Raw genomic sequence first — 57,548 nt, 5'->3', positions numbered from 1 at the left:
CGTTTTCAAACGCCTTGAAGCCCACCGAGCGGGGCAGCACGCGTTCGTCGTCCTGCTCGTAATACTGCTTGGCAATCTCGACAATCCGCCGACCTGCGCGCTTGAAGAGCTGCTCGCGGTCGGCATGGGTGGCCACCACCGTGCCGTTGCCGGGCAGCGACAGGCCCAGCGCCTCGGTCAGGCAGTTCATGGAGTTGGCGGTGAACATGCCCGAGCACGAACCGCAAGTGGGGCAGGCCGAGCGCTCGACCTCGGCCACGTCGGCGTCGGAGTAGTTGGTGTCGGCGGCAATCACCATCGCGTCCACCAGGTCGAGCTTCTTGAACTCCATGACCTTGGTGACCGGGTTGGCCAGGCGGGTCTTGCCCGCTTCCATGGGGCCGCCAGAGACGAAGATCACCGGGATGTTCAGGCGCATGGCGGCCATCAGCATGCCGGGGGTGATCTTGTCGCAGTTGGAGATGCAGACCATGGCGTCGGCGCAGTGCGCGTTGACCATGTACTCGACCGAGTCGGCAATGATGTCGCGGCTGGGCAGCGAATACAGCATGCCGTCGTGGCCCATGGCAATGCCGTCGTCCACGGCAATGGTGTTGAACTCTTTGGCCACGCCGCCAGCGGCTTCGATCTCGCGGGCCACCAGCTGGCCCAGATCCTTCAGGTGCACGTGGCCGGGCACGAACTGGGTGAACGAATTGACCACCGCGATGATCGGCTTGCTGAAGTCATCGTCTTTCATGCCGGTGGCGCGCCACAGGGAACGCGCGCCTGCCATGTTGCGACCGGCGGTGGAGGTTTTGGAACGGTAGATGGGCATCGTGCTGGCTTCTGAAAAATCGCTGGAAGGGAAGCGGGCCGCCGGAATAAAGGCCCCTCGCGCACCCGTGCAACCAACCTCTTGAGCCGTGCCGGGGGCAAACCTGTCAATTATCGCCCAGCCCTCTGGGCCCGCACGGGGCGGCGGGGTTGGGGATTGCGGGGGCAGACCCCACGCACTGCGACGGCGCTGGCAGAATGATCCATTCCGCTCCAGCCCCCCAACCCGACACCAGGACGCCCCACGATGACCGACTCCAGCAAGCCCTCCGCGCCCATCAACCGCCGCAGCGCCAACATCACCCAGGGCAAGTCGCGCGCACCCAACCGCTCCATGTACTACGCCATGGGCTACGAGGAAGGCGACTTCGTGAAACCCATGGTGGGCGTGGCCAACGGCCACAGCACCATCACGCCCTGCAACAGCGGCCTGCAAAAGCTGGCCGACGCGGCCATTGCGGGCATTGAGGAAGCCGGTGGCAATGCCCAGGTGTTTGGCACCCCCACCATCAGCGACGGCATGGCCATGGGCACCGAGGGCATGAAGTACAGCTTGGTGAGCCGAGAAGTCATCAGCGACTGCATCGAAACCTGCGTGGGCGGCCAGTGGATGGACGGCGTGCTGGTGGTCGGCGGCTGCGACAAGAACATGCCCGGCGGCCTGATGGGCATGCTGCGCGCCAACGTGCCCGCCATCTATGTGTACGGCGGCACCATCCTGCCCGGCCACTACCAGGGCAAGGACCTGAACATCGTGAGCGTGTTCGAGGCGGTGGGCGAGAACGCGGCAGGCAAGCTCAGCGACTTCGACCTCAAGGAGATCGAGAAGCGCGCCATCCCCGGCACGGGCTCGTGCGGCGGCATGTACACCGCCAACACCATGAGCAGCGCGTTCGAGGCCCTGGGCATCAGCCTGCCGTATTCGTCCACCATGGCAAACCCGCACGACGAGAAGATGAACTCGGCCAGGGAGTCGGCCAAGGTGCTGATTGAGGCCATCAAGAAGGACATCAAGCCGCGCGACATCGTGACCAAAAAGTCCATCGAGAACGCTGTGGCCGTCATCATGGCCACGGGCGGATCGACCAACGCGGTGCTGCACTTCCTGGCGATTGCCCATGCAGCAGGCGTGGAGTGGAGCATTGACGACTTCGAGCGCGTGCGCGTGAAGACCCCTGTGCTGTGCGACTTGAAGCCCAGCGGAAAATACCTGGCCGTGGACCTGCACCGCGCAGGCGGCATCCCGCAGGTCATGAAGATTTTGCTGAATGCAGGTTTGCTGCACGGCGACTGCCTCACCATCGAAGGCAGGACGATTGCCGAGGTGCTGAAGGACGTGCCCGACCAGCCGCGCGCCGACCAGGACGTGATCCGCCCCATCAGCAACCCCATGTACGCACAAGGCCACCTGGCCATCCTGAAGGGCAACCTGAGCCCCGAAGGCGCCGTGGCCAAGATCACGGGCCTGAAGAACCCTGTGATCACCGGCCCCGCCCGCGTGTTCGACGACGAGCAGTCGGCACTCGAAGCCATCTTGGCGGGCAAGATCAAGGCAGGCGACGTGATGGTGCTGCGCTACCTGGGCCCCAAGGGCGGCCCGGGCATGCCCGAGATGCTGGCGCCCACAGGCGCGCTGATCGGCGCGGGCTTGGGCGAGAGCGTGGGCCTGATCACCGACGGCCGCTTCTCCGGCGGCACCTGGGGCATGGTGGTGGGCCACGTGGCGCCCGAGGCCGCGGCGGGCGGCACCATCGCTTTTGTCAAAGAGGGCGACAGCATCACCATTGACGCGCGCCAGCTGCTGCTGGAGCTGAACGTGCCGGAAGAAGAAATTACAAAACGCCGCGCAGCCTGGACAGCGCCTGCGCCGCGCTACACCCGTGGTGTGCAGGCCAAGTTTGCGTTCAACGCATCGAGCGCTAGCAAGGGAGCGGTGCTGGACGCTTATTGATCACAGCCCAGCACAGTCGGGTGTGACACAACGGCGCAACCCGGCGCCTTTTCGGCACCAAAGCCGCGGCGCATAACAAAAGCCCGCAGCACAAGATGCGCTGCGGGCTTTGACTTTGGCTATTGAGACACGGACGGGCGGGCGAAAGCAAACGCACCGCAGGCCCGTGTGAGCCTTGCCAAGCAGTCCCTGCAACCGCCTTCAACGCGGTTTGCGGGGGGCAATGCCCAGAGCTTCCTTGTTCTTGTTGATGCGGTCTTTCTTTCGCTGATCCATCTTCTCCATGGCCTTGCGCTTGGTGTAACCGGTGGAATCGGCCCAGGCCCACCACAAGGCCGTGGCCCCGAAGGGTGCCATCACCCACCACCAGGACCAGTTGGCCACGGGACCAATTTCAAAATATTTCAGTGCCAGCACGAGAAGGGACAGACCCAGCAGATACATCGCTCTCTCCAAAGAATGCCGCGAAAAGCGGGATTGACCGGGGACAACTTCGTGTCAACCCAAGTCACTACAATCGCATTAAAAGCACTGTAACTCAACCACAGGAAATCCCACCATGAAGCGTTCCCTGATCACCCTTGCCTTGACGCTGTCGGTTGCGGCACCCGCGATGGCCGACTTGGCCTTGGCCACCTCCAAGAACTGCATGGCTTGCCACGCAGTGGACAAGAAACTGGTGGGGCCTGCCTACAAGGATGTAGCCGCCAAGTACGCTGGCCAAAAGGACGCCGTGGACAAGCTGGCTGCCAAGATCATCAAGGGCGGCTCTGGTGTGTGGGGCCCGGTGCCCATGCCCGCCAACGCCCAAGTGAATGATGCTGAAGCCAAGAAGCTGGCCGCTTGGGTGCTGACGCAGAAATAATTGGCTGCAGCCAAAGGGTTCCGGGTTTGATGCCCGAAAGGACCCATAAAAAAGCCGCGCACCCTATGACGCGGCTTTTTTTGTGCCCAAGCGCTTTGTAGCTGGGGTGCCAGGAGCGCAGGAATCTGCGCCAGGCAGACCTGCAGATCTAAACGACGGGCGTACCCAGCGCATGGCGGGAGCGCAATTGCTGCTCCAGCTGGCCGACATAGGCCGCCGTGGTGTTGTCCGACTCCTCGGCGCGCGCGGCGAGGCGGGCTTCCAGGTGGTCCAGACGCGCCAGCACGGCTGCATGGGCTTGGCTGTGCTGGGCCTCCAGAAAGGCACGCAGCTCCGTGAAGCGGGACGCCTCGGCCTTATCGGCCAGTTCGCGCTGCACCTGCATTTCTTTGGTGTGGCGGCGGGTTTCGAGCAGCACCGATCCCTGCAGCGACAACACATAGGCCAAGAAGAAAATACCCAGCAACGTGGTAAGTGCCAGCATCAGCAGGCCGAGGGGTGCTTCAAACGACACCACACCCAGCGATACGAGGGAGGGAGCCGCCAGCGTGGACCAGTTCAGGGCGGCCAGTGCGGCGATGGCCAGCACGGTCAGCAGCAAAACGAAGGAACGCAGTTGCATGTGAAATCTCCGGTCAACGGCACCCGGTCACGATGACCGACCACGCCATGCTGCCGTTGTAACGCATGCGCAGGGATTCACACGCTCCAGAGGAGTAATTGGAGATTGCGTCCTACAAAGCGCGCTGCGGGCCCGCCGGGTGAACGGGCCCACTGCTTCGATCACGTACCGGGGTGATCAACGGGTTTGTGGCCACGTCACATCGCGGCGCGATATGAGTGTCCCCAAACCGGCGAGCGCCGCGCGCTGGCGCCGCTGCACGGCGCCTCCTGGATCAATTGGCCTTGGCCAATTGATCCAGGATTGCGGGATTTTCCAGCGTGCTGGTGTCCTGGGTAATGGCCTCGCCCTTGGCAATGCTGCGCAGCAGGCGGCGCATGATCTTGCCGCTGCGGGTCTTGGGCAGGTTGTCGCCAAAGCGGATGTCCTTGGGCTTGGCAATGGGGCCGATTTCCTTGGCCACCCAGTTGCGCAGCTCGTTGGCGATCTGCTTGGCTTCTTCGCCCGTGGGGCGCGAGCGCTTGAGCACCACAAACGCGCAAATGGCCTCGCCCGTCACATCATCAGGGCGGCCCACCACGGCGGCTTCGGCCACCAGATCGGTCTTGGACACCAGGGCCGATTCGATCTCCATCGTGCCCATGCGATGGCCCGACACGTTCAGAACGTCATCAATGCGGCCGGTGATGCGGAAGTAACCCCGGTCGGCACTGCGCACGGCGCCGTCACCGGCCAGGTAGTAGCCCTTGAGTTCTTCAGGGAAGTAGCTCTTCTTGAAACGCTCGGGGTCGTTCCAGATGGTGCGGATCATGCTGGGCCAGGGCTTCTTGATGACCAGAATGCCCCCCGAGCCATTGGGCACATCGTTGCCCATCTCGTCCACGATGGCGGCGGTGATGCCAGGCAGGGGCAGCGTGCAGCTGCCGGGGACCAGCGGTGTGGCGCCGGGCAGCGGGGTGATGACGTGGCCGCCCGTCTCGGTTTGCCAGAAGGTGTCCACGATGGGGCAACGCTCGCCACCCACGTTCTTGTGGTACCACATCCAGGCTTCTGGGTTGATGGGCTCGCCCACGCTGCCCAGGATGCGCAGGCTCGACAGGTCGGAGCGTGCAGGGTGCACCGCCTCGTCGGCTTCGGCCGCCTTGATGAGCGAGCGGATGGCGGTAGGGGCAGTGTAGAAGATGGTGCACTTGTGGCGCTCGATCATTTGCCAGAAGCGGCCTGCGTTCGGGAAGGTGGGGATGCCTTCAAAGATGATCTGCGTGGCGCCTGCCGCCAGCGGGCCATAGGCCACGTAGGTGTGGCCAGTGATCCAGCCGATGTCGGCCGTGCACCAGAACACGTCTTCGGCGCGCAGGTCGAACGTCCAGTCCATGGTCATCTTGGCCCACAGCAGGTAGCCACCGGTGCTGTGCTGCACGCCCTTGGGCTTGCCGGTGGAGCCGCTGGTGTACAGGATGAACAGCGGGTGCTCGGCACCCACGGCCACCGGGGCACATTCTGTGCTTTGGCCTGCCAGGGCTTCGGCAAAGGTCTTGTCGCGTCCGGCCACCATGTTGCACGCCGTGGCCGTGCGCTGGTAGACAAACACGTTGCGGAGGGTGTCGCAACCGCCCATCGCCAGAGCCTCGTCGATGATCGCCTTGAGCGGCAGCTCCTTGCCGCCGCGCATCTGGTAGTTCGCGGTGATCACGGCCACTGCACCAGCGTCGATGATGCGTTCGTGCACCGCCTTGGCGCTGAAGCCACCAAACACCACACTGTGCGTGGCGCCAATGCGGGCGCAGGCCTGCATGGCAATCACGCCCTCGATGGTCATGGGCATGTAGATCAGAACGCGGTCGCCCTTGGCCACGCCGTGGGCCTTGAGCGCGTTGGCAAACTGGCTCACGCGGGCCAGCAGCTCTTTGTAGGTGATGTTGGTAACGGTGCCATCGTCGGCTTCAAAGATGATGGCCGTCTTGTTCTCGGTGGGGGTGCCGATGTGGCGGTCCAGGCAGTTGGCCGACGCGTTGAGTTCACCGTCGGCAAACCACTGGAAAAACGGCGCGTTGGACTCGTCCAGCGTGCGCGTAAAGGGTTTGGTCCACTGCAGGTTGCCCTGCGCCTGGCGCGCCCAGAAGCCCTCGAAGTCCTTCTCGGCTTCGGCACACAGCGCCTCATAGCCCGCCATGCCGGACACGCGCGCGGCTTTGACAATGGCGTCCGAGGGCGGGAACACGCGGTTCTCAACCAGCACGGACTCGATGGCGGATGTGGGCGCACTCATGGTGTTGTCTCCTGGATCTAATGGGAATTGGAATTGGGCGGTACTGTCGGGCGCGGCACTTACAGGCCACTGACTGGCGCGAAGCTTACAGAGTACGCCATCGCGGCCTGCCTGCTGCAGACGGAGCGGTCACCCCCACGCTGGTGGCGAGGTCGTTCCCGGCCAAGGGCACGGGCCTGAAATGCCCCGACCCACCTGCCATTGCAGGGACATGCTGGCCCCCTAAAATCGCGCCTCCTGCAACCCTTTGCGAGTGCCATGTCCTCTCCCCAACACAAGCCCCCCGCGCCACTGCGCCCCCTGCCTTCGATGATCTTCGCCAGCCGGTGGCTGCAATTGCCGCTGTACCTGGGCCTGATCCTGGCGCAGGCGGTGTATGTGTTCCATTTCTGGGTGGAGCTGGTGCACCTGATCGAGGCCGCCTTTGGCAACGCCGCAGCCCTGCAAAGCCTGGTGTCCAGCATTGGTTACAAGAGCGATTTCCAGGTCACAGCACTCAACGAAACCATCATCATGCTGGTGGTGCTGGCGCTGATCGACGTGGTCATGATCTCCAACCTGCTGATCATGGTGATCGTGGGCGGCTACGAGACCTTCGTCTCGCGCCTGCACCTCGAAGACCACCCTGACCAGCCCGAGTGGCTGAGCCATGTGAATGCCTCGGTGCTCAAGGTCAAGCTGGCCACCGCCATCATCGGCATCAGCTCCATCCACCTGCTCAAGACCTTCATCAACGCCGCCAACTACGACCTCAAGGTGCTGATGTGGCAGACCATCATCCATGTGGTGTTCTTGCTCAGCGCCCTGGCGATTGCGCTGACCGACCGGCTGATGTCGCACTCGTCGGACAGCCACTGAGCACGGCGACGGTCCCCAGGCTCCCCGGCAACGCGGGGGGAGCCCCGGGCACCAGAATATCAGTCAAAAGTGCCAATAGTGCCAGTCGCATATGCGCTGATAGCTATCAAATTTGAAGTAAACACGCTTCGGCATTCAGCGCCCTGAGCGCTCCCAGATTTCTCCTCAATCGGTAGGCACAGTGCGGTGCAGACCCACCCGAAGGAGAAATCCATGCCCCCTCTGCCCTCTCTCTCTCCGACCGCTGCCACGGCGCCAGCACCCGCTGCGGAAGACTCCCCGTCCACGCGCACCGCCACCAGCCGTCGCCTAGCATTGAGCGCGCTCGGCTCCCTGAGCGTCGCCACCCTGTGGGGCTGCGGCGGCAGTAGCGACAGCACTAGCACCAGCACCGACTCCGGGTCCAGCACCGGATCGGGCACCAGCACGGGCACCGGCACAACCACCACCTGTTCCGTCGTGCCCGAGGAAACCGCCGGCCCCTACCCTGCCGACGGCTCCACGGCCAGCAGCAACACCTACAACGTGCTCGCGCTCAGCGGCATCGTGCGTTCGGACATCCGCAGCTCGGTGGGTTCATCCACCCAAGTCAGTGGGGTGCCGCTGTCCATCACCATCACGCTCACCAACACCAAGGCCAGCTGCGCACCGCTGTCTGGGTACGCCATCTACCTGTGGCATTGCACGCAAGACGGCAACTACTCGGTCTACACCTCCAACAACATCGCCGACAACTACCTGCGCGGCGTGCAGGCTACGGATGCCAATGGCACCGTGACCTTCACCACCATCGTGCCCGGCTGTTACTCGGGCCGCATGCCACACATGCACCTGGAGATCTACCCCACGCTGGCATCGGCCACCAAGGCGGCCAACAAGATCAAGACTACGCAGCTGGCCTTCCCCACCGCACTGCTCGGCAGCATTTACAGCGCCAATTCCGGCTACAGCGCCAGCGTGCACAACCTGGCCTCCATCACCTTCGCCACCGACAACGTGTTCAGCGACGGCACCGATCTGGAGATGACCACCATGCAGGCCAACTCCGGCGGTGGCTACTCCGCCAACATCACGATCTCGATCGCGGTCTGAGCCCCCTCACCATCGCTTCTTTCGCTCTTTTCTAAGGCACACCATGCACCAGATTCACACCCTTCTCGCCAGCCTGGCTCTGATCTCCCTGGCCGCCGCAACCCCCAGCCACGCCCAGCCCGCCCGCGGCACGCCGCCCGCGCCGCCCCCAGAGGCCTACGCCGCCTGCAAGGGCAAGACCGAAGGCGCCTCCGTCACGCTCACCATGCCCGATGGCAAAACCCTGGCAGGCACTTGCCGCACAATGGACAGCACCCTGGTGGCCATGCCCGCTGGCGGGCCCGGTGGCCCCGGCGCGGGTGGCCCGCCCCCCGCCCGCTGACCCACCATGCCGCCCCTGCGCTCCCTCGTCCCCGTGCCCCACCTGACGCTGCACCGCAAAGCCTTCATCGCCCTGGCCGCGCTGCTGCTGACGCTGCTGCTGATCTTTGTAGGGTTCTCGCGCCTGGGCCTGCAGCGAGGCCTGGGGCCGTATGTCGCCGAGATCGAGCTGGCCCGCATGGACTGGCTGGCCGAGCGCCTGCAGTCCCACCACACACAGACGGGCGGCTGGGACAGCCTGCGTGGGCAGGCTGCCCTGTGGGGTTTGCTGACCCACCCTGGCGGCGGCCCGCGCGGACCGGGCAGCGCACGCCCCGCGAACGGATCTCCCCCTGACCGCACAGGCACAGCGCCGTTCGCAGCCCCCCCCTTGCCACCGGACCTCGCGTTGGAGCCGTCCGGCATGGCCCACACCCCTCCGGGCAGTCACAGTGGCAGTGACATTGGTATGGCCGCCAGCAACGGCCTGCCACCCCGTCCACCCGATAGCCTGCGCCCCTTAGACCGCCGCCCCGCGCCCCCCCAGCGCCACCCGGATGACATCTACCCCCGCCTGGGCCTGCTGGACGCGCAAGACCAGCTGGTCGCAGGCACTCCGCCCCAGCCCGGGGGCGCCCGCCTGGCACTGCGCGGCGCCAACGGCCAGGTCATTGGTCACCTGGTGCTTGCTCCGCCCCAGAGCGTGCGCAGCGAGGCCGATCAGGCCTTTCTGGCCCAGCACCTGGGCTTTGTGGCGTGGACCGGCCTCGCCGGTCTGGCGCTGGCATTGCTGCTGTCGGGCTGGCTCGCACGGCGCTGGCTCGCTCCGGTCGAAGCGCTGGCCACCGGGGCGCGCGGCATTGCGCAGGGCCACCTGCACACCCGCGTGCCCGTGCACGGCAACGACGAACTAGCCCAGCTGGCCCGCACCTTCAACACCATGGCCGAACAGCTGGGCAGCATCGAGGCCAGCCGCCGCCAGTGGCTGGGCGACGTGGCCCACGAGCTGCGCACGCCCCTGGCCGCCATGCGCGCCGAGATCGAGGCTGTGCAGGACGGCATCCGCCCCTTTGACGACAAGACCGCGCTGCGCCTGCACCGGCAGGTGATGCGGCTGATCCAGCTCGTGGGCGACCTGCGCGCCAGCCTGGATGTAGTGGGCACCAGCGCCCCCTCGGCCCAGGTGCCCGTTCACCCGCTGTCGCTGCTGGCCGAGGCGCTAGCCTCCATGCGCCCCCGTCTGGCGCAGGCAGGGATTGATGTCGACACCACCGGCCTGGACGCCTTGACCGCACAGGGGACTGCTCAGCCCGCGCCCCTGGTGCGCGGCGACGCGCAGCAACTGCACCAGGTGTTTTTGAACCTGCTGGAAAACAGCCTGCGCTACACCGACGCGGGCGGCCTGCTGCGCATTGCGGCACGCCTGCTGCCACCGGCCGATGGAGTCCCGCAGCTGCAGGTGCAGCTGGACGACAGCGCACCCGGTGTGCCCGCGCACGAGCTGCCCCGCATCTTTGACCGCCTGTACCGCGCAGAAACCTCGCGCAACCGCGACCACGGCGGCTCGGGCCTGGGCCTGGCGATCTGCCGCGCCATCGTGCTCGCCCACAGCGGCACACTGACGGCCGAACCCTCTCCCCTCGGCGGCCTGCGCATCACGCTGCAACTGCCCTTGCTGGACAACCCTTCATGAGCCCCCGCATCCTTGTCGTCGAAGACGAACCCGACATCGCCGCCATCGTGGTGGACTACCTGCGCCACGCGGGCTACACGGTGGAGCACCAGGCCGAAGGCCGCGCAGCCCTCGCCAGCCTCATCACCACACCGCCCGACCTCACGCTGCTGGACATCATGCTGCCCGGCATGGACGGCCTGGAGATATTGCGCCAGGCGCGGCGCCACACGCAGCACCCCATCATCATGCTCACGGCCCGTGTGGAAGAGGTGGACCGCCTCATCGGTCTGGAGCTGGGCGCCGACGACTACATCTGCAAGCCGTTTTCACCGCGCGAGGTGGTGGCCCGCGTCAAGGCCGTGCTGCGCCGCACCGCTGCCGCACAAGAGCCGCCAGCCCACCAGACAACCACCGCCGCCTTGATGCTGGACGAGTCCCACTGGCAAGCCACATTGCACGGCACGCCGCTGGGACTCACGCGGCGCGAGTTCAAGCTGCTGCAGGTGCTGGCGCGGCAGACCGGACGCATCTTCTCTCGGGCCCAGTTGCTGGACCAGGCCTATGACGACACGCTGGACGTGAACGAGCGCGCCATCGACAGCCACATCAAGAACCTGCGCAAGAAGCTCAAGGCCGCCAGCACAGACGGCAGCGACTGGATCCGCTCGGTGTATGGCGTGGGCTTTGCGCTGGATCCGACGGCGCCAGATTGATACGATTTTGATAGCAGCAGCCGCATATTCAATATGCGCTACAGCCTCTTTTAGCGCCACATCGCGGCACGGATTCCACAGCACGGTTGCGCGGGTCGCTCACCGCAGCGCACGCCACAGGCCTACACCGCTCGCGGGCACCAGCGGGTGTGATCAAAGCCCACTCACCGGCTTTATCCACTGCCCCTCATGCCCGCATCCCCCCAGCTCGGCACCCCTTCCTCGGCACGCTCATCCGCACCCGCCCCCTACCCACCACCCGGACTGCAAGGCGGCCTGGTGTACGTCAGCCCCACACTGCCGGGCATTACCCGGGTGCGCTGCGGCGCCAAGGCGTTCCGCTACCGCCTGTCTGATGGCCAATGGCTGCAAGACCCGGCCGAGATCGATCGCATCCGGCGCCTGGCCATCCCGCCGGCCTACACCCAGGTGTGGATCTGCCCCCTGCCCAACGGACACCTGCAGGCCACCGGACTGGATGCACGCGGGCGGCGCCAGTACCGCTACCACGCCATGTGGCGCCGCCAGCGGGACGAAGGAAAGTTCGAGCACATGCAGGCCTTTGGCAGCGCGCTGCCACGCATCCGGGCCCGCGTGGCGCGCGACCTGGCCACACCCCGCCGAGGCCCGGTGCTGACGCGCGAACGGCTGCTGGCCACGCTGGTGCGCCTGCTGGACACCACTTTTCTACGCGTCGGCAATGAGGAGTACGCCAGCACCAACCGCTCTTATGGCCTGACCACGCTGCGCACCAGGCATGCGCAGCTGCAGGGCAGCGAGCTGAGACTGCGCTTTCGCGGCAAGAGCGGGGTGCAGCAGGAGACCACCCTGAACGACCCGCAGGTGGCCCGCGTGGTGCGCCGCTGCCAACAGTTGCCGGGGCAAGAGCTTTTTCAGTACGAGGATGAAGACGGCAACCCCCGCACCCTGGGCTCCGGCGACGTGAACGACTACCTGAACGAGATCAGCCGCACCGCTGGCAACGCCTACGGCGAACGCTTTACCGCCAAGGACTTCCGCACCTGGCACGGGACCACGCAGGCCCTGGAGCTGACCCGGCTGGCCTGCACCGGCGCGGATGCCGCCAACGCCACGGACAAGGGTCTGCGCTACAGCGCCCAGGCCATCCTGGCCGAGGTGGCCCGCCAGCTGGGCAACACACCCGCCGTGTGCAGGAAGTCGTACGTGCACCCCGCCGTCCTGGCGCTGGGCGCACAGATCGCGTCCGACCCCAGCCCACGCAGCCAGCAGGTGTGGACGCGCCTTGGCGGCGCCACATCACCCCGCGGCCTCAGCGCTGCCGAGCGCCGACTGCTGGCGTTTCTGAGCAAGCCTCAGGCCTAGGGCCTGCACGAAGGAAATCAGCGCCCGACCATATCCCCCGGCACCACCCACTGGTCAAACTGCTCGCCCGTCACATGGCCCGAGACCACGGCGGCTGCGCGCAGGCTGGTGCCCTCCTTGTGTGCCTTCTTGGCAATGAAGGCCGCCTTGTCGTAGCCGATGTGCGGGTTCAGCGCGGTCACCAGCATCAGCGACTGCTCCACCAGGTCGTTGATGCGCGCCTGGTTCGGTTCGATGCCAGCAGCGCAGTGCTCGTTGAAACTGGCCATGCCGTCGGCCAGCAGACGCACGCTTTGCAAGAAGTTGTGGATCACCATCGGGCGGAACACGTTCAGCTCGAAGTTGCCCGAGGCCCCGCCGATGTTGATGGCTACGTCGTTGCCCAGCACCTGCGCGCACAGCATGGTCAGCGCCTCGCACTGCGTGGGGTTGACCTTGCCCGGCATGATGGACGAGCCCGGCTCGTTCTCGGGGATGGTGATCTCGCCCAGCCCGCTGCGCGGGCCGCTGGCCAGCCAGCGCACGTCATTGGCGATCTTCATCAGGCTGGCTGCCAGGGTCTTGAGCGCGCCATGGGCATGCACCAGCGCATCGCAGCTGGCCAGGGCCTCGAACTTGTTGGGGGCGGTGACCAGCGGCAGGCCCGTCAGGTCGGCCAGTTCCTTGGCCACGGCGTGGGCATAACCGGCCGGCGCATTGAGCCCCGTGCCCACGGCCGTGCCGCCCAGGGCCAGCTCGCACAGGTGCGGAAGCGCGGCACGCACATGCTGCTCACCATGCAGCAACTGCGCCACCCAGCCCGAGATCTCCTGGCCCAGCGTGAGCGGGGTAGCGTCCTGCAAATGCGTGCGGCCAATCTTCACGATGCCGTCAAACGCCTCGGCCTTGGCCGCCAGCGTGGTGCGCAGGCCGTGCAGTGCGGGCAGCAGGCGGTGCATCAGCGCGTCCACCGCCGCCAGGTGCATGGCGGTGGGGAACACGTCGTTGCTCGACTGGCTCTTGTTCACCTCGTCATTGGGGTGCACCAGCCGCGCCTCGCCGCGCGGGCCACCCAGCAGCTCGCTCGCTCGGTTGGCCAGCACCTCGTTCATGTTCATGTTGGTCTGGGTGCCCGAGCCGGTCTGCCACACCACCAGCGGAAATTCCTGCAGGTGGCCGCCGCTGATCACCTCGTCTGCCGCGGCCACGATGGCGGTGGTCTTGGCCGCATCGAGCAGGCCCAGCTCGTTGTTCACATAGGCACTGGCCCGCTTCACCTGGGCCAGCGCGCGGATCAGCTCGGGTGCCATGCGTTCGCCCGAGATGGCAAAGTGGTGCAGCGAGCGCTGGGTCTGCGCGCCCCACAGGCGCTGGGCAGGCACATCGATGGGGCCGAAGGTGTCTTTTTCCGTACGGTAGGCGATCGCAGCGGGGGTGGATGTTTTCACGGGTGGGCCTTGCGCGCTCAACGAGCGAATGGGAGTGGAGGGAACAACACCAGGCCGCAGCATACCCACCGAAGCCCCAGGCGCGCCACTCCCCACCCTCTCTTGGCCGCCCTGATCGGCCCTGACAGGACCGTGCAAGCCCGCCGGGGGATAATTCGGGGTTCGCGTTTTCCCTAAAACCCCACCGCCATGACCACGACGACCATTCGCCAAGAAGACCTGATCGAATCCATTGCCGGCGCGTTGCAGTACATCAGCTACTACCACCCCACCGACTACATCGCCCACCTGGCCCGCGCCTACGAGCGCGAAAAGAGCCCGGCGGCCAAGGATGCGATCGCGCAGATCCTCACCAACAGCAAGATGAGCGCCACCGGCCAGCGCCCCATCTGCCAAGACACGGGCATCGTCAACGTGTTCCTGAAGGTGGGCATGGACGTGCGCTGGGAAGGCTTCACCGGCAGCCTGGATGACGCCATCAACGAAGGCGTGCGCCGTGGCTACAACCACCCCGACAACACGCTGCGCGCCTCGGTCGTGGCCGACCCCCAGTTCGCCCGCAAGAACACCAAGGACAACACTCCCGCCGTGATCTTCACCGAGATCGTGCCCGGCAACACCGTGGACGTGACGGTGGCAGCCAAGGGCGGCGGCTCGGAGAACAAGTCCAAGATGTACATGCTCAACCCCGGCGACAACGTGGTGGACTGGGTGCTCAAGACCGTGCCCACCATGGGCGCCGGCTGGTGCCCGCCCGGCATGCTGGGCATCGGCATTGGCGGCACGGCGGAGAAGGCGGTGCTCATGGCCAAGGAAAGCCTGATGGACGACCTGGACATGTACGAACTGCAAGCCAAGCAAGCCAGCGGTGCCGAACTCGACAATGTCGAAAAGCTGCGCCTGGAGCTGTTTGAAAAGGTCAACGCCCTGGGCATTGGCGCGCAGGGCCTGGGCGGCCTGACCACGGTGCTGGACGTCAAGATCAAGATGTACCCCACGCACGCGGCCAGCAAGCCGATTGCGATGATCCCCAACTGCGCCGCCACGCGCCACGCGCACTTCGTGATGGACGGCTCGGGCCCCGTGTACCTCACGCCCCCCAGCCTGGACCTGTGGCCCAACGTGGACTGGGCGCCGGACTACAACAAGAGCAAGAAGGTCAACCTCGACACGCTGACCAAAGAAGAAGTCGCCAGCTGGAAGCCCGGCGACACGCTGCTGCTCAACGGCAAGATGCTGACCGGCCGTGACGCCGCCCACAAGCGCATCCAGGACATGCTGGCCAAGGGCGAGAAGCTGCCCGTGGACTTCACCAACCGCGTTATCTACTACGTGGGCCCTGTGGACCCCGTGAAGGGCGAGGCCGTGGGCCCTGCAGGCCCCACCACCGCCACGCGCATGGACGGCTTCACCGAGATGATGCTGGCCCAGACCGGCCTGATCGCCATGGTGGGCAAGGCCGAGCGCGGCCCGGTCGCCATCGAGGCCATCAAGAAGCACCAGAGCGCCTACCTGATGGCCGTGGGCGGCGCCGCCTACCTGGTCTCCAAGGCCATCAAGACCGCCAAGGTCGTGGGCTTTGCCGACCTGGGCATGGAAGCCATCTACGAATTCGACGTGGTGGACATGCCTGTGACCGTGGCCGTGGACGCTGGCGGCACCAGCGCCCACATCACCGGCCCGGCCGAGTGGCAAAAGCGCATCGCCTCGGGCGAGTTCAAGGGCATTGAGGTCGCTGCGGCCTGATGCGTTTTTGAGGGCCGGGGCGCCACGGCGCTCTTCCCCGACCAAGAACCGCCTTCGGGCGGTTTTTTTGGGCCATCCCCCCCCCTGCAGCACCCGCAGTTCGACAAAAATACGGATCAAGCCTCTTCAACACTTCCTGTTGGCCTGTGCCACCTCTTCCATGTTTCTGGACCACCGGTTTGTGCAATTCATTCGGCCGCGGCTGTGCGCCCTGCTGGTGACAGCGTTGATTGGCACCCTGCCCTTGGCGGCCAGCGCCAATCCGCCGATGGTCCCGCAACGCGACGCGCAGGCCGCCTTTGGCGGACGACTGCCCGCACGCGATGCGGCGCTGCTGGACGCCAGCCTCGCCTCGCACATCGAACGCCAGCAGTTGCTGAACAGCCGGCATCTATCCGGCAGCACCTTGCGCACACTGGACTTTTTTGCCAAGACCTTCACCGTGGTCCGTGGTGGCCAGCGCACGGTGTTCGATGCGGAGCTGCTGGGTACCTGGTGGCCCGAAGACCGGCGCTGGGAATGGACGGCCGTTGAGCGCACCTGGAACGACCCAGACCTGAAAGACCCGAAACGCAAGTCGTTTGCCACCGGCAGCGCACAAACACGCTTGTACGGGCGGGAACACGGTATCGACATCCTGCAGGCCGACACTGCGCAGTTGGCCAGCGAGCTGGTCGCCGGAGGCCCGGAGGGGCAAAAGGCCGTGGTCAAACGCTACTACCTGCTGTCCCACCCGAAAGTCACAGCCGCTTCTGCCAGTGACAGCGGCAAAGCCAAAACGCCCGCACGTTGACCCATTCGTCTCACGGACCTCGCAGGTTCGCCGGACATGGCGAGGGTCACACGCTTGCCCTGTACATGGCAATACACAGCACACGCCGCCGGCCCCGCTGTTTTCCTACAATCCAGCCTTTTGTCCAACCATGGGCTCCCTGATGCCGCTGGCCTCTTCTCCTATCGGTGTGTTTGACAGCGGCGTGGGCGGGCTGAGCGTGCTGCGCGCCCTGCTGGCCGCGATGCCCCACGAGCGCTTCGTGTACCTGGCCGACAGCGCCAACGCCCCCTATGGCGAGCGTGGTGACGCCTTTGTGGCCGCCCGCACCCACGCCATCACCCAGTACCTGCGCGACCAGCACCACATCAAGGCCCTGGTGGTGGCGTGCAACACGGCCACCGCGGCTGCCATTCACGAGGTGCGCAGCAGCCACCCGGAATTGCCCCTGGTGGGTCTGGAGCCCGCCATCAAGCCTGCGCTTGCCGTGACCAAAACAGGGCATGTGGGCGTGATTGGCACCCGGGGCACGCTGACCAGCGCGAAGTTCAGCAAGCTCATGACCTCGCTGGCCGACCAGGCCCACTTTGTGGTGCAGCCCTGCGATGGTCTGGCGCACGCCATTGAGCGCAGCGTGGCACTGCCTCCAGCCGCCGCGGGCAGTCCCGTCGATGCCACGGAGACCGGAGCGCTGTGCAAGCGCTATGTGCAGGCCATGGGTGGCTTTGGTAAGGAGCCCGGGCAAATGGACACCCTGGTGCTCGGGTGCACGCATTACATTTTTGTGGCCCACGAGTTGCGTGCACTGGTGGGACCCGAGGTTCAGTTCATAGAGACGGGCGAACCCGTGGCGCGCCAGACGCGGCGCCTGCTGGAGGCAGCCGACCTGCTCGCGTTGCCGCCGCCCCCGCACCCCAACGGCCAGCCCACATCCCGCGAGGGCCCGGAGTCCGTACAACTGCTGACCACGGGCCCTGTGGCCATGATGGAAGCAGCAGCCCAGCGCTGGCTGAATCTGCCTCCCAGCCTCTGCCGGAGTGTTTCAGTACCGTGATTTGGTTAAAAAGGCTGCCAGTGCCCAATTCATATGCACGAGCCGCTATTATTTTTGCAGCAACCGGCTTTGAGACCTGGAACGTGCTAGCGGTCCTGGGCCTTCAGGAACCGTCCACGCTCCAGAGCCGGGTGCCTGCCTGCTCCACATGGGTGAGGTACAGGCGCAGGTCAAATTCGTACTGGTGGTACTGCGGCTCCATATGGGTACACAGCTGGTAGAAAGCTTTGTCGTGGTCCTTCTCGCGCAGGTGGGCCAGCTCGTGGACGACGATCATGCGCAGAAATTCTTCTGGCGCCTGCTTGAACATTGCCGCGATGCGGATCTCGTGCTTGGCTGCCAAGCGGTTGCCCTGCACGCGCGACACGGCCGTGTGCAAGCCCAGCGCATGGCGCACCACATGGATCTTGTTGTCGAACAGTACCTTGTTGACTGTACCCGCGTTGCGCAGGTAGCGCGCCTTGAGTTCCTGCGCATAGTCGTACAGCGCCTTGTCGCTGCGCATCGCGTGCGCCTGCGGATACTTGCGCAGCAGAACCGCTCCGAGCTTTCCCTGTGCCAGCAGATCGCGCGCCTGCTCCTGCAACGAAGCGGGGTAGGAACGCAGGTAAGGGAGATCAGTGCTCATGGGAAAACAGGCGGCGGCGGACAAGGCATTGGGTAGCGCGGCCGCACAACGACATCAAAGCGCAGGGAGAATTGACCCAATGCCTAGGGGAAGTCCAGGGGAGGCGCCTAGCACGGCCCGCGCCAACGCGCAGTACAAGGCGCTCTGCGCAGATCAGTGCAAGTGGCGCGGGCGACGGCCACCATTGCTGCCATGACCACCACCTGCACCACCAGGGCCCCGGGGGGGCTTGCCAATCTCCAGCGAGTTCACCAGGGCATCAAAGCGCTGGCTGAACAGCTTGTCGATCTCGGCGACCACACCTCCCAACTCGGCGCCGTCAAAGTGGCGCTCCATCATGTTCACCACGTCTTGCACCAACAGATCGCGCTGCACCTGCATGATGGCAGCCGGTGTAGGGCCAACAAACAGCATCACGAAGTCGTCGCGCGACTCCGCCCCCTGCTCTTCTTCGTCTTCGTCAAAGTCGGTGTCGTAGAAGGTGACTTCGATCGCAGCCCCTTGCTCGGCCAGTTCATTGAGGCTCATGCACATCTCATCGAGCGACTGACGGAAATCCTCGTCACCACGCACCGTCCAGCACATCTGCAGCAAATGCTCTTGCGCGTCGTACTTGATACCTGGCTCTTCTTCGTAGGCACTGGCGGCACCGTCGGCCAGCGAACGTGCTCCAGCGTACTTCCACAGCGGTTTGAGCGCCTCTTGAAGCTGGTCAAAACCGACATCAGCCCGCAGGAGGACCTGTCCGTGGACATGGATTTCAAAGGGAGCGTTGTAACTTGACATGATTGAATCGTAGTGGTGCCCCGAGCCGGGGTCGAACCGGCACGCCCCTTTTCAGGAAAGCGGCGGATTTTAAGTCCGCAGTGTCTACCAATTTCACCATCGGGGCGCCGGCTGCTGAGCGCATACCTGCGTTGCAGCGTAACCCGGGCAGCGCATGCGCGCAATGCCCTGTCGTATCTCTGGTCAGGACCGCTGTTTGAAAACAGCACGCACCGTACCACCAAGAAAAAAGGGAAGCCTAAGCTTCCCTTTTCAAATATGGAGCGGGAAAAGAGTCTCGAACTCTCGACCTCAACCTTGGCAAGGTTGCGCTCTACCAACTGAGCTATTCCCGCGTTTTCTGATTTTTCTAACGTTTCCGCTAGCGCTTATCAGCAAGCCTCAAATTATATAACTCTTTTTGACCGTGTTCGATTGCAAGTCAAAAAAATTTTTATCCAACTACCAACCCTTGAAACGATCTCTGCTTGCATCTCTGGCCCGAGGGCTTCGTCGCTTTAATGCTGCAGACCGTATCTGGAGGCGCGGTCCGGAGTCGAACCGGACTAACCGGATTTGCAATCCGGGGCATAACCGCTTTGCTACCGCGCCAGGAATTCACATTTCTCTGACAAAAAAGGGAAGCAATTGCTTCCCTTTTTTGTGGAAATTGGAGCGGGAAAAGAGTCTCGAACTCTCGACCTCAACCTTGGCAAGGTTGCGCTCTACCAACTGAGCTATTCCCGCATTTATCGAAGCCTTACATTGTACAACGTTTGCTGCGATAGAATGAATTGTAGCGCATTTTTTGGGGCTCCCAAAAAAATTTGCATCAATGTTTCAATCCATCGACGGCAGCAGACGACGCTGCGGCTTTATCCGTCGACACAGCTACCGCTGCAGCAGCCACGGCAACCTCTTCGTCCGTCAGCGGCACCGGCTTGCTCTCCAGCGCTACCTCCAGCACCTTGTCGATCCAGCGCACAGGCACGATCTCCAAGCCGCTCTTCACGTTGTCCGGAATCTCTGCGAGGTCCTTCACGTTCTCTTCAGGGATCAGCACGGTCTTGATGCCGCCGCGCAATGCGGCCAGCAGCTTTTCCTTGAGGCCGCCGATGGCCGTCACCTCGCCACGCAGCGTGATCTCGCCCGTCATGGCCACGTCGCCGCGCACCGGGATACCCGTGAGCGCAGAGACAAATGCCGTCGTCATCGCAGCACCCGCACTGGGGCCGTCCTTGGGCGTGGCACCGTCTGGCACGTGGATGTGGATGTCACGCTTTTCAAACGTTTCGTCCTTGATACCCAACATGCGCGCACGGCTGCGCACCACGGTGCGGGCAGCCTCCACGGATTCCTTCATCACGTCGCCCAGCGAACCCGTGCGCGTGATCACCCCCTTGCCGGGCATGATGGCCGCCTCGATGGTCAGCAGGTCGCCACCCACCTCGGTCCAGGCCAAGCCCACCACTTGCCCCACCTGGTTTTGCAGTTCTGCACGGCCGTAGGTGTACTTCCGCACGCCCAGAAAGTCCGGCAGGTTGTCAGCCGTCACCACCACCTGGGGCTCCAGCTTCTTGAGCTGCAAGCCCTTGACCACCTTGCGGCAAATTTTGGACAGCTCGCGCTCCAGCGAACGCACACCCGCTTCACGGGTGTAGTAACGCACCATGTCGCGCACTGCAGGCTCGGTGATGAGCAGCTCTTCCTCCTTCACGCCATTGTTCTTGAGCTGCTTGGGCAGCAGATACTTCATGGCGATGCTGGTCTTCTCGTCCTCGGTGTAACCCGACAAGCGGATCACCTCCATACGGTCGAGCAGCGCAGGCGGAATGTTCATCGAGTTCGACGTGGCGACAAACATCACGTCGGACAGATCGAAGTCCACCTCGACGTAGTGGTCGCCGAAGGTATGGTTCTGTTCAGGGTCCAGCACCTCCAACAGTGCACTCGAAGGATCCCCCCGGAAGTCCATGCCCAGCTTGTCGATTTCGTCCAGCAGGAACAGCGGGTTGCGCGTGCCTACCTTGGAGAGGCTCTGCAACACCTTGCCCGGCAAAGCGCCGATATAGGTGCGGCGGTGCCCCCGGATTTCGGCCTCGTCACGCATGCCACCCAGGGCCATGCGCACGTACTTGCGGCCTGTGGCCTTGGCAATGGACTGGCCCAGCGAGGTCTTGCCCACGCCAGGAGGCCCCACCAGACACAGGATGGGTGCCTTGACCTTGTCCACGCGCTGCTGCACCGCAAGGTATTCAAGGATGCGGTCCTTGACCTTGTCGAGACCATAGTGGTCTTCGTTGAGAACGCCCTCGGCATTCACCAGGTCATGCTTTATCTTGGTCTTCTTGCTCCAGGGCAGCGCCGTGAGCACGTCGATGTAGTTACGCACCACCGTCGCCTCGGCCGACATGGGTGACATCAGCTTGAGCTTCTTGAGTTCGGCCTCGGCCTTCTTGCGCGCTTCGGCTGACATCTTGGCGAGCTTGATCTTTTTCTCGATCTCCTCGATGTCGGCACCTTCATCGCCCTCGCCCAGTTCCTTCTGGATGGCCTTCACCTGCTCGTTCAGGTAGAAGTCGCGCTGGTTCTTCTCCATCTGGCGCTTCACGCGGCCACGGATCTTCTTGTCTACGTTGAGGATGTCGACCTCACGGTCCAGCTGCTCGAACAGGTTTTCGAGGCGCGCCTTCACATCCGAAAGATCCAGGACCACCTGCTTGTTTTCGAGCTTGAGTGGCAGGTGCGCGGCGATGGTGTCGGCCAAGCGACCGGGATCGTCAATGCTGGAGATGGAGGTCAGGATCTCCGGCGGGATCTTCTTGTTGAGCTTGACGTACTGGTCAAACTGCTGCATCACCGCGCGGCGCAATGCCTCAATCTCGCTGGGCTTGTTGGCGTCGGGCGTAGCCTCGACTGGCGTGACGGTCGCCATGAAGTGCGTCTCCGCATCTTCAATCGAAGCCACCACGGCGCGCTGCTGGCCTTCCACCAGCACCTTCACGGTGCCGTCGGGCAGCTTGAGCATCTGCAGGATGGTGGAGACACATCCGACATCGAACATATCTGCCACCGAGGGTTCGTCCTTGGCGGCGGCTTTTTGTGCCACCAGCATGATGCGGCGATCGGCCTCCATGGCCATCTCAAGCGCCTTGATGCTCTTGGGGCGGCCCACAAAAAGCGGGATCACCATATGGGGAAACACCACCACGTCACGCAAAGGCAACAGCGGCAGGTCAAGGGGTGTGGCTGGCAGGGGGGTATGTCCGGACATGGAAATCCTCAAAGTGCTCTGTGGAAGTGGGTCCACATGTGGGGATTTTCAACCCTTGCACGCAGCCGTACTGGCGCAAGGGTTGATGGTTCAAAGGGCGACAACAAAGCGCCCGCTCCGGTCTTCTCAGGCCTTCTTGGCCGCTTCGCGGTACACGAGCAGCGGCGGCTTGTTTTCTTCGATGGTGGACTCATCCACCACCACCTTTTCGACATTGCTGGTGTTGGGCAGGTCGAACATCGTGCCGATCAGCGATTGCTCCAGGATGGAGCGCAGGCCACGGGCCCCCGTCTTGCGGGCCAGCGCCTTGCGCGCGATGGCTTTGAGGGCTGCAGGACGAATTTCGAGGTCCACCCCCTCCATGGCCAGAAGCTTGCTGTACTGTTTGACCAGTGCGTTCTTGGGCTCTGTCAGGATCTGCACCAGCGCGTCTTCGCTCAGCTCGGCCAGCGCCGTCACCACGGGCATACGGCCCACCAGCTCGGGGATGATGCCGAACTTGATCAGGTCTTCCGGCTCGATCTCGGTGAACACCTCGGTCAGCGAACGCTGCTTCTTGCTCTTGACCGATGCGCCGAAGCCGATGCCCGAGGCTTCGGTGCGGTTTTCGATGACCTTCTCCAAACCCGCGAACGCGCCACCGCAGATGAACAGGATGTTGGTCGTGTCGATCTGCAGAAAGTCCTGGTTCGGGTGCTTGCGCCCGCCCTGGGGCGGCACGCTGGCCATCGTGCCTTCGATCAGCTTGAGCAGCGCCTGCTGCACGCCTTCGCCCGACACGTCGCGGGTGATGGAGGGGTTGTCCGACTTGCGCGAGATCTTGTCGATCTCGTCGATGTAGACGATGCCACGCTGGGCGCGCTCGACTTCGTAGTTGCAGCTCTGCAGCAGCTTCTGGACGATGTTCTCCACGTCTTCGCCCACATAGCCGGCTTCGGTCAGCGTGGTGGCGTCGGCCATCACGAAGGGCACATCCAGCATGCGCGCCAGCGTCTGCGCGAGCAGCGTCTTGCCCGAGCCCGTGGGACCGATCAGCAGGATGTTGCTCTTGGACAGCTCCACATCGTCCTTGTGGGCCTTGTCCTTGTGGCGCAGGCGCTTGTAGTGGTTGTACACCGCAACCGCCAACGTGCGCTTGGCCACGTCCTGGCCGATCACGTAGTTGTCGAGGTTGGCCTTGATCTCTACCGGCGTAGGCAGGTCGCTGCGGCCTTCGCGGGCCAGGTCACCAGCTGGCAATTCGTCACGAATGATCTCGTTGCACAGGTCAATGCACTCGTCGCAGATAAAGACCGACGGACCGGCGATCAGCTTCTTCACTTCATGCTGGCTTTTGCCGCAGAAAGAGCAGTAAAGGGTTTTTTCGCTGGAAGAGCCTTTTTTCTCGGCCATGGGGGCAATGCCTTGCTTGTTTCGGAAAGTTGTCGGGATGATAACCAAATAAAAAACGGCGTCTTCCCCTCGGGAAAACGCCGCTTTCTCGCCCTCGGGCGATCAGGCGCGCTGGCTGATCACCTGATCGACCAGGCCATAGTCCTTGGCTTCGTCGGCCGAGAGGAAATAGTCACGCTCGGTGTCGCGCTGGATCTTCTCCAGCGGCTGGCCGGTGCGCTCGGCCAGGATCTTGTTGAGCTGCTCGCGGGTCTTGAGGATCTCGCGGGCATGGATCTCGATCTCGGTGGCCTGGCCCTGCATGCCGCCCAATGGCTGGTGGATCATGACCTTGGAATTGGGCAGCGCAAAACGCTTGCCCTTGGCGCCTGCCGCCAACAAGAACGCACCCATGCTGGCCGCCATGCCCGTGCACAGGGTCGAGACATCGGGCTTGATGAAGTTCATGGTGTCAAAGATCGCCATGCCAGCGCTCACCGAACCACCGGGCGAGTTGATGTAGAACGAAATATCCTTGTCGGGGTTTTCGCTTTCCAAGAACAGCAGCTGCGCCACCACCAGGTTGGCCGTCTGGTCATTGACCGGGCCCACCAGAAAAATCACGCGCTCCTTGAGCAGGCGCGAGTAGATGTCATAGGACCGTTCGCCACGGCCCGACTGCTCGATGACCATGGGGACCATGCCCAGGCCTTGTGTTTCCAATGCGCTCATGTATTTCTCCAGTCAAGCAGGTACTGTACCCAGAAATGAATTGGGGCTTGTGCGCGAAAGCACAAGCCCCTGAAGTGTCCTGAAGACCCCGCCGGGCGATTGCACGAGGCAGGCCGCCCGGCCCCAGGGCCTATCAGCCCTGCTGCGCCATCAGATCGTCAAAGGAGATGGCCTTCTCGACGACCTTGGCCTTGGACAGCACGAATTCGGTCACGTTGTTTTCGATGACAACGGCTTCGACTTCGGCCAGACGCTGGCGGTCGCCGAAGTACCAGCGCACCACGTCTTCGGGCTTCTCGTAGCTGGCAGCCAGCTCGTCGATGTGGGCCTTGAGCTGCTCAGGCTTGGCCTGCAGTTCGTTGGCACGCACGAGTTCGGCCAGCACCAGGCCCAGGCGCACGCGGCGCTCGGCCTGGGGACGGAACACGTCTTCAGGGATCTCGGCCTTGTCGGCATCCTTGACGCCGCGTTGCTTGAGTTCAGCGCGGGCGCCTTCCATCAGGCGGGCAATTTCAGCCTGAATGCTGGAATTGGGCAGATCCAGTTCAGCCTTGGACACCAGGGCGTCCATCACGGCAGCCTTGTTGCGGGCCAGCAGGCGGAACTTGACTTCGCGCTCCAGGTTCTTCTTGATGTCGGCGCGCAGGCCTTCCACGGAACCATCGGCAATGCCCAGCGACTTGGCCAGGGCGTCGTTCACTTCGGGCAGATGGGCGGCTTCGATCTTCTTGATGGTCACCAGGAAGTCGGCGGTCTTGCCAGCCACGTCCTTGCCATGGTACTCAGCGGGGAAAGCCAGGGGGAAAGTCTTGCTTTCGCCGGACTTCATGCCACGCACGGCATCTTCGAACTCCTTGAGCATCTGGCCTTCGCCGACCAGGAACTGGAAGTCTTCGGCCTTGCCGCCGTCAAACGGCTCGCCGTCGATCTTGCCTTCGAAGTCCACGGTCACGCGGTCACCGTCTTGCGCAGCGGCGTCCAGGGCGCGCTGGGCGAAGCTGCGGCGCTGCTTGCGCAGGATGTCGATGGTCTTGTCGATGGCGCTGTCAGTCACTTCGGACGAGAGCTTTTCGACTTCGGCGTCCGACAGGTCAGCAATCTTGACTTCGGGGAACACTTCGAAGATGGCGTCAAAAGTCACCTGGCCTTCAGGAGCACCTTCTTTTTCGGTGATGCGGGGCTGACCAGCTACACGCAAGTTGGCTTCGTTCGCAGCCACGGCAAAGGCCTCACCCACCTTGTCGTTCAGCACTTCGTACTGCACCGAGTAGCCATAACGCTGGGCCACCACGTTCATGGGCACCTTGCCAGGACGGAAACCGTCCATCTTGACCGTGCGGGCCAGGCGCTTGAGGCGCGTGTCCACTTCGGACTGGATCAGGGTGACGGGCACGCTCAGCGTGATCTTGCGCTCGAGCTTCTCAAGGGTTTCAACAGTAACGGCCATGGCTATTCCTCTTATGAATGTGGATCGTGCTGGCTGCAGCGCAGCAGCGCCGTGTTCCGCAAAGTCTCACATGGGTGGTGCGCGGGGGGGGACTCGAACCCCCACACCATTGCTGGCGTCAGGACCTAAACCTGGTGCGTCTACCAATTTCGCCACCCGCGCGGTTCTACAAACAAACAGGCGGCAACCTCAGCTGCCGCCTGCGTGAAATCGGTCAACCTTCTATTTTACCTGATACGGGAGACCCATCGGTCAAGCAACGCCCGCGACCTCGGGTGCGGGCCGTTTGACACGGAACCAGGCCGCGTACATCGCAGGCAGCGCCAGCAGCGTGAGCACCGTGGCCACGACCAGCCCGCCCATGATGGCCACCGCCATCGGGCCCCAGAACACGCTGCGCGACAGCGGGATCATGGCCAGCACGGCGGCCGCGGCCGTTAGCACGATGGGGCGCAAACGGCGCACGGCCGATTCCACGATCGCATCCCATGCAGGCACACCCCGGGCGCGGTCCTGCTCAATCTGGTCGATCAGGATCACCGAGTTGCGCTGGATCATGCCCATGAGCGCGATCACCCCCAGCAGCGCCACAAAGCCGAACGGTCGGTTGAGCAGCAGCAGGGACGCAGCCACACCCGCCATGCCCAGCGGCCCGGTCAGGAACACCAGCATCGCGCGGCTGAAGCTGTGCAGTTGCAGCATCAGCAGCGTGAAGGTGATGAACAGCATGATGGGAAGCCCCGCCGCGATGGACGCCGAGCCCTTGGAGCTTTCCTCCACGGCACCAGCCACCTCGATGCGGTAGCCCGTCTGCCCCGCCGACCGCCACTTGGCCTCGATCTCCTTGAGGGACGGCAACAGCGCCGCCGTCACCGTCGCGCCCTGCAGGCCCTCGGTCACGTCGCCCTGCACGGTGATGGCGTAGTCGCGGTTCTCGCGCCACATCACACCGGGCTCCCAGGTGAACACGGGTTTGGCGATCTGCGTGAGCGGGATCGACTTGCCCGACGCCGTGGGCAGGTAGGCGTTGGCAATGTCGGTGATGGCGTTGCGCTCATCCAGCGGCTGGCGCAGCAGGATGTCGATGAGCTTGTCGCCCTCGCGGTACTGGCCCACCTGGGTGCCAGACAGAATGGTCTTGGACGCTTGCGCGATGGACTGGCTGGTCACGCCCAGGGCGCGCGCCTTGGCCTGGTCCACTTCCAGGCGCAGCACCTTGACGGACTCGTTCCAGTTGTCGTTCACGCCGCGCATGTTGGGGTTCTGGCGCAGCTGGGCCTTGACCTCGTCTGCGCGCTCACGCAGCACCAGCGGGTCGGGGCCCACCACGCGGAACTGAACGGGGTACGGCACTGGCGGGCCGTTGGGAAGCAGCTTGACACGCCCGCGCACTTCCGGGAACTCCTCAGCCAACAGCGCCGGCAGCTTCACGCGCAGCGATTCGCGCAGCTTGAGATCCTGCGGCACCACGATGAACTGAGAGACGTTGCTCTGCGGGAACACCTGGTCCAGCGGCAGATAGAAACGCGGCACGCCAGAACCCACCCAGGTGCTCACCGTGTTCACGCCCGGCTCGGACAGCAGACGTTGCTCCACGCGCTTGGTCACGGCCTCGTTGCCCGCAAACGACGTGCCTTCCGGGAACCAGATATCGACCAGGATCTCTGGCCGGCTCGAATCCGGGAAGAACTGCTGCTGCACCTGGCCCATGCCGACAATGCCCAGCGCAAAGGTCAGCACAGTGGCACCAATGGTCAGCCAGCGGTGCTGTACGCACCAATCCACCAGACGGCGGAAGCTGCGGTAGAACGGGCTGTCAAAGACCTCGTGCGGGTCGTCCGTGATGCCCTTGTTGGCCTGAGCGGCCAAGACATGAGGCGGCACCTTGAGCAGCAGCGTGCCGAGGTAAGGCACGAAATAGACCGACACGAACCAGCTGAGCACCAATGCAATCACCGTCACGGCAAAGATGGCAAACGTGTATTCGCCCGTGGTGGACTTGGCCAGCCCGATGGGCAAGAAGCCCGCCGCCGTGATCAGTGTGCCCGTGAGCATGGGCATGGCCGTGATCTCGTAGGCAAAGGTGGCGGCGCGCACCTTGTCATAGCCCTCTTCGAGCTTCAGCACCATCATCTCGACCGCAATGATGGCGTCGTCCACCAGCAGGCCCAGCGCGATGATGAGCGAACCCAGCGAGATCTTGTGCAGCCCGATGCCCCAGTACCACATGGCCAGGAACGTGACGGCCAGCACCAGCGGGATGGTGATGCCCACCACCAGACCCGGGCGGGGGTCGATATACCAGCGCTTCCACAGCGGGTTGTTGCCGGGCCGCTTGTGGAAGCCCAGGCTGATGAAGCTGACCGCCAGCACGATGACCACGGCCTCGATCAGCACCTTGACGAACTCATTCACCGAGGTGGACACGGCCTTGGGCTGGTCTTGCACATTGACCAGCTTCACGCCCGCCGGCAGCGACCCGGCGATGCGGTCGGTGGTGGTGTGCAGGGCCTTGCCCAGCGCAATGATGTCGCCACCCTTGGCCATGGAGACGCCCAGCGCAATCACCTCGCGGCCCTGGTGGCGCACCTTCACAGCCGGTGGATCCACATAGCCGCGCTGCACTTCGGCAATATCGCCCAGGCGCAGTTGCGCGCCCGAGGGGCCGCGGATCGGCATCGCGCGCAGGTCCTCGATGGCGTTGAACTGGCCTTGCACGCGCACCTGCACCTGGTCTTGCGGGGTCTGGATGGCGCCCGCACTTTCCACGGCGTTCTGCTGGCCCAGCTGGGCCAGCACCTGGTTCATGTCCAGGCCCAGCTGCGACAGGCGCTTTTGCGAGATCTCGATGAAGAGCTTTTCGTCCTGCACGCCAAACTGCTCGACCTTGGCCACATCGGGCACGCGCAGCAGCTGCTGGCGCGCGTCGTCGGCAAACTGCTTGAGTTCTGCGTAGCTGAAGCCCTCGGACTCCAGCGCGTAGATCACGCCATACACATCCCCGAAGTCGTCGTTGAAGAACGGGCCCTGGATACCCTGCGGCAGGGTGTAGCGCATGTCGCCCACCTTCTTGCGCACGCTGTACCAGACGTTGGCCACGTCGCCGGGCTTGGAGGAGTCCTTGATCTGGAAAATGATCTGCGACTCGCCAGGCTTGGAGTAGCTACGGATCTTGTCGGCGTAGGGCACCTCCTGCAGCGTGCGTTCCAGCTTGTCGGTGACCTGCTCGGCCACCTGCTGGGCCGTGGCGCCGGGCCAGTAGGTGCGCACCACCATGGCGCGGAAGGTGAACGGCGGATCTTCGTCCTGCCCGAGCTGGAAGTAGGCCGCAAAGCCCAGCAGCATCAGCACCACCATGAGGTAGCGGGTGAGCGCGGGATGGTCGAGCGCCCATTTGGAGAGGTTGAACCCCTCTTTGGGTTGGATTTGCGTCATGGCGGGCCTCAGTTGGCGGCAGAGGCCGTGGCGGTGGCAGGCGCTGCGGAGGCCGCGGGAGCAGATGGCACAGCAGGCATCGCTACAGATTCAGGAGCTGTCTGCGCTTTATTCACCGGCGCTTGAGCCACTTTTGGCTGATATACCGTCACCTTCTGGCCTGGGGACAGCACATGCACGCCGGTGGCCACTACCTGCATGCCGGGCGCCAAGCCCGCAGCCACCACGGCATCGTTGCCGTCGGCCGTGGCAATCTGCACCACCTGCGATTTGACGGTGCTGGTCGCGGGGTCGTACACCCACACGGCGGTGGACTGGCCCTCCTGCCGCAGCGCGCTGGTGGGCAGCTTGATGGCGGCAATGCCGGCATGGCTCAGTGCCTTGGGCGTGGCGTACACGGTGGCGCCCAGCGCCGGGGCGTCGGCCGCGTCAATGGCCACCTTGACCTGGAAGGTGCGGGTCGCAGCGTCGGCACTGGCAGCTACTTCACGCACGCGCCCCGTCAGGGTCGCGCCGCCAGACCAGCCACGCACGGCCACCTCGGAGCCCGTCGTGATCTGCGCCACCTTGTCTTCCGGCACGGCAAACACCACATCGCGCGGGCCGTCCTGCGCAATGCGCACCACCGGCGCGCCGGCCGACACCACCTGGCCCGGCTCGGCGTCGATGCCCGTCACCACACCCGACACATCGGCCACCAGCGTGGTGTAGGCCGCCTGGTTGCCCTGGGAGGACAGCTGGGCGCGCGCCTGGTCGAGCGTGGCCTGGGCGGCCTTGAGCGTGGCCTCGCGGCGCTCCAGTTCGGCACCGCTGATGAAGTTCTGGTCCTTGAGCGCCTGGTAGCGCTTGAGGTCTGCCGCCGCCAAGTCGCGCTGCGTGGTGGCCGATGCCAGTTGCGCGCGCGCTGCGTCAGCCGCCAGCTGATAGTCCTTGGGGTCCAGTTGCGCCAGCACCTGGCCCGCCTTCACGCGCTGGCCCAGTTCGGCTTGGCGCTGCACGATCTTGCCCGCCACGCGAAAGCCCAGGCGCGACTCCACCCGCGCGCGCACCTCGCCCGAATACTCCAGACTGGACTGCAGCGCGCCTACGCCCACCGTCATCAGCTTGACGGAACGCACTGGCTCCTCGGGCGGTGCGGGCCGTGAACAGGCGGCCAGCACAGTAGCGGTGGCCAGCACCAGCAGAAACCTGGAATGCCGTGAAGAGGGCCGCAAGGCGGAGGATGTGCGCATGGGAAATCCGGTGAATAAAAATGGGGCCACAAGGATCAACAAGCAAAACGCAGGCCCAAACGCCTGCGCTGCAACGGTACGCCTGGCGTCTGCCAACGAGCACCCAGCGGTGGCAGGTAGCGCTCGTCAACGACGCAGCGGCCAGACGCCTTGCCTCCTAAAAAGAGAGTTTTACCATTACTGACTGACCGGTTAGTAATCTATGAGAAGCCCCTGGCCTTGTCAAGCGACAATCCGGGGTGTGAACGACCGCCCCAGCCCCTCCCCCCGTCCCGGCGCAGCATGCGCGCCACAGCCTACCGCGACTGAAGCGGTGGCGCCCCCCGTCACCCACTACGAAAACTTCCCCGTCGCGTCGCTGCTGTGCCCGCCCCACCTGCGCCAGCCGATAGCGGCCATCTACGGCTTTGCGCGCACGGCGGACGACATGGCCGACGAAGGCGATGCCCCGGCCGCGACCCGCCTCGCCGATCTGGCTGCCTACCTGGCCGACCTGCGCACCATTGCTCAGGGCGATGCGCCGTCTGCCCGCTGGGCCAGCGTATTTTTGCCGCTGCAAGCCGTGTTGCGCAGCCACCAGCTGCCTGTGCCGTTGCTGGAAGACCTGCTCAGCGCCTTTGCCCAGGACGTGGAGAAAACCCGTGACGGTGAGGGCTACGCCGACCGCGACGAGCTGCTGGACTACTGCCGCCGCTCGGCCAACCCCGTGGGCCGGCTGCTGCTGCACCTGTATGGCGTGCACGACGCCGAGGCGCTGCGCCAGAGTGACGCCATCTGCACCGCGCTGCAGCTCATCAACTTCTGGCAGGACCTGTCCGTGGACATCCCCCGGGGCCGCCACTATTTGCCCCGCGCCGACTGCGCGACCTATGGCGCCTGCCAGTCCGAGCTGCTGGCGCTGCAAAGCACCCGCGAGAACGCCCGCCTGATTGCCGACTGCGCCCACTGGGCCCGCACCACGATGCAGAGCGGCGCCCCCTTGGTGCACCGCCTGCCCGGCCGCGCCGGCTGGGAGCTGCGGCTGGTGGTGCAAGGCGGCCTGCGCATCCTCGACAAGGTCGATGCCCTCAAAGGGGGCAGCCTGCACACCCGGCCCAAGCTCCGTGGGTGGGACTGGTGCGTGATGCTGGGCCGCGCGCTGGTGATGTAAGAAAGATTCATGGGCCGCAAGGCGGGCTCACACACTCGCCCGCCAGAGCACCATGCAGTGCAAAAACGGCCTATAGCGCTTGATTTATATACGCCACCAGCTATTTAATTCATAGCGATCCGCTGAGATGTTCCACGCCCTCGGCCCGGTCGGGGCAGGGATAGCGAGCATGCCCCGGCCACCGCACCCGGTTAGCCTCGCGGCCACCGTGGCAGGGCGGCGGCCAGCGCCCCACCCTGCCGGCCCGTGCCTGCGCGCCACAAGCGCTGCGGCACTTCCTTTGAGCCAGGGTCACCCCCACCATGTCCGTCAGCGTTTTCGACCTCTTCAAGATCGGCATCGGGCCGTCCAGCTCCCACACCGTGGGCCCCATGATTGCGGCCCGGCAGTTTGCCTGCCATGTGCGCGACACCGTCGGCCTGGCGGCGGTGTACCAAGTTACCGTGGAGCTGTTCGGCTCTCTCTCGGCCACCGGCGTGGGCCACGGCACCGACCGGGCCGTGCTGCTCGGCTTGGCCGGACACGAGCCAGACCATATCGACCCCGACCAGATCGCCCCCGCCATCGCACAGATCCGCCAAAGCGGCACGCTGGCGTTGCTGGGCGAGCATGCCGTGCCGTTTGTCGAAAAGGACCACCTGCTGTTTCGCCGCAAAAGCCTGCCGCTGCACCCCAACGGCATGGCGTTCCATGCACTGGATGCGCAGGGCAACGACATCGCCATGCGCGAGTACTACTCGGTAGGCGGCGGCTTTGTGGTCGATGCGGCCGGCCAGCGCGTGCTCAACACCCCGGCCAGCGCGGGCGCCGACACCGCAGGCCACGGCCAGGGCCTGCCACACCCGTTCCGCACCGGGGCCGAGCTGCTGGCGCAGTGCCGCACCACGGGCCTGAGCATGGCCCAGCTCATGGCCGCCAACGAACAGCACTGGCGCAGCCCGGCCGAGGTGCGGCGCCAGTTGCTGGCCATCTGGCAGACCATGGCAGGCGCCGTGCAGCGCGGCTGCGCCAGCACTGGCACCCTGCCCGGCCCCATGCATGTGCGCCGCCGCGCGGCCGAGCTGCACAAGAACCTGAGCCGCTCGCCCGAGGCTGCCCTGCGCGACCCGCTCTCCATGCTGGACTGGGTGAACCTGTACGCCATGGCCGTGAACGAAGAGAACGCCGCGGGCGGCCGCGTGGTGACGGCCCCTACCAATGGTGCAGCGGGCGTGATCCCGGCCGTGCTGCACTACTACGTCAACTTTCTGCAGGGCCCCATCCCGGCCAACGACGACGGCATTGCCACCTTTTTGCTCACCGCAGGCGCCATCGGCATCATCTACAAGGAGAACGCCTCGCTCTCCGGCGCCGAGGTGGGCTGCCAGGGCGAGGTCGGCGTGGCCTGCTCCATGGCCGCCGGCGCGCTGGCCGCCGTGATGGGCGGCACGCCCGAGCAGGTGGAAAACGCCGCCGAAATTGGCATGGAGCACAACCTGGGCATGACCTGCGACCCCGTGGGCGGGCTGGTGCAGATCCCCTGTATCGAGCGCAACGCCATGGGCGCGATCAAGGCCATCAACGCCGCCCGCATGGCGCTGCGCGGCGACGGGCAGCACGTGGTCTCGCTCGACAAGGTCATCAAGACCATGATGCAGACCGGCGCGGACATGAAGGTGAAATACAAGGAGACATCGCGCGGCGGGCTGGCGGTGAATGTGGTCGAATGCTGAACCGCGCCGCCCACCGGCCCCTATCGCAATCCCTCTCGCACCTCGCTTCGCGGCACGTTTCGTAGCCCCCCACCTGCATGCATCTGCCGCCGGACCTGCCCACCCCCTTACCACTGGAGCGCTGGCTCAACCGCCTGGGCGCACTGGTGATGCCGCTGGCGCTGCTGGTCGTGCTGCTGCTGTTTTTGCAATGGCCGTTGCGCGACGGGTGGGGTGCGGGGTCCAGCCAGGCCAACGACCTCGCGCAGGTGCTGTTTGCGCTGTATGTGGCCGTGGCCCTGCGCCATGCCGACCGGCGCGGCGCCCACCTGGTCAGCCGCCCCGACCTCGCCCATGCGGGCCGGGGCCCGGTGCGCGCCATGCGCCTGCTGGGCGCGCCCCTGGCCGTGCTGCCCTGGGCGGTGTTTGTGTGCATCAACGCCGCGCCCACAGTGTGGCGGTCGATGCGGGGGCTGGAGAGTTTTCCTGAAACCGCCAACCCCGGCTACTTCGTCATCAAGCTGGCCTTGCTGTTGCTGGCCGTTTTGCTAGGCCTGCAGGCCCTGGCCGACCTGTGGCGGGCCATGCACACGCTGCGTACGCCCACTGGCGCACCGACGGACCCTGCATGAGTCTCATCCAATGAACGCCATCGGCCTGTTGCTGCTGGTGCTGGCCCTGGTGCTGATGATGACCACCGGCTGGGCCACCTACTCCGTGCTGCTGGGCGTCAGCACCCTGGGCGCGGTGGCGGGCCTGGCGCTGGGCGCGTTTGATGGCGCGGTGCTGCGCAGCCTGCCGGAGCGCGTAGTGGGCCTGCTCGAACACGACCTCCTGCAGGCGCTGGTGCTGTACGCCGTGGTGGGTGCGCTGCTCAACCATCTGGCACTCGTCAACGGCCTGTACAGCGGCCTGCGCAAGCTGCTGGCGCGCGTGGTGGGACAACGGGCCGCACCCGACATGGCGGGCCTGGGCGTAGGCATGCTCATGGCACCCATGAACGGATCGGTGGGGGCCAGCCTGGTGACCCTGTCGCACACCGCCGGGCAGGCCTGGGCCCACGAAGGCATGCCGCCCGCCCGCCGCACCGCCCTGGTCGCGGTGGCCAGCACGCTGGGCATCATCGTGCCGCCGTCGCTGGTGCTGTTGCTGCTGGGTGATGCCATGCTGCGCGCCCACACCGAGGGCCTGACCCTGGCCACGCAACTGGGGCTGGCCAGCGCCCGCGCGGGCACCCGCATCATCAACACCCAGGATGTGCTGCAGGCCGCCCTGGCACCCGGCGCCTTGCTGCTGGTGCTGTGGATGGGCGTGACCTGGTGGCTAGCCCAGCGCCGGACTGGCGGCACCGCAGGTCACAGGGCTGCGTCCCCCACCCCCTTAGCCCTGACCCCCAGCGAACGCTGGACGCTGGGCGTGGTGCCTACGCTCATCGTAGCCCTGCTGGCACTGGTCACCACCGGCCGTGTTCGGGCGGTGGAGGCCGCCGCCACCGCCGGGGTGCTGCTGCTGGTGTGGGGCGTGACGTCGCGCCAGCTCACGCTGCGGCGGCTGGCGCAGGTGCTGGACGACGCCATGGCGCTCACCGGTGCGCTGTTTGCGCTGCTGGTGGCGGCGGTCACGTTCTCGCTGGTGCTGCGCGCCTACGGCACCGATGTGCTGGTGGCTGAATGGATGCGTGCCCTGCAGGGCCAGCCCCTGCTGGCCATGGGGGTGGTGCTGGCCGTTCTGCTGGGGTCGGCGTTTGTGCTGGACGCGTTCGAGCTGATCTTCCTGATCATCCCCATCGTCATGCCCCCTTTGCTGGCACTGGTGGACGACGCGGCCTGGGTGGCTGCGCTTACCTTGCTGGTGCTGCAGGCGGGGTTCCTGCTGCCGCCGTTGGGCTACGCGCTGGTGCTGTCCCGCGCCCAGGTGGCGCCCCGGCCCGCCATGGGCGCGGTGGCGCGCGCGCTGGCGCCCTACCTGCTCTGCCTGGCCGGCGTGATTGCCCTGGTGATGGCCGTGCCCGCCACCACGCAGTGGCTGCGCAGCACACCCGCCACACTGCCCGAGATGTCGATCCAGGGCGACGACCTGGACGCGCTCATGCGCGAGATGTCGCAACCCGAGGCGCCGGCCCCTGCACCCGCCGCCTCTGCAACACCTCCCTAAAGCTATCATTTGAATAGCAACCTCGGCATGCTGCACTAGCGCATCCGCCCGAAAACACCTCAAACCCTGCCAACCGGCCCGCCCCGGTGCGCCATGGGACAATCTCGCTCCATGACACCGCAGCAGTACGTACAGCAAAAAGCCGTGGCCTCGGGCAGCAGCTTCTATTACGCCTTTCTCTTTCTGCCCGCGCCCCGCCGCGCGGCCATCACGGCGTTCTATGCGTTTTGCCGCGAGGTGGACGATGTGGTCGATGAGGTGAGCGACCCCGGCGTGGCCCGCACCAAGCTGGCCTGGTGGCAGGCCGAAGTGACCAAGGCCTACGCGGGGCAGCCCACGCACCCGGTGATGCTGGCGCTGATGCCGCTGGCGGCCGACTACGGCATCGAACAGCGCCACCTGCAGGCCGTGATCGACGGCTGCCAGATGGATCTGGAGCAGACCCGTTATCTCGACTTTGCAGGCCTCAAGGGCTACTGCCACCTGGTGGCGGGCATCGTGGGTGAAGTGGCCGCGCGCATCTTCGGCCAGACCGACCCGCGCACCACCGAATACGCGCACCGGCTGGGCCTGGCGTTCCAGCTCACCAACATCATCCGCGACGTGGGCGAAGACGCCATGCTGGGCCGCATCTACCTGCCGGTCAGCGAGCTGCAGCAGTTCGATGTGAAAGCGCACGAGATCTTGAAGCGCCAGTACTCCGACCGGTTCACCGCCCTCATGCGCTTTCAGGCGGAGCGTGCACACCGGCTGTACGACGAGGCCTTTGCCCTGCTGCCCGACGCAGACCGCCGCGCCCAAAAGCCCGGCCTGATGATGGCCAGCATCTACCGCACCCTGCTGCGCGAGATCGAGCACGAGAACTTCCAGGTGCTGCACCAGCGCATCCGCCTCACGCCGCTGCGCAAGTTCTGGCTGGCCTGGAAGATGCAAGCCCTGGGCAGGATGTAGCCCGGCGTGGCACCGCAGAAAGTCGCCGTCATCGGGGCTGGCTGGGCCGGCATGGCTGCGGCCATCTCCCACCGGCAGGCCGGCCGCCAGGTCACCGTGTTCGAGGCCGCGCGCACCGTGGGCGGCCGCGCCCGCGCCGTGCCGGGTGTGTTGCCCGATGGCACAGCGGCCACGCTGGACAACGGCCAGCACATCCTGATTGGCGCCTACACCGAGAGCCTGCGCCTGATGCGCCTGGTGGGCGTAGACCCCACCACCGCGCTGCTGCGCCTGCCGCTGACCCTGCAGTTCCCCGACGGCCAGGGCCTGCAACTGCCCGACCTGCCCCCGCCGCTCGATGCGCTGCTGGGCATCGTGCGCGCCAAAGGCTGGGGCTGGCAAGACAAGATCGCCCTGCTGCGCACGGCCACCGCCTGGCAGCTGCGCGGCTTTCGCTGCGCGCCTCACACCTCGGTGGCAGACCTGTGTGCCCCGCTCACGCCCCGGCTAATGGCCGAGTTCATCGACCCGCTGTGCGTGTCGGCACTCAACACCCCCGCGCGCGAGGCCAGTGGCCAGGTGTTTTTGCGGGTGCTACAAGACAGCCTGTTCAGCGGGCGCGGTGGCTCCAACCTGCTGCTACCCCGCACCGACCTGGGCGCGCTGTTCCCCGAGGCTGCAGCGCGCTGGTTGCTGCAGCAAGGCGGCCAGGTGGTTACCGGCCAACGCATCCAGCGGCTCGTGCCCCTGCCCAGCGGGCGCTGGCAGCTGGCGGGCGCGGCGCACGGCGCGGAAGAAGTCGACGCCTTCGACCACATCACATTGGCCTGCCCCTCGTGGGAGGCCGCGCGCTTGGTCGAGGGCCTTGCCAGCACGGCAGGCTTGGCCGCTGCTGCACGCTGGGGCGCCACCGCCAATGCCCTGCGGTTTGAGGCCATCACCACCGTTTACGCCCACGCCAGCGGCGCGCGCTTGCCCCTGCCCATGCTGGCGCTGCGCAACACGGCCGAGCACCCGGCACAGTTCGTGTTCGACCGGGGCCAACTTGACGGCCAGCAGGGCTTGCTGGCGTTTGTGGTGAGCGCCAGCGACGGCGACCGGACACTCATCGAACAGCAGGTGCTGCAGCAAGCCGCTGCGCAGTTGGGCCTGCCCGGCCTGCGCCCCGTGCAGACCGTGGTCGAAAAGCGCGCCACGTTTGCGTGCACCCCGGGCCTGCAGCGGCCCGCCATGCAGGTGCTGCCGGGGCTGATGGCCTGCGGCGACTATGTGGACGGCCCCTACCCGGCGACACTGGAAGGCGCGGTGCTCAGCGGCGCTGCCGTAGCGGCGCGTGCGGCTGCGGGCTGAAATCCAGCGACAGGATCAGCCGGCCACCCCCGGGTAACTACCAAGCCCGCTGACAGCATTCCGAAAGCACGGCCCGGGCACCATGGCGCCACACGCATACTGCATGCGCTCTTTGGCCTTTTGTCTTTGGCCTTTTGCTTTTGTTTTGACGGAGACACCCCCATGCTTTCACACGAACACTCTGCCCTCTGGTCCCCCACCCGCCGCCATCTGCTGGGCGCCAGTGGCGCCTTGGCCCTGGGCGGCCTGCTGCCCACGGGTGCCTCGGCCCAGGCGGCCTGGCCGTCCAAGTCGGTGCGGTTTGTGGTGCCGTTCGCACCGGGCGGCAGCTCGGAGATCGTGGCCCGCTCCACCGCGGCCGAGCTGGGCAAGACGCTGGGCCAGAGCGTGTATGTGGACAACAAGCCCGGCGCCGCCGGCAACATCGCCATGGGTGAAGTGGCCCGCTCCGAAGACCAGCACACACTGATCCTGGGCCACATCGGCACGCTGGCCGTCAACCCCTTCATCTTCGACAAGCTGCCCTACGACGCCAACAAGGACTTCAAGCCCGTGAGCCTGCTGGCCAAGGTGCCCAGCCTGTACGTGGTGCACCCCGACGTGCCCGCCAAGAACCTCAAGGAGTTCATCGCCTACGCCAAGAAGAACCCGGCCAAGCTCAGCTATGGCTCGGCGGGCAACGGCAGCGCGGGCCACCTGGCGTTTGAATACCTCAAGATGACCGCCGAGATCTTCATGCTGCACGTGCCCTACCGTGGCACCGGCCCCATGATGACCGACCTGCTCTCGGGCCGCCTTGATGCCGCTGCCGTGGGCGCCGCCGCCCTGCTGCCGTTCATCAAGGCCGGCAAGGTGCGCTGCATCGCCACCGGCTCGGCCAAGCGCCTGCCCCAGCTGCCCGACGTGGCCACCGTGGCCGAACAGGGCTTCCCGGGCTTTGAGATGACGCAGTGGTACGGCATGCTGGCCCCCGCCAACCTGGCACCCGCCAACCTCGACAAGCTGGCGGCCGAGACTGCCAAGGCCGTCAAGGCCCCCGGCTCGCTGGAGCGCCTGAACGCGGACGCGGCCGAGGCCATTGGCGGAACGCCCGCGCAGTTTGCGCAGTTCATTGCGTCCGAACAGGAGCGCTGGAAGAAGGTGCTGCTGCGCGCGAAGGTGAAGCCAGACTAACCCCCTGAGCCGCTTCGCGTCTTCCCCCGAGGGGGGACGCCGCCAGTGGCCTGGCGAAGCCAGTTCCACGGTGGCTCTGGCTTGGGCCTTGCCCGTCGCAAACGCCTGGGGCGCAAAGAAATATCAGCGAACGGCATTAGCATCCCAGCCATGCGCATCCTCCTGGCCGAAGACGACCACAACCTGGGCACCTGGCTCAGCCGTGCGCTGGAGCATGCGGGCATCCAGGTCGAATGGGTGAACGATGGCCGCCTGGCCGACCGCGCGCTGCAACAGCACGACAACTACGACGCTCTGGTACTGGACCTGGGCCTGCCCGGGCTCGACGGCCAGGCCGTGCTGCAGCGCCTGCGCGACCGCGACCAGCGCCTGCCCGCGCTGATCCTCACGGCGCGCGACTCTCTGGACGAGCGCGTGCGCTCGCTCAACGCGGGGGCCGACGACTTTCTGGCCAAGCCCTTTGAGCTGGCCGAGCTGGAGGCTCGCCTGCACGCCCTGGTGCGCCGCGCGCGCGGCAACGAGCACCAGCGCCAGGCCTGTGGTGCGCTGGTGTATGACAGCGCCCGCAAGCAGTTCACGCTGCGCGGCGAGCCCCTGGCCCTCTCCCCGCGCGAACACGCCGTGCTGCGCGTGCTGGTGCAGCGCAGTGGCGAGCCGTTTTCCAAGCAGCAGATCCTGGACCGCGTGTTCACCGACGATGACGACGTGCACCCCGAAGCCGTGGAGGTGTTTGTGCACCGCTTGCGCAAGCGGCTGGATGGCAGCGGTGTGCGCATCACCACGCTGCGCGGCCTGGGCTATGCGCTAGAGGCAGACTGACCGATGGGCCTGACCGCACGCCTGCGCCGCGCCAGTCTGTGGCGCCTGCTGGCGATGCTGTTGCTGCCGCTGCTGGCTCTGGTGACGGGTGTGGAGCTGTGGATGACCCGGCACGATGCGCTGGAGGCCGCCAACGCGGCGTACGACCGCTCGCTGCTCGGCGCGCTCAAATCCATCGACGCCAACATCTCCACCGCCTCGGGCGGCCTGTCGGCCGAGCTGCCGTACAGCATGCTCGAATTCTTTGAGCTCACGGCCAGCGGCAACGTGTACTTTCGCGTGGCATCGTCCGACGGGCTGGTAGAGCTGGGCAATGCAGACCTGCCGCTGCCCGCCGGCCCGCTGGAGCCCGGCGTGCCACGCTTTTATGACGCCACTTACTTTGGCGAATCCGTGCGGCTGGCGGCCTACCGCCGCGCGCTGGACCGTACAGAACCCAAATCCACCGTGCTGGTGCAGGTGGCAGAAAGCACCCGGTCGCGCCAAGACTTCACCGACCGCTTTGTGCGCCGTGCGGTGCAGCGCGATGCCCTGGTGCTGGCCCTGATGGTGCTGGGCACTGCGGCGCTGCTGGCCGTGGCGCTGCGCCCGCTGGCGCGGCTGGCGCGTGAGGTGCAGGCCCGCAATGGCGACGACATGACCCCGCTGGCATCCCACGACCTGCCCGCAGACATCCGCCCGCTGGTGGACGCCGTCAACCAGCAGATGGCACGCACGCAAGACTTGGTGACACAGCAGCGGCAGTTTCTGGACGACGCCTCGCACCAGCTGCGCACCCACCTCACCACGCTGCAGATGCAGATCGACTACGCGCGCCGCGAGGGCGACAGCACGCAGGTGCAGCACACGCTGGCGGCCATTGGGGGCGAGATCGCCCGCGCCACGCGCAGCACACAGCAACTGCTGGCGCTGGGCCGCAGCGACACAGCGGCGGTGGAGTTGACGCCCTTCGACCTGGCCGCGCTGCTGCGCACGGTGGCGTTGGAGCTGCTGCCCCAGGCGCGCGCCAAGCAGATCGACTTTGGCATCCACACGCCCGCCGCTGGTATCGAGGCCGTGGGCGACAGTGGCCTGCTGCGCGAGGCCCTGACCAATTTGGCCGCCAACGCCATCGTCTACACCCCCGCGCAGGGCACCGTCACCGTGTCGGCTGCGGGTGACAGCCTGGGCTGGAGCATCAGTGTGGAGGACAACGGTCCCGGCCTGCCCGCCGAGGAGCGCGACGCCCTGGGCCAACGCTACCGGCGCGGTTCACAGGCCACGGCGGGCGGGTCGGGCCTCGGGCTGGCGATTGCGCGGTCGATTGCCGAGCGGCACCGGGGCAGCCTGCGGCTGCAGGCGCGCGCCGAGGGGCCGGGGCTTCTGGCGATACTCTGGTGGCCCCGCGCCTGACACAGCCCGCTGAACCACTGAACGTTGCACATCCCATGCCGCAGCCCTTGCCCGCCACGGACCGCCTGCTGAGCACGCCTTGCAGCCGCCGCCAGCTGCTGCAGACGCTCACGGCCGCCGCCAGCGCGGGCGCGGGCCTGGCTCCCTTATCAGCAGCGGCCGACGCATCCCGTGAATCGGCAGAGTGCATTGCGCCCTCACGCCCCGGCGGCGGATTTGACCTGACCTGTGGCCTGGCATCACAGGCGCTGCAAGCCGTGCGCCCTGGCCGCACGCCGCTGCGCACCCGCTACCTGCCCGGCGGCATTGGCGCGGTGGCGTTTGACCAGGTGGCCACGGGCCGCCTGGGAGGGCCCGGCACGCTGGTGGCATTCTCCAGCGGCTCGCTGCTCAACCTGGCGCAGGGCCGCTTCGGCCCGCACCCGGTGAGCGCCGTGCGCTGGATTGCAACGCTGGGCAACGACTACGGCGTGGTGGCGGTGCACCGCGATGCTCCCTACCAGCGCTTGCAGGACGTGGTCACCGCATTGCAAAAAGATTCGGGCCGCGTGGTGTTTGGCGCCGGCGGCACGCTGGGCAGCCAGGACTGGGTCAAGGCTGCGCTGCTGGTGCGCGCGGCGGGGCAAGACCACAAGCGCATGCGCTTTGTGTCATTTGAAGGCGGCGGCGAAGCGCTCAAGGCACTGGGCGGCCGGCACATCGACATCTTTACCGGCGACGCCGCCGAGGCCACCCGGGCCGCTACCGAAGGCCTGCCGATGCGCATCCTCGCGGTGCTGGCCCCCGCACGGCTGCCCGGCGCCTTGGCCGCCCTGCCCACGGCCCGCGAGCAGGGCATCGAGCTACTGTGGACCACCGTTCGCGGCCTCTACATGGCCGCCAGCGTGTCTGATGCCGACGCCCACGCCTGGACGACCGCTCTGCAGGAAGCCCAGGCGGCGCCGGGCTACGCGGCCCTGTGCGCCCGCCATGGCCTGTACCCTTTTGCGCTAAGTGGCGCTGCGCTGGCCGACTATGTGCAGCGCAGCCTGGCCGACTACCGCCGCCTGGCGCAGGAGCTGGGGCTGCGGTCGTGGCCGCGCTGAGTACCGCATCGCCACGGCCCGGTTGCGCCCTTGCACAGGCTCTGGGCCCCACAAGCTGACGCACCCGCAGATGCCTTGCCTAGCGGGGATTCCAGGGGCTAGGCCCACCCACACGCTTGCAAGTGATCTGGGCGCGACGACAGTCGCCTCTACGCAGGCAGGGCGCCGGTGCCTTGCAAACCGGTCAAGCCGGTGGGCCGGTCCTCGGCAGGCGGCGATGCCGCAGCGCGGTGTTCAGGCTCGCCCTCCCCGGCTGCGGACAGGGACGACTGTGCCGCATAGGCCGTCAACGTATTGCGCCATTCTTCGTTCGAGGCGTCCATGGCGCGCCGCATGCGCATCACCACCCAGCCTGCTACGCCCACCGTCAAGGCCAGCAGCACCAGCAGGCCATACACCAGCGACGCCGGGAAGTGCCCTGCATTCAACTGCTCCATCCGCGCCAGCAGTGCCAGCGTGGCATGGCGGTCTTGCTCGGCCTGCGCGCGCATGCGGTCGACTTCCACCTGCAGAGCCTGCATACGCGCGGCGTTGGACCCTGCACCGTCCGGCGCGTTGCCCTCAGGGGCCGAAGACGTTGCCTGCGGGGAGCCCGCACCCTCGGACGGCGCCGCTTCGCCAGACGCTGGCGGTGTGACCAGCGCCGCCAGCGGTTCCATCACCAGCCGGGGCTTGGTCGGGCCGGGGGCAGCGGGTGCTGCTGCGGGCGCCACGGGCGCTGCCGCAGCGATCGCGGTGGGGCCCGCCGGAGGAGACTCGGTCTTCGCCGCGGGCGCGGCGCGCGATGCCTCCGTCGGCCCCGGTGAGGCAGCGCTGACCGCCGCAGCCTCGCTGGAGGGGCCGCTTGCAAGGGGCGTTGAAGCGGGCTTCACGGCGAGTCGCGTGGTGACCTTGCGCACAGCACGCGCACCGACCGAAGCCCTGCGCTGCCGCGGGGGGCCCGCCTCGGGGGCTGCCACTGATTCGCCAGCGCTGGTGGCCCCCGCCCGCGCTGGGGGTAACTCTGCAACCGGCACATTCCAGGGAATCGCTACGGGCCGGGCCCCGGCCGCCACCGTGGCGGGCAGGTCGGCCAACAAGGTGTATTCGCGCGTCACCCGCCCAGCGCATTGGACCGACACCTGAGCGGTCAGCACGGGTTCGTCTGCCAAATGGGAGGACTGTACCCGCAGCACGGGGTTGCGCTCCTGTTCGCCCGGCCGCACGCTCACCTGCACACGTCCTGCCGGCACCGCCATATCGCCCGATACCAGCCGCACTTGCGGACACAGGTCGTCCACCGCCATTCCCGGGTCCAGCTGGACTTCAAAGCTCAGGTCGATGGGCTGCCCCAGCCATACCTTGCCCTGAGGGGCTCCCAGGGACAAGGCCTGAGACGCCTCGGCCACCAAGCCCATGATGACGAGAATCAACGAGTTACGAATCATCACAATCATCTCCTAACGTTGCAATTAGTTTCTACATGAAACAAAACACAACGGAAAGCAATGAATGAGTAGAACGACGAGGGCGAGGGGGATTTGCCACACCCTGCGGAGGGGCCGACGTAACCACAAGCCAAGCAACACCGGCAGCAGATGCTCTGGCTGATTGCTCCACCCGTCCAATACCCCTTGATCACGTCGCCAGAACAGAGCGAGCGTGATGGTTGAGTACGGAGGTCGCAAGATCAGTGCGCCGGGTCGGCCCTCGTCCCCGGCGCATCGCTGCGGGGGCCATCACCGTTGCGCGGTCACCGCTCCAGCCACCACTGGATCACCACCTTGGCCAGGAACCCCAGAAACCCCACGCCCAGCCCCAGGAACAGCACAAAGGTGCCAAACCGCCCGGCTTTGGACTCCCACGCCAGCTGCCCGATGATGAACAGCATGTAGGCAATGAATGCACCCACCCCGTAGGTGAGGAAGAAGCCCGAGATCTGCGCCTCGGTAAAGCCAAAAATCACGATGCCCCTCCAGGCGTCCGCACGGGAGCAGCCGGTGCCACCAAGCCGCGCTCGGGCAGGCTGGACGCGTCCACCAGATCACGGTACGCATGCCAGCTGGCATGGCCCAGCATGGGCATCACGGCGATCAGGCCCAGCAGCAGCGAGCCCAGGCCCAGCAAGGTAAAGCCCAGGATGATCGCCGCCCAGAACGCCATCGGCAGCGGGTTGGTGATGACTGCCTGCCAACCCGTCAATACCGCTTGCAGCAGGGTGGCGCGGCGGTCCAGCAGCAACGGCATGGCCACCACGCTGGACGCAAAAATGGGCGCGGCCATCAGGCTGCCCAGCGCCAGCCAGATTTCAAACAACCAGCCGTCACGCGCCATGACCACATGGCGCAGAAAATCTAGAGGCGTCTCAATGGGCACGGGCGCCAGCAGCGTGATGAGCGCCGCCGAGGTCATGACCCAGCCCGAGGCGGCCAGAGCCAGCAGCGCGCCAAACTGCAGCATGCACCAGTAGTCGCTGCCCCATTTGTTCACATGGCTGTTCTGCCAGTTCAGCCAGGTCTTGAGCACCACGCCCAGGTTGGCGGCCTCACCACGCTCCAGTGCGCGGCTCAGTGCATACAGGCTGGTGGCCAGCACCGGCGCCACCACCAGAAAACCCGACAGCGCGCCCGCCAGCAGCCAAAAGCGATGGTGCCCCACAGCCAAGATGGCAGCCCCGAACAGCGTGAGCGCCAGGCCATGGGCAAAACTGATCCAGCCCGCCCGCGCCATGTCGCGCCAGGCCAGCACCAGCCAAGTCATGGGCTGCATCAGGCCGATGCTGCGGATGGAAGGCAAAACTGGGGGATTACGGGGCATGGTGTGGGGGTCGCTCGGCGACGCGTGAGTGTGACTTCATCGGGCAGCGGCATCAACCGCCGCGCGCCAAAACCTTGACCTGAGGCAAGAAACCAGGCCGGTGCCGCCGGTCAGGACAGCAGTTGGCACAGTGCGGTAAGGCTGCCCACGGTGGCATGGGGCTGCACACCGCCGTGGGGCCAGGGGTGGTTGGCGCTATTGATCCACACCGCCTGCATGCCCGCATTCAGCGCGCCTTGGGCGTCCAGCGTGGCGTCGTCGCCCACGTGCAGCACCTCGTGGGGCAGCACGTCGGCCGCGCTGGCAGCAGCGTGGAAGATGCGCACATCGGGCTTGGCGATGCCAAAGTCCGAGGCGCTGATGCTGTGGCGAAAGTAATGGCCGATGCCGATGCGGTGCACATCGGCATTGCCATTGGACACAGCCACCACCGGGTAGCGCGCCGACAAAAAGGCCAGCGTTTCGTGCGCGTCGTCAAACAGCTCCACCCGCTGGCGCTCGGCAAAGAACAAATCAAACGCCGGTTCGGCCAGCGCGGGCTCATCACCGGCCTGCGTCAGCGCCAGCCGGATGGACTCGCGCCGCAGCGCGCTCAGGTCGCCCTTCAGGTCGGGGCGCAGGCTCACCATCTGGTTGCGGATGGCGCGCAGCGCCTCGGTGTCCGAGAACAATGCCGCCGTGGCGGGCGCGTGGTGGGTCAGCCAGTCCAGCAGCACACTTTCGGCCCGCGTGATGGTGGGCCAGATGGGCCAGAGCGTGTCGTCCAGGTCGATGGAGATGGCGCGGATGCGGGAGGTGTCCAGAGAGGGATTTGGCACAGGGCGCACCTGAAGGATGGAGGCGAAAAAAGAGGCCCCGGCGATGTACCAGGACGAGGGCCGCAAAGCATACCGCAGGCCTTTGCGGAATGCAGTGCATTCAACCCGGGTCTGGCGCGCCCGCAGGCCCCAACGAAGATCCGCGCACCACCAGCAGCCCGGGCAGCAGGCTCTCGCGTGCAGGGCCTTCCAGGCCGTTGATACGCTCCAGCAAGCACTGCGCCGCACGTTGTCCGATGGCATCGGTGGGCTGGGCCACAGCGCTCAGGCCGGGCCGGATCAGCGACGCCCATTCAGGGTCATCAAAGCCCACAAAGCCCAACTGTTGTCCAAACGCCCACCCCATGCGCGAGACGGCCGCAGCCACCCGCAGCGTGACCACCGAGTTGCCCGCCACCACCGCGCAGCGCTCACCGGGCCGGGCCTGTCGCAGCAGATCGGTGAGGGCCTGGTGCAGCAGCTCGTCGCCCTGCTCCGCGGCCAGCTCCAGCACCGTGCCGCGCACTGCCGAGCCCTTGGACGACATCAGCGTACTGAAGGCCTCCGTGCGCTCGACGCGGGAACTCACGCCCAACAAGGGTTGGGTGATGTAGAGCAGGCGCTGCCAGCCTTGCTGCTGCAGGTGGGCACAGGCTTCACGCATGGCCCCATGGTTGTCCAGCGAGACGAAGTCTGCCGCCAGCCCGGCGTGGCGCCGGTCCACCAGCACTGCGGGCTTGCCGTGCAAGGTGTTCACATCCGCCTGTCCTTCACCCTGCCCCAGCGTGTTGAGAATGAAACCGTCCACCTGGTAGCTGGCCAGAGCATCGATGGCCGCGCGCTCGCGTTCGCGGTCGTTGCCCAGGTTGAACAGCATGACCAAGTAGCCCGCGTCCTGGCAGGCCTTCTCGGCGCCCCGCAACACGGCCACCGAATAGGGGTTGGTGATGTCGGCCACCACCAGGCCAATGAGCCGCGAGCGGCCATGGCTCAGCGCCTGGGCCATGGGGCTGGGCACATAGGCCAGCTTGGCGATGGCCGCCTCGACCCGCGCCGCAATGTCGGGGCTGAGCAGGCGTTCACGGTGGTTGAAGTAGCGCGACACCGTGGCCTTGGACACACCGGCCTCGGCCGCCACATCGGCAATGGTGGGGCGGGCGCGGGGCGTGGCGGAGGGCGCGGGTATCGGAGGGCTCATGCGGGTACGGGGTTGTACACGGCGGCGGGCCGCTCGCCAGCCAGAGCCTGCAGCAGGTTGGCGGTGGCCAGCGCGGCCATGGCATGGCGCGTGTCGTGCGTGGCCGAGCCGATGTGTGGCAGCGGCGTCACGCGCGGGTGGGTGCGCAGGGGCGACGCCAGCGGCAGCGGCTCGGTGGCAAATACATCGAGCCCCGCCGCGCGCAGCGGGCCATGGTCCAGCGCGTGCAGCAGGTCTTGCTCCACCACGGTGGCACCCCGACCGCCGTTGATGAAGATGGCGCCGGGCTTCATGGCCGCAAACAGTTCGGCATTGACCATGCCCCGCGTGCTGTCCGACAAGGGCAGCATGGCCACCACAAAGTCCGATTGCGCCAGCAGCGCGGGCAGCGGCGTGTGGATGGCCTTGCGCTGCAGCTCAGGGGCCTGGGCCGCCAGGTCCACCGGGCGGCGGGCGTGGTACATCACGGGCATGCCAAACCCCAGTGCGGCGCGGCGCGCCACGGCCTGGCCAATGCGGCCAAATCCGAGCAGGCCCAGCGTCTTGCCATGCGCATCGCTGCCAAACAGGTCTTCTCCAATATTCTTGGTCCACCGGCCCTCGCGCACCAGCTGCGACAGCTCCACCAGCCTGCGGCTGGTGGCCAGAAGCAGGGCGAAAACCGTGTCGGCCACGGTTTCGTCCAGCACTCCGGGGGTGTGGCACAGCATGATGCCGCGCGCCTGCAGTACGTCCAGCGCGTAGTTGTCCACGCCCACCGAGATGCTGGACACCACCTGCAGCCGGGGCGCACGCGCCAGCACGGCGGCATCGATGGGAAAGCTGGAGCCGATGAGCCCGTGCGCCTGCGCTAGGGCGGCATCGAATCGCGCACGTTCATCGGGCTTGCGCGGGTCGGCCACCGTCACGTCGTGCACGGCGGTCAGACGCGCCAGCTGGTCGGGCGGCAGCTCGCGAAACACCAGCACCTGCTTGCGCGCTGGGCTTGTGATGCTGTCTGTTGAAGGTAGCGTCAGGCTCACAGGCCCGCCTCCTGCAGTTGTGCGCGGGTGGGCAGCCCCTCGGTGTCGCCCAGCACCTGCACGGCGCGGGCACCAATCCAGGCGCCACGGCGCACGGCAGCGGGCACGGTCAGGCCTTCCAGCAGCGCGCTGATCACGCCCACGGCAAAGCCGTCGCCCGCGCCCACGGTGTCCACCACCTGGGCCACGGGCACGCCAGGCACGCGGCCGGTGCCGGCCACATCGCTGTCGTAGTAAGCGCCCTCGGGGCCAAGCTTGACGACCACCAGCTTGGCGCCTCGCTCACGGTAAAAGCGCGCCACACCCTCAGGGGTGGTTTCGCCGGTCAAAAACACACCCTCTTCCATGCCTGGCAGCACCCAGTCGGCATAGGTCGCCAGGGTGTTGATCCAGTGGCGCATGGTCTCGGGCGACGACCACAGCGTGGGGCGCAGGTTGGGGTCGAACGAGATGGTGCGGCCTGCGGCGCGCATCACTTCCAGCGTGCGGATGGCGGCCTGCAGGCTGGTGTCGGAGATGGCGGCAAACACGCCCGTGGCATGCAGGTGGCGCGCGGACCGCAGCCAGGGCTCGTCCACATCGGCGGGCCCCATCTGGCTGGCGGCAGAGCCCTTGCGGTGGTACTCCACCTGCGGGTCGCGGCCATCCATCACGCGCTCTTTGAACTGGAAACCCGTGCGCTGCGTGGCATCGCACACCACGTGCGAGCAATCAATGCCCTCCCCCTGCATGGCGGCCAGCAGCGCGCGGCCCATGGAGTCGGTGCCCAGGCGGCTGGCCCAGCCCACCTTCAGGCCCAGGCGCGCCAGGCCAATGGCCACATTGGTCTCGGCCCCGGCCGTGCGCTTGTGAAAGCCGGTGGCGTTCTCCAGCGGGCCGGGCTCGTTGGCCACCAGCAGCAGCATGGCCTCGCCAAACAGTGCAACGTCAAAAGCCGGGGCGGTCATGCAGCCTCCCGTGCCGCGCGAATGAAGGCCACCTGCTCGCGCGTGACGGTCACCAGGTCGTCGCCCACCAGCGGGTATTCAATGGCATGCGGCACATCGGCAGGCAAGGCTCGCAACACGGCGCGCCATGGCGCTACCGAATCGGCCAGCGGAACCGCCACCCACTTGGCGGGCAGGCGCTGCACGCCCTTGCAGTGCACATAGCGCACATGGGGTGCCAGGGCCTGCGCGGCCTGCAGCGGGCATTCGCCCTGCCAGTGCCAGTTGCCCATGTCAAAGGTCATGCCCAAATCAAGCCCGGCCTGTGCCTGGACCGCAAAAAAGGTCTGCATGGCGGCCAGCGTGCCGGCGGTGGTGGTCTGGTCGTTTTCGATCACCAGCTCCACCTGCGGGGCGGCCTGCAGCAGGGCCTTGAGGCGTTGCAACGAGGCATGCGACGAAGGGCTAAAGCCGCCAATCGACATCTTCAGGCGCGGCGCGCGCAGCACCTGGGCAGCCTGCACGCCGCGCGCCAGGGCTGCTTCATCCAGCTCGCCCTGCACGGTCCACAGGCCTTCGGGGCTGGAGTACACCGCCGCCCGGCCCGCCAGCGCGGGCAGCTCGGTGGCTGCGTCGCGCAGCAGTTCGCCACGCACCTCCACGCCGTCCGCGCCGGCTTGCTGGGCCAGGTCGGTGCACCACTGCTGGCCGTGGCGACCGGTTTCGGCCGCGCCGAAGGAGGACAGGGAAATCAATACCTTCATGTGTTTCTTTCAGGCTCCGCCCCCACGGGGCAGAGGCCATCAACCGCACGACCTGCCAGGTCTCAATGTGCGTGGTGGGAACTCAGGATCTGGCCCAGGAACTGCCGCGTCTTGTCGTGCTGCGGCTGGCCAAAGAACTGCTGCGGCGGCGCCTGCTCCAGGATCTTTCCGTCGGCCATGAAAATCACGCGGTCGGCCACGCTGCGCGCAAAGCCCATTTCGTGCGTCACGCACAGCATGGTCATGCCGTCTTCGGCCAGGCTGATCATGGTGTCCAGCACTTCCTTGACCATCTCGGGGTCGAGCGCCGAGGTGGGCTCGTCAAACAGCATCACCTTGGGCGCCATGCACAGCGCACGCGCAATGGCCACGCGCTGCTGCTGCCCGCCCGAGAGCTGGCTGGGGTGCTTGTGCGCCTGCTCGGGGATGCGCACGCGGGTCAGGTACTTCATGGCCACTTCTTCGGCCTGGGCCTTGCTCATGCCGCGCGAACGCATGGGGGCCAGCGTGCAGTTTTCCAGAATGGTCAGGTGCGGGAACAGGTTGAACTGTTGGAACACCATGCCCACTTCGGCGCGCACGGCGTCCACGTTCTTGCCGCCGGCGGTCAGGTCAATGCCATCGACCTCGATGCGGCCTTTTTGTACCGTTTCCAGCCGGTTGATGCAGCGAATCAGCGTGGACTTGCCCGAGCCCGATGGCCCGCAGATCACGATGCGCTCGCCGGGCCGCACCGACAGGTTGATGTCGGTGAGCACCTGGAAGCTGTCGTACCACTTGTTGACCCCTTCCATGCGGATGATCGGCGGCGTGCCGGGGGCGGTCGTGACTGCGTCGCTCATCAATGGCTCCTTATCGTTCAGGCAGGCTTACTGCAGCTTGGGCAGGTCAGCGCCCAGCCACTTCTGGTACAGCTTGTTCAGCTCGCCATTGGCGGTGTTGCGTGCCACAAAGTCGTTCACGGCCTTGGTCAGCTCATCCTGGCCGGGGCGCAGGGCAATGCCCATGGCTTGCTGCAGCAGGTTGAACTTGTTCTCGAACGTGTTGGCGGGCACGCGCTTGGCGATCTGCGCCGCCACGGTGACCGAGCAGCCAATCGCATCGACCTGGCCCGAGATCAGCGCCTGCATGGCCGATGCGTCGTCGTCAAAGCGGCGGATTTCGGTGCCCTCAGGGGCGGCCTTGGTCACGGCCACGTCTTGGGTGCTGGCACGGGCCACGCCCACGCGCACAGTTTTCAGGTCGGCAGCGCTCTTGATGTTGGCACCGGTCTTGCCGTACAGCACGATGGTCGCGGCCGCATAGGGCTGCGAGAACTGCACCTGCTTGGCACGCTCGGGCGTGATGGCCAGCGAGGCCACCAGCACATCAACCTTGTTGGTCAGCAAAAACGGGATGCGATTGGGGCCGGTGACGGGCACGATGTTGGCCTTCACGCCCAGGTCCTTGGCCAGCAGCTTGGCCACGTCGGCGTCGTAGCCGTCGGGCTGGTTTTGCGCGTTGGTGGTGCCGTAGGGCGGAAAGTCCACCAGCATGCCGATGGTGATCTCACCCTTCTTCTTGATGTCTGCCACGGACTGTGCCGAGGCCAGCGGCGCAAACGCCGTGAGGGCGGCGCCCAGGCCCAAGGCTGCCAAAGCGGCGGTGGCGGTGCGGCGTTGCAAAGAAAAAGTCATCGCATGTCTCCTGGTGGTTGGTGTGAACGAGAACAGAAAAAAGAAGAAGGTTGCGGCGCGTGGGTCAGCGCGCCAGAGCACGGGCGCGCTTGCGCTCCATGCGTGCGGCCAGCAGCGACAGCGGCCAGCAGATCACGAAGTACAGCGCGGCCACGGTGGTGAACACATGCAGCGGCTGAAAGGTGGCGTTGTTGATGATCTGCCCCGCCCGCGTGATCTCGGTAAAGCCAATGATGGCGGCCAGCGATGTGCCCTTAATGATCTGCACCATGTAGCCCACCGTGGGCGGCAGTGCAATCTTGAAAGCCTGGGGCAGCACCACAAACCGCATGCGGGCCACGTACTTGAGGTTCAGGGCCTGCGCAGCCTCCCACTGGCCGCGTGGCACTGCCTCGATACAGCCGCGCCAGATCTCGGCCAGAAAGGCCGCGCTGTTGAGCACCAGCGCCACACCCGCCGCCACCCAGGGGTTGATGTCAAACCCCAGTACCGGCGCGCCAAAGAAGATGAGGAACAGCTGCAGCAACAGCGGCGTGCCCTGAAACACCTGGATGAACACGCGCGCCGCGTTGCGTGCCGCAGCGTTCTCTGAGGTGCGCGACAGCGCCACCACCAGGCCCAGCAGCGCACCGCCGACGAAGGCAATGGCCGACAGCGCCAGCGTCCACTGCGCGGCCTGCACGATGAAAAGGAATTCGGAGAGTCCGAAGGTACGCATGGTCGGTCTCCTTATCGGCGGTCTGGGTAGTTAAGGACGCGCTGATAAATCAGCTTGAACAGCGCCGAGAAACTCAGCGCCAGCGCCAGGTAAATGGCCGTCACCACGATGTAGATCTCGAAGCTGCGGAAGGTCTGCGACTGCAGGTTGGCCGCCACCGAGGTCAAGTCGTCCGCCGAGATCACCGACACCACGGCCGAGCTGAGCATCAGCAAGATGAACTGGCTGGTAAGCGCCGGGTAGATGGCCTTGAGCGCGGGCTTGAGGATCACAAACCGGAAGATCTCCCACGGCTTGAGGTTGAGCGCCTTGCCCGCCTCGATCTGCCCCTTGGGGATGGACTCGATGCCCGCCCGCACGATCTCGGCCGCATAGGCCCCCAGGTTGACCACCATGGCCGTGAGCGCCGCCGTGTAGGGCGACCAGCGCAGGCCGATGGATGGCAGCGCAAAGAAGAAGAAAAACAGCTGCACCAGAAACGGCGTGTTGCGGATGACCTCGATGTACGCATTGATCAAGAACCGCAGCCAGCCCGGCCCACCGGTCTTGCCCCAGGCGCAAAAGATGGCCACCACCAGCCCCAGCAAAGTGGCGGTGAGCGACAGCTGCACGGTGATCCAGGTGCCCTTGAGCAGCAAGGGCCACGCGGCAAACACGGCATCGAACTGGAACTGGTAATTCACGGTGGACAGTCGTTATTCCAAAGTGGCGCCAGTTTATGAAACCGGTTTCATAACCACATCAGGGAATACCCGATGCACCCCAAAAAGAGGCTGAAAACACCTGAAGACGCTATGCCCGCGCTGATCTCGCTGGCGGTGGTTTGCGAGGCGGTAAAAAGGCTCCCAGCCCGCACTGGCTCGGCGCGTGGGTGAAAATGCCGCATGCCCTCCTTCCACCCCGAACCCCCTTTCACCCACGGCCAGGCCGACCGCACTGCCGTGCTGCTGTGCAACCTGGGCACGCCCGACGAACCCACGGCCCCGGCCGTGCGCCGGTATCTGGCGCAGTTTCTGGGTGACCACCGCGTGGTGGAGATCCCCAAGCTGCTGTGGATGCCCATCCTGCACGGCATCATCCTGCGCACCCGCCCGGCCAAGTCGGCCGCCAAATACGCCAGCATCTGGACACCCGAGGGCTCTCCCCTGGCGCACTGGACGGCCAAGCAGGCCACACTGCTGCGCGGCTGGCTGGGCGAGGCGGGCCACGCGGTGCTGGTGCGCCACGCCATGCGCTACGGCAACCCGTCCATCGCCAGCCAACTCGACGCGCTCAAAGCCGAGGGCGCCACGCGCATCCTCATCCTGCCCCTGTACCCGCAGTACTCCGCCACCACCACGGCCAGCGTGTTTGACGCCGTCTACACCTGGGCCGCGCGCACGCGCAACGTGCCCGAGCTGCGCTTCGTCAACCACTACCACGACGCCCCCGGCTACATCGACGCCCTGGCCCGCACCATCGAAACGCACTGGAAGCACCACGGCCAGCCCGATCAGCTGGTGATGAGCTTTCATGGCGTGCCCGAGCGCACCCTGCACCTGGGCGACCCCTACCACTGCGAGGCCCGCAAAACCGGCCGCCTGCTGGCCGAGCGCCTGGGCCTGCGCGAGGACCGCTACCGCATCACCTTCCAGTCGCGCTTTGGCAAGGCCAAGTGGCTGGAGCCCTACACCCAGCCCACCATCGAGGCACTGGGCCAGGCCGGCACGCAGCGCGTAGACGTGGTGTGCCCCGGCTTCACCAGCGACTGCCTGGAGACACTGGAAGAAATCAACATGGAAGTGCGCGAAGCGTTCTTGCAAGCGGGTGGCAAGGAGTTCCACTACATCCCCTGCATGAACGACAACCACCACTGGATCACCGCGCTGAGCCGCGTGGCCCAGCAGCACCTGGCGGGCTGGCCTACCGAAGCCCCCACTGCGGCGGCACTGGCCGATGCACGCAGCCACGCAGTGGCCGGCGGCGCCCCTGCCGGGGTATGCCCGGTGGCGCACTGATGGCGCCGGGCCGGTGCCCAGGTCCGGCCCATTCACTACACTATTGATAGCAATCAGGGCATATTGCACTAGCACATCTGCCCGTTTTGGCTCATATTTTGGTCGCCAGGTGTTGCACGGCTGCCTGCCAAGCCCTCCGCACCGCCCCCACCCACACCCACATCAATGCCCGCTACCGCCCTTGCCCCCCAACAGTTGCGCCTGACCATTGCCCCCGAATCGCTGGGCTTTGCCAGCACCACCGAGCTGCAAGACCTGCCACTGCCCTGGATCGGGCAAGAGCGCGCACAGGCCGCCGCGCAGTTTGGCCTGGGCCTGCAACAGCCCGACTACCACCTGTTTGTGTTGGGCGAGGTAGGCAGCGGGCGCGCGTCGCTGCTGCGCCAGGCCATGCAGGCAGCGGCCGCAGAGCGCTCCGTGCCCCCCGACCTGTGCTACCTGCACCACTTTGACCAGCCCGACCACCCTCGCGCGCTGCGCCTGCCCGCCGGCGAGGGCCGCCAGCTGCGCCAGGGCATGGCCGACATGGCGCGCAGCCTGCAGGCCGACATCCCAAAGCGCCTGACCAGCCCCGACTTCAAGGCCGAGGCCGAGCGCATCGAAAAGACCTGGCAAACGCAGGAGAGCGATGCCTTTGCGGTGCTGGACGCGTTTGCCGAGGCACGCCAGTTCCGCCTGAGCCGCGAGGCCGGGCACATGGTGTTCACCCTCACTGGCCCCAAGGGCCAGCCCCTGACCGAGGCCGAAGCCCGCGCCCTGCCCCGCGAACGCCGGGCCGAGATCGACGCCGCCGAGCAGGAGCTGCGGGTCGAGATCGCCAAGTTTTTGGAAACCACCCGCCCGCTGGAGCGCGCGCGGGACGACGCCCTGGCCGCCCTGCGCCTCCAGACCATCAAGCCCCTGGTGGAGCACGCGCTGCACGACATCCGCCAGGGCCTGCGCAAGCAGATCAAGGACGCCGTCAAGCTCACGCAGTGGCTGGACCAGGTGGAGCGCACGGTGCTGAACCACATCGACCTCTTCGAGCCCGGCGACGCTGAACAAGGCCAGGACGCCGAAGACGACCGCAAGGACGCGCTGGACGACCTGCTGGCCCGCTGCCAGGTGAACGTCGTGGTGGACAACCACGGCCGCACCAGTGCCCCGGTGGTGGTCGAAGACAACCCCACGGCCCGCACCCTGTTCGGCAGCATCGAACACGGCGCAGACGCCGACACCGTGCAGGCCGACCACGCCAGCATCCATGCGGGCAGCCTGCTCAAAGCGCATGGCGGCTTCATCCTGCTGCACCTGCACGACCTGGCCGCCGAAGAAGGCCTGTGGCCGCGCCTGCGCCGCTTTCTGCGCTGCGGGCGCCTGCAGATCGAGGACGGCAGCGGTGGCGGCGGCCCCGCCCATGCGCCCGGCGGCGCCGTGGCACTGCAGCCCGAGCCGGTGGACGTGGATGTGAAGATCGTGCTGATCGGATCGGTGGAGGAGTACTACGCCCTGCAAGAGGCCGACCCCGACGCCGCACGCCGCTTTCGTGTGAAGGTGGACTTTTCAGACCGGTTCATCGCCACCCCCGGCACCCACCAGTCCTCGGCCATCCTGGTCGCGCAAGTCTGCAAAAAGCGCGGCCTGCCCCACTTTGCCGCCGACGCCGTGGCCCTGCTGCTGGAGCAATCACACCGCGAGGCCGACGACCAAGGCCGCCAAAGCGCGCGCTTTGCCCACACCGAAGCACTCGCCATCGAAAGCGCCGCCCTGTGCCAGGCCCGCGCAGGCACCCTGGTGCAGGCCGCCGACGTGCAAGCCGCCCTGGCCGCCCGCACCCTGCGCCACAACCAGCCTGAAGAAGAACTGCACGAATCCATCACCGAAGGCGAGCGCCTGATCACGCTGCAGGGCTCCATCACCGGCCAGATCAACGCCATGACGCAGATCGACCTGGGCGATTACCGCTTCGGCTTCCCCGTCCGCATCACCGCGCGCACCTTTGCCGGGCAAGAGGGCTTGCTCAACATCGAGCGCGAGGTCGATATGTCCGGCCCCATCCACGACAAAGGCGTGCTCATCCTGCACAGCTACCTCACCGCCCTGTTCAGCCACGTGGCGCCGCTGGCACTCAACGCCTCCATCGTGTTCGAGCAGGAATACAGCGGCGTGGAAGGCGACTCAGCCTCGTGCGCCGAGCTGTATGCGCTGCTGTCCAGCCTGTCAGGCCTGCCCCTGCGCCAGGGCATCGCCGTGACCGGCGCACTGAACCAGCACGGCGAAGTGCTGCCCGTGGGCGGCATCAACGAAAAGATCGAAGGCTGGTTCCGCGCGTGCGCGACGGCGGGGCTGGACGGCACCCACGGCGTGCTGATCCCCGCCCGCAACCAGCGCCACCTGATGCTGGACCGCAGCGTGCTGGACGCTGTGGAGCGCGGTCTGTTTCATGTCTACACCATGGGGCATGTGAGCGAAGGCATTGCGCTGCTGACGGGCGAGGCATCGGGCATGAGCCCGGCGGAATTGCTGCAGGCTCAGGCGGATGAACTGGCCGGAGGCGCGGCCACCGTGGAGGATACGGTGATGCAGCGGGCGGAGGTGACGCTGCGGGCGTATCGGAGGGCTTGTCAGGTGGCCGGGGGGGCGCGGAGGGTGCGAGGGGTGCGGGGGCGGTAGATGGGTTGGTGGAGCGGGAAATCTAATGCTCCGTGTTCTAGCCTCTACGCAGCGATAGTTCTCAACCAAGCAATGCACCCAATGCGCACTATCGGCCAGGAGCGGCCCTAGACGCTCTGGTAAAGCGGTCGCTCAGCGTGAAAGAGACCGGCACGTTTTGTCTCACTCACCTTAATCTTCATGTTTGACGNCGGCCAGGAGCGGCCCTAGACGCTCTGGTAAAGCGGTCGCTCAGCGTGAAAGAGACCGGCACGTTTTGTCTCACTCACCTTAATCTTCATGTTTGACGTGGTTTCCGTAATCCAAGGGTGTCTTGCCGATGCCATCCTTGAGTGTCACGTCTGCTCCCAACTCAATTAGCTTCGCTGCATTGTCAAAGCGGCGCATTAACCTCGCGACGTGCAACGCCGCGTGATGCTGCTCGGAGCCGCTCCTAGCGTCTAGTTCGGCACCGTTCTCAACCAGTGTCTGAATGTCCATCGGCAGCAAGTGCTGGGCAGCAACAATAAGCGGCGTTTCCAAGGAGACATTGCGTTGGTTCACGTCGCGAAGGGGAATGTCCTCGCCCGCAGCGTCCAATTGTGGATACCAGACCGGACGAAGCTTCACGAAGACGGCTTCAAGTGAGGCTGAAGTGAGGGACAGAGGTCGCTCCGAGCTTATGAGTGTGAGGCATACCGTAAAGCAGCGCGCAAACAACCTGTGAGTAAAACTCAGCATTTCCCGACAAGCGTCTGCACAACAAACTATAGCGTCGTCATTGGCATGGCCCGGTAGAGCCAAGGGCCGATTTTCGGCATCAATCAAGCGATTTCAAATCAGTGACGGCTCTTGGGAGACGATGGTCACCGTCGGCTCAGGGCCCAAAGC

49 protein-coding genes and 5 tRNA genes (1 of these 54 running past the window's edge) are annotated in these 57,548 nt (G+C 65.9%); 23 read left to right on the top strand and 31 right to left on the bottom strand.

Annotation, left to right across the window (positions count from 1 at the left end; genetic code table 11):
• Nucleotides 1–817, bottom strand: the 5' end (the start) of a protein-coding gene (gene ilvD, locus ASD94_RS02655) for a dihydroxy-acid dehydratase (protein ID WP_056638208.1). The gene continues 1,043 nt to the left of window position 1, outside the view; only the first 817 of its 1,860 coding nucleotides appear in the window; the start codon lies at nt 815–817; its stop codon lies beyond the left edge, outside the window.
• Between the two features lie 246 nt (nt 818–1,063).
• On the opposite strand from ilvD (ASD94_RS02655), the gene ilvD (ASD94_RS02650) reads away from it, so the two are divergent.
• Entirely contained in the window at nt 1,064–2,767 is a 1,704-nt protein-coding gene (gene ilvD, locus ASD94_RS02650) for a dihydroxy-acid dehydratase (RefSeq protein WP_056638205.1), read from the top strand.
• Between the two features lie 201 nt (nt 2,768–2,968).
• Here ilvD (ASD94_RS02650) and ASD94_RS02645 read toward each other — a convergent pair whose 3' ends face one another.
• A complete protein-coding gene (locus tag ASD94_RS02645; RefSeq protein WP_056638203.1) occupies nt 2,969–3,211 on the bottom strand; it encodes a TIGR04438 family Trp-rich protein in 243 nt (80 codons plus the stop codon).
• A gap of 115 nt (nt 3,212–3,326) precedes the next feature.
• On the opposite strand from ASD94_RS02645, the gene ASD94_RS02640 reads away from it, so the two are divergent.
• Nucleotides 3,327–3,632 (top strand): c-type cytochrome, encoded by a 306-nt coding sequence (locus tag ASD94_RS02640; protein ID WP_015014827.1) that lies wholly within the window; start codon nt 3,327–3,329, stop codon nt 3,630–3,632.
• A 148-nt stretch (nt 3,633–3,780) separates the two neighbouring features.
• On the opposite strand, the gene ASD94_RS02635 is transcribed toward ASD94_RS02640, so the two are convergent.
• Nucleotides 3,781–4,254 (bottom strand): hypothetical protein, encoded by a 474-nt coding sequence (locus ASD94_RS02635; RefSeq protein WP_056638200.1) that lies wholly within the window; start codon nt 4,252–4,254, stop codon nt 3,781–3,783.
• 274 nt (nt 4,255–4,528) lie between these two features.
• Nucleotides 4,529–6,523, bottom strand: coding sequence for an acetate--CoA ligase (gene acs / locus ASD94_RS02630; protein WP_056638196.1), 1,995 nt, complete (start codon nt 6,521–6,523; stop codon nt 4,529–4,531).
• Between the two features lie 258 nt (nt 6,524–6,781).
• Between acs and ASD94_RS02625 the strand changes: the two genes are divergently transcribed.
• From ASD94_RS02625 to ASD94_RS02600, 6 genes are all read left to right on the top strand, one after another.
• On the top strand, nt 6,782–7,381 hold the full coding sequence (locus ASD94_RS02625) for a TIGR00645 family protein (protein WP_056638193.1): 600 nt from the start codon (nt 6,782–6,784) through the stop codon (nt 7,379–7,381).
• A gap of 213 nt (nt 7,382–7,594) precedes the next feature.
• Nucleotides 7,595–8,473, top strand: a complete 879-nt coding sequence (locus ASD94_RS02620; RefSeq protein ID WP_056638190.1) for an intradiol ring-cleavage dioxygenase — start codon at nt 7,595–7,597, stop codon at nt 8,471–8,473.
• A gap of 43 nt (nt 8,474–8,516) precedes the next feature.
• Nucleotides 8,517–8,795, top strand: coding sequence for a hypothetical protein (locus tag ASD94_RS02615; protein WP_056638187.1), 279 nt, complete (start codon nt 8,517–8,519; stop codon nt 8,793–8,795).
• Nucleotides 8,796–8,801: 6 nt separating this feature from the next.
• Nucleotides 8,802–10,466 carry an ATP-binding protein gene (locus ASD94_RS02610; RefSeq protein ID WP_056638185.1) on the top strand — a complete coding sequence of 555 codons (1,665 nt, stop codon included), beginning with the start codon at nt 8,802–8,804 and terminating at the stop codon, nt 10,464–10,466.
• Nucleotides 10,463–11,161: a response regulator gene (locus ASD94_RS02605; protein ID WP_056638182.1), complete on the top strand. Its 699-nt coding sequence runs from the start codon at nt 10,463–10,465 to the stop codon at nt 11,159–11,161. The genes ASD94_RS02610 and ASD94_RS02605 overlap by 4 nt, the downstream gene beginning before the upstream one ends.
• A 189-nt stretch (nt 11,162–11,350) precedes the next feature.
• Entirely contained in the window at nt 11,351–12,505 is a 1,155-nt protein-coding gene (locus ASD94_RS02600) for a DNA topoisomerase IB (RefSeq protein WP_082576722.1), read from the top strand.
• 17 nt (nt 12,506–12,522) lie between these two features.
• Here the strand turns inward: ASD94_RS02600 and fumC are convergent, their stop codons facing one another.
• Nucleotides 12,523–13,908 carry a class II fumarate hydratase gene (gene fumC / locus ASD94_RS02595; protein WP_056638449.1) on the bottom strand — a complete coding sequence of 462 codons (1,386 nt, stop codon included), beginning with the start codon at nt 13,906–13,908 and terminating at the stop codon, nt 12,523–12,525.
• 213 nt (nt 13,909–14,121) lie between these two features.
• On the opposite strand from fumC, the gene ASD94_RS02590 reads away from it, so the two are divergent.
• The 3 genes from ASD94_RS02590 (at nt 14,122) to murI (ending at nt 17,504) form a co-directional block, all read left to right on the top strand.
• A complete protein-coding gene (locus ASD94_RS02590; protein WP_056638179.1) occupies nt 14,122–15,678 on the top strand; it encodes a fumarate hydratase in 1,557 nt (518 codons plus the stop codon).
• Between the two features lie 160 nt (nt 15,679–15,838).
• Nucleotides 15,839–16,471, top strand: coding sequence for a DUF6882 domain-containing protein (locus ASD94_RS02585; protein ID WP_056638176.1), 633 nt, complete (start codon nt 15,839–15,841; stop codon nt 16,469–16,471).
• Between the two features lie 142 nt (nt 16,472–16,613).
• Complete coding sequence (murI, locus tag ASD94_RS02580; RefSeq protein WP_056638447.1) at nt 16,614–17,504, top strand: glutamate racemase; 891 nt, start codon at nt 16,614–16,616, stop codon at nt 17,502–17,504.
• A gap of 103 nt (nt 17,505–17,607) precedes the next feature.
• Here the strand turns inward: murI and ASD94_RS02575 are convergent, their stop codons facing one another.
• The 13 genes from ASD94_RS02575 to ASD94_RS02515 all read right to left on the bottom strand — a co-directional run bounded on the left by ASD94_RS02575 (nt 17,608) and on the right by ASD94_RS02515 (nt 30,388).
• The gene (locus ASD94_RS02575; RefSeq protein WP_056638175.1) at nt 17,608–18,132 is read right to left on the bottom strand and encodes a M48 family metallopeptidase; all 525 of its coding nucleotides are present in this window, start codon (nt 18,130–18,132) and stop codon (nt 17,608–17,610) included.
• Nucleotides 18,133–18,285: 153 nt separating this feature from the next.
• Nucleotides 18,286–18,918 (bottom strand): DUF6806 family protein, encoded by a 633-nt coding sequence (locus ASD94_RS02570; protein WP_056638172.1) that lies wholly within the window; start codon nt 18,916–18,918, stop codon nt 18,286–18,288.
• A 13-nt stretch (nt 18,919–18,931) separates the two neighbouring features.
• Nucleotides 18,932–19,024, bottom strand: a tRNA-Leu gene (locus ASD94_RS02565).
• Nucleotides 19,025–19,177: 153 nt separating this feature from the next.
• A tRNA-Gly gene (locus tag ASD94_RS02560) sits at nt 19,178–19,253 on the bottom strand.
• Nucleotides 19,254–19,435: 182 nt separating this feature from the next.
• Nucleotides 19,436–19,509, bottom strand: a tRNA-Cys gene (locus ASD94_RS02555).
• A gap of 59 nt (nt 19,510–19,568) precedes the next feature.
• A tRNA-Gly gene (locus ASD94_RS02550) sits at nt 19,569–19,644 on the bottom strand.
• An 85-nt stretch (nt 19,645–19,729) separates the two neighbouring features.
• Nucleotides 19,730–22,171: an endopeptidase La gene (gene lon / locus ASD94_RS02545; RefSeq protein WP_056638169.1), complete on the bottom strand. Its 2,442-nt coding sequence runs from the start codon at nt 22,169–22,171 to the stop codon at nt 19,730–19,732.
• A 126-nt stretch (nt 22,172–22,297) separates the two neighbouring features.
• Nucleotides 22,298–23,563 (bottom strand): ATP-dependent Clp protease ATP-binding subunit ClpX, encoded by a 1,266-nt coding sequence (gene clpX / locus ASD94_RS02540; RefSeq protein WP_056638166.1) that lies wholly within the window; start codon nt 23,561–23,563, stop codon nt 22,298–22,300.
• A gap of 102 nt (nt 23,564–23,665) precedes the next feature.
• Nucleotides 23,666–24,274 (bottom strand): ATP-dependent Clp endopeptidase proteolytic subunit ClpP, encoded by a 609-nt coding sequence (gene clpP, locus ASD94_RS02535; protein WP_015014885.1) that lies wholly within the window; start codon nt 24,272–24,274, stop codon nt 23,666–23,668.
• A gap of 133 nt (nt 24,275–24,407) precedes the next feature.
• Nucleotides 24,408–25,721 carry a trigger factor gene (tig, locus tag ASD94_RS02530; RefSeq protein ID WP_056638163.1) on the bottom strand — a complete coding sequence of 438 codons (1,314 nt, stop codon included), beginning with the start codon at nt 25,719–25,721 and terminating at the stop codon, nt 24,408–24,410.
• A 75-nt stretch (nt 25,722–25,796) separates the two neighbouring features.
• Nucleotides 25,797–25,883: transfer RNA gene (locus tag ASD94_RS02525), tRNA-Leu, on the bottom strand.
• A 90-nt stretch (nt 25,884–25,973) separates the two neighbouring features.
• Nucleotides 25,974–29,156 carry an efflux RND transporter permease subunit gene (locus ASD94_RS02520; RefSeq protein ID WP_056638160.1) on the bottom strand — a complete coding sequence of 1,061 codons (3,183 nt, stop codon included), beginning with the start codon at nt 29,154–29,156 and terminating at the stop codon, nt 25,974–25,976.
• Between the two features lie 8 nt (nt 29,157–29,164).
• The gene (locus ASD94_RS02515; protein ID WP_056638157.1) at nt 29,165–30,388 is read right to left on the bottom strand and encodes an efflux RND transporter periplasmic adaptor subunit; all 1,224 of its coding nucleotides are present in this window, start codon (nt 30,386–30,388) and stop codon (nt 29,165–29,167) included.
• A 313-nt stretch (nt 30,389–30,701) separates the two neighbouring features.
• Here ASD94_RS02515 and hpnC point away from each other — a divergent pair, with 313 nt between their 5' ends.
• The 10 genes from hpnC (at nt 30,702) to ASD94_RS02465 (ending at nt 42,132) form a co-directional block, all read left to right on the top strand.
• Nucleotides 30,702–31,538 carry a squalene synthase HpnC gene (gene hpnC, locus ASD94_RS02510; RefSeq protein WP_056638154.1) on the top strand — a complete coding sequence of 279 codons (837 nt, stop codon included), beginning with the start codon at nt 30,702–30,704 and terminating at the stop codon, nt 31,536–31,538.
• A 302-nt stretch (nt 31,539–31,840) separates the two neighbouring features.
• A complete protein-coding gene (locus ASD94_RS02505; protein ID WP_056638151.1) occupies nt 31,841–33,250 on the top strand; it encodes an L-serine ammonia-lyase in 1,410 nt (469 codons plus the stop codon).
• 77 nt (nt 33,251–33,327) lie between these two features.
• Complete coding sequence (locus tag ASD94_RS02500; RefSeq protein WP_056638148.1) at nt 33,328–33,861, top strand: C4-dicarboxylate ABC transporter substrate-binding protein; 534 nt, start codon at nt 33,328–33,330, stop codon at nt 33,859–33,861.
• 10 nt (nt 33,862–33,871) lie between these two features.
• Nucleotides 33,872–35,383, top strand: a complete 1,512-nt coding sequence (locus tag ASD94_RS02495; protein ID WP_056638145.1) for a TRAP transporter large permease subunit — start codon at nt 33,872–33,874, stop codon at nt 35,381–35,383.
• Nucleotides 35,384–35,494: 111 nt separating this feature from the next.
• The gene (gene hpnD / locus ASD94_RS02490) at nt 35,495–36,334 is read left to right on the top strand and encodes a presqualene diphosphate synthase HpnD (RefSeq protein WP_056638143.1); all 840 of its coding nucleotides are present in this window, start codon (nt 35,495–35,497) and stop codon (nt 36,332–36,334) included.
• 51 nt (nt 36,335–36,385) lie between these two features.
• Nucleotides 36,386–37,663, top strand: coding sequence for a hydroxysqualene dehydroxylase HpnE (hpnE, locus tag ASD94_RS02485; RefSeq protein WP_056638444.1), 1,278 nt, complete (start codon nt 36,386–36,388; stop codon nt 37,661–37,663).
• Nucleotides 37,664–37,825: 162 nt separating this feature from the next.
• Nucleotides 37,826–38,836: a tripartite tricarboxylate transporter substrate binding protein gene (locus ASD94_RS02480; protein WP_056638139.1), complete on the top strand. Its 1,011-nt coding sequence runs from the start codon at nt 37,826–37,828 to the stop codon at nt 38,834–38,836.
• Between the two features lie 150 nt (nt 38,837–38,986).
• On the top strand, nt 38,987–39,655 hold the full coding sequence (locus ASD94_RS02475) for a response regulator (RefSeq protein WP_015014896.1): 669 nt from the start codon (nt 38,987–38,989) through the stop codon (nt 39,653–39,655).
• 3 nt (nt 39,656–39,658) lie between these two features.
• Complete coding sequence (locus tag ASD94_RS02470) at nt 39,659–41,047, top strand: sensor histidine kinase (protein ID WP_056638137.1); 1,389 nt, start codon at nt 39,659–39,661, stop codon at nt 41,045–41,047.
• A gap of 35 nt (nt 41,048–41,082) precedes the next feature.
• Nucleotides 41,083–42,132: a tripartite tricarboxylate transporter substrate-binding protein gene (locus ASD94_RS02465; protein ID WP_056638442.1), complete on the top strand. Its 1,050-nt coding sequence runs from the start codon at nt 41,083–41,085 to the stop codon at nt 42,130–42,132.
• A gap of 149 nt (nt 42,133–42,281) precedes the next feature.
• Here the strand turns inward: ASD94_RS02465 and ASD94_RS02460 are convergent, their stop codons facing one another.
• The 12 genes from ASD94_RS02460 to ASD94_RS02405 all read right to left on the bottom strand — a co-directional run bounded on the left by ASD94_RS02460 (nt 42,282) and on the right by ASD94_RS02405 (nt 52,712).
• Nucleotides 42,282–43,559: a hypothetical protein gene (locus tag ASD94_RS02460; RefSeq protein ID WP_156391322.1), complete on the bottom strand. Its 1,278-nt coding sequence runs from the start codon at nt 43,557–43,559 to the stop codon at nt 42,282–42,284.
• A gap of 305 nt (nt 43,560–43,864) precedes the next feature.
• The gene (locus ASD94_RS02455; protein WP_056064510.1) at nt 43,865–44,077 is read right to left on the bottom strand and encodes a DUF2788 domain-containing protein; all 213 of its coding nucleotides are present in this window, start codon (nt 44,075–44,077) and stop codon (nt 43,865–43,867) included.
• Nucleotides 44,074–44,928, bottom strand: coding sequence for a DUF2189 domain-containing protein (locus ASD94_RS02450; protein WP_056638131.1), 855 nt, complete (start codon nt 44,926–44,928; stop codon nt 44,074–44,076). The genes ASD94_RS02455 and ASD94_RS02450 overlap by 4 nt, the downstream gene beginning before the upstream one ends.
• A 110-nt stretch (nt 44,929–45,038) precedes the next feature.
• A complete protein-coding gene (locus ASD94_RS02445) occupies nt 45,039–45,746 on the bottom strand; it encodes an HAD family hydrolase (protein ID WP_156391321.1) in 708 nt (235 codons plus the stop codon).
• A gap of 100 nt (nt 45,747–45,846) precedes the next feature.
• On the bottom strand, nt 45,847–46,923 hold the full coding sequence (locus ASD94_RS02440; protein ID WP_056638128.1) for a LacI family DNA-binding transcriptional regulator: 1,077 nt from the start codon (nt 46,921–46,923) through the stop codon (nt 45,847–45,849).
• Nucleotides 46,920–47,945 (bottom strand): D-glycerate dehydrogenase, encoded by a 1,026-nt coding sequence (locus ASD94_RS02435; protein ID WP_235510553.1) that lies wholly within the window; start codon nt 47,943–47,945, stop codon nt 46,920–46,922. The genes ASD94_RS02440 and ASD94_RS02435 overlap by 4 nt, the downstream gene beginning before the upstream one ends.
• A complete protein-coding gene (locus tag ASD94_RS02430) occupies nt 47,942–48,892 on the bottom strand; it encodes a sugar kinase (protein WP_056638125.1) in 951 nt (316 codons plus the stop codon). The genes ASD94_RS02435 and ASD94_RS02430 overlap by 4 nt, the downstream gene beginning before the upstream one ends.
• Entirely contained in the window at nt 48,889–49,635 is a 747-nt protein-coding gene (locus ASD94_RS02425) for a sugar phosphate isomerase/epimerase (RefSeq protein ID WP_056638122.1), read from the bottom strand. Before ASD94_RS02425 ends, ASD94_RS02430 begins: the two co-directional genes overlap by 4 nt.
• A 62-nt stretch (nt 49,636–49,697) precedes the next feature.
• The gene (locus ASD94_RS02420; protein WP_056638118.1) at nt 49,698–50,477 is read right to left on the bottom strand and encodes an amino acid ABC transporter ATP-binding protein; all 780 of its coding nucleotides are present in this window, start codon (nt 50,475–50,477) and stop codon (nt 49,698–49,700) included.
• Between the two features lie 27 nt (nt 50,478–50,504).
• Nucleotides 50,505–51,311: a transporter substrate-binding domain-containing protein gene (locus tag ASD94_RS02415; protein WP_015014908.1), complete on the bottom strand. Its 807-nt coding sequence runs from the start codon at nt 51,309–51,311 to the stop codon at nt 50,505–50,507.
• A 64-nt stretch (nt 51,312–51,375) separates the two neighbouring features.
• On the bottom strand, nt 51,376–52,029 hold the full coding sequence (locus ASD94_RS02410; protein ID WP_015014909.1) for an amino acid ABC transporter permease: 654 nt from the start codon (nt 52,027–52,029) through the stop codon (nt 51,376–51,378).
• An 11-nt stretch (nt 52,030–52,040) separates the two neighbouring features.
• Nucleotides 52,041–52,712 (bottom strand): amino acid ABC transporter permease, encoded by a 672-nt coding sequence (locus ASD94_RS02405; protein ID WP_015014910.1) that lies wholly within the window; start codon nt 52,710–52,712, stop codon nt 52,041–52,043.
• 201 nt (nt 52,713–52,913) lie between these two features.
• On the opposite strand from ASD94_RS02405, the gene hemH reads away from it, so the two are divergent.
• A complete protein-coding gene (hemH, locus tag ASD94_RS02400; RefSeq protein WP_056638115.1) occupies nt 52,914–54,026 on the top strand; it encodes a ferrochelatase in 1,113 nt (370 codons plus the stop codon).
• 165 nt (nt 54,027–54,191) lie between these two features.
• Entirely contained in the window at nt 54,192–56,678 is a 2,487-nt protein-coding gene (locus tag ASD94_RS02395) for a Lon protease family protein (protein ID WP_056638112.1), read from the top strand.
• Nucleotides 56,679–56,948: 270 nt separating this feature from the next.
• On the opposite strand, the gene ASD94_RS02390 is transcribed toward ASD94_RS02395, so the two are convergent.
• Nucleotides 56,949–57,287 (bottom strand): hypothetical protein, encoded by a 339-nt coding sequence (locus ASD94_RS02390; protein ID WP_146186030.1) that lies wholly within the window; start codon nt 57,285–57,287, stop codon nt 56,949–56,951.
• Between the last annotated feature and the right edge of the window lie 261 nt (nt 57,288–57,548).

The organism is Acidovorax sp. Root70 (genome assembly GCF_001428225.1).
Lineage (GTDB): Bacteria > Pseudomonadota > Gammaproteobacteria > Burkholderiales > Burkholderiaceae_C > Acidovorax.
The sequence above is the reverse complement of the archived record's forward strand: the minus strand, read 5'-3'. Positions and strand labels throughout refer to the sequence as shown.

Bases quoted from the DNA above. Each gene is read 5' to 3' on its own strand.
- ASD94_RS02570 (WP_056638172.1), bottom strand. From the start codon at position 18,918: ATGTCAAGTTACAACGCTCCCTTTGAAATCCATGTCCACGGACAGGTC.
- clpP (WP_015014885.1), bottom strand. From the start codon at position 24,274: ATGAGCGCATTGGAAACACAAGGCCTGGGCATGGTCCCCATGGTCATC.
- ASD94_RS02420 (WP_056638118.1), bottom strand. From the start codon at position 50,477: ATGAGCGACGCAGTCACGACCGCCCCCGGCACGCCGCCGATCATCCGC.
- hpnD (WP_056638143.1), top strand. From the start codon at position 35,495: ATGACACCGCAGCAGTACGTACAGCAAAAAGCCGTGGCCTCGGGCAGC.
- ASD94_RS02495 (WP_056638145.1), top strand. From the start codon at position 33,872: ATGAACGCCATCGGCCTGTTGCTGCTGGTGCTGGCCCTGGTGCTGATG.
- tig (WP_056638163.1), bottom strand. From the start codon at position 25,721: ATGGCCGTTACTGTTGAAACCCTTGAGAAGCTCGAGCGCAAGATCACG.
- ASD94_RS02415 (WP_015014908.1), bottom strand. From the start codon at position 51,311: ATGACTTTTTCTTTGCAACGCCGCACCGCCACCGCCGCTTTGGCAGCC.
- ASD94_RS02410 (WP_015014909.1), bottom strand. From the start codon at position 52,029: ATGCGTACCTTCGGACTCTCCGAATTCCTTTTCATCGTGCAGGCCGCG.
- ASD94_RS02425 (WP_056638122.1), bottom strand. From the start codon at position 49,635: ATGAAGGTATTGATTTCCCTGTCCTCCTTCGGCGCGGCCGAAACCGGT.
- ilvD (WP_056638205.1), top strand. From the start codon at position 1,064: ATGACCGACTCCAGCAAGCCCTCCGCGCCCATCAACCGCCGCAGCGCC.
- ASD94_RS02610 (WP_056638185.1), top strand. From the start codon at position 8,802: ATGCCGCCCCTGCGCTCCCTCGTCCCCGTGCCCCACCTGACGCTGCAC.
- hpnE (WP_056638444.1), top strand. From the start codon at position 36,386: ATGGCTGCGGCCATCTCCCACCGGCAGGCCGGCCGCCAGGTCACCGTG.
- ASD94_RS02475 (WP_015014896.1), top strand. From the start codon at position 38,987: ATGCGCATCCTCCTGGCCGAAGACGACCACAACCTGGGCACCTGGCTC.
- ASD94_RS02620 (WP_056638190.1), top strand. From the start codon at position 7,595: ATGCCCCCTCTGCCCTCTCTCTCTCCGACCGCTGCCACGGCGCCAGCA.
- ASD94_RS02440 (WP_056638128.1), bottom strand. From the start codon at position 46,923: ATGAGCCCTCCGATACCCGCGCCCTCCGCCACGCCCCGCGCCCGCCCC.
- hemH (WP_056638115.1), top strand. From the start codon at position 52,914: ATGCCCTCCTTCCACCCCGAACCCCCTTTCACCCACGGCCAGGCCGAC.
- lon (WP_056638169.1), bottom strand. From the start codon at position 22,171: ATGTCCGGACATACCCCCCTGCCAGCCACACCCCTTGACCTGCCGCTG.
- acs (WP_056638196.1), bottom strand. From the start codon at position 6,523: ATGAGTGCGCCCACATCCGCCATCGAGTCCGTGCTGGTTGAGAACCGC.
- ASD94_RS02640 (WP_015014827.1), top strand. From the start codon at position 3,327: ATGAAGCGTTCCCTGATCACCCTTGCCTTGACGCTGTCGGTTGCGGCA.
- ASD94_RS02470 (WP_056638137.1), top strand. From the start codon at position 39,659: ATGGGCCTGACCGCACGCCTGCGCCGCGCCAGTCTGTGGCGCCTGCTG.
- ASD94_RS02465 (WP_056638442.1), top strand. From the start codon at position 41,083: ATGCCGCAGCCCTTGCCCGCCACGGACCGCCTGCTGAGCACGCCTTGC.
- ASD94_RS02500 (WP_056638148.1), top strand. From the start codon at position 33,328: ATGCATCTGCCGCCGGACCTGCCCACCCCCTTACCACTGGAGCGCTGG.
- ASD94_RS02615 (WP_056638187.1), top strand. From the start codon at position 8,517: ATGCACCAGATTCACACCCTTCTCGCCAGCCTGGCTCTGATCTCCCTG.
- ASD94_RS02520 (WP_056638160.1), bottom strand. From the start codon at position 29,156: ATGACGCAAATCCAACCCAAAGAGGGGTTCAACCTCTCCAAATGGGCG.
- ASD94_RS02480 (WP_056638139.1), top strand. From the start codon at position 37,826: ATGCTTTCACACGAACACTCTGCCCTCTGGTCCCCCACCCGCCGCCAT.
- ASD94_RS02585 (WP_056638176.1), top strand. From the start codon at position 15,839: ATGTTTCTGGACCACCGGTTTGTGCAATTCATTCGGCCGCGGCTGTGC.
- ASD94_RS02590 (WP_056638179.1), top strand. From the start codon at position 14,122: ATGACCACGACGACCATTCGCCAAGAAGACCTGATCGAATCCATTGCC.
- ASD94_RS02635 (WP_056638200.1), bottom strand. From the start codon at position 4,254: ATGCAACTGCGTTCCTTCGTTTTGCTGCTGACCGTGCTGGCCATCGCC.
- ASD94_RS02575 (WP_056638175.1), bottom strand. From the start codon at position 18,132: ATGAGCACTGATCTCCCTTACCTGCGTTCCTACCCCGCTTCGTTGCAG.
- ASD94_RS02395 (WP_056638112.1), top strand. From the start codon at position 54,192: ATGCCCGCTACCGCCCTTGCCCCCCAACAGTTGCGCCTGACCATTGCC.
- ASD94_RS02505 (WP_056638151.1), top strand. From the start codon at position 31,841: ATGTCCGTCAGCGTTTTCGACCTCTTCAAGATCGGCATCGGGCCGTCC.
- ASD94_RS02645 (WP_056638203.1), bottom strand. From the start codon at position 3,211: ATGTATCTGCTGGGTCTGTCCCTTCTCGTGCTGGCACTGAAATATTTT.
- murI (WP_056638447.1), top strand. From the start codon at position 16,614: ATGCCGCTGGCCTCTTCTCCTATCGGTGTGTTTGACAGCGGCGTGGGC.
- ASD94_RS02460 (WP_156391322.1), bottom strand. From the start codon at position 43,559: ATGATTCGTAACTCGTTGATTCTCGTCATCATGGGCTTGGTGGCCGAG.
- ASD94_RS02450 (WP_056638131.1), bottom strand. From the start codon at position 44,928: ATGCCCCGTAATCCCCCAGTTTTGCCTTCCATCCGCAGCATCGGCCTG.
- clpX (WP_056638166.1), bottom strand. From the start codon at position 23,563: ATGGCCGAGAAAAAAGGCTCTTCCAGCGAAAAAACCCTTTACTGCTCT.
- ASD94_RS02605 (WP_056638182.1), top strand. From the start codon at position 10,463: ATGAGCCCCCGCATCCTTGTCGTCGAAGACGAACCCGACATCGCCGCC.
- ASD94_RS02430 (WP_056638125.1), bottom strand. From the start codon at position 48,892: ATGACCGCCCCGGCTTTTGACGTTGCACTGTTTGGCGAGGCCATGCTG.
- ASD94_RS02515 (WP_056638157.1), bottom strand. From the start codon at position 30,388: ATGCGCACATCCTCCGCCTTGCGGCCCTCTTCACGGCATTCCAGGTTT.
- ASD94_RS02600 (WP_082576722.1), top strand. From the start codon at position 11,351: ATGCCCGCATCCCCCCAGCTCGGCACCCCTTCCTCGGCACGCTCATCC.
- ASD94_RS02625 (WP_056638193.1), top strand. From the start codon at position 6,782: ATGTCCTCTCCCCAACACAAGCCCCCCGCGCCACTGCGCCCCCTGCCT.